This is a genomic window from Streptomyces sp. NPDC001493, from assembly GCF_053597235.1.
Genome location: NZ_JBSFHV010000019.1, coordinates 55,987 through 112,266 on the forward strand (window position 1 = coordinate 55,987; position 56,280 = coordinate 112,266).

Below are 56,280 nucleotides of genomic sequence, written 5' to 3' on the forward strand. Positions count from 1 at the left end.
ACGCCCCGATCGGGGTGGGCGGGGTCGACTTCGAGGCGGTGGAGCTGGAGGCGCCCGCCGGGGGCACGCTGCTGCTGTACACGGACGGCCTGGTGGAGTCGCGGGTGCGGGACGTGTGGACCGGCATCGAGCAGCTGCGGGAGCGGCTCGCCACAACCGGACGGCTCACCGGTCCGGACCACTCGCCGCCGCTGGAGGCGCTCTGCGACGACGTGCTCGACATGCTCGGGCCCGGCGACCGGGACGACGACATCGCACTGCTGGCGGCCCGCTTCGACGGCATCGCGCCGAACGATGTCGCGTACTGGTCCCTGGACCCGCAGGACTCGGCGCCCGGCCGGGCCCGCAAGCTGGCCCGGGGTGCGCTGGAGCGCTGGGACGTGGACGCCGACATCTCGTACGAGGTGGAGCTGCTGGTCAGCGAGGTGGTCACCAACGCCGTCCGGTACGCCGAGCGGCCGGTGACGCTGCGGCTGCTGCGGACCCACGTCCTGCGCTGCGAGGTCGGCGACGACTCACCGCAGTTGCCCAGACAGCGCTATCCCCGAGAGATCGACGAGGAAGGATCCGGATTTGGCCTGTTACTGGTAAACCGGCTGGCTCGCCGGTGGGGAGCGACACGGCTGTCCTCGGGCAAGGTCGTCTGGTTCGAAATGGTTTCGTCGCCCGCAGAAGGATCTGGCATGCACACCTCCTGAGGCTGGTTTTTCGACCGTTTCGCTGCGGAGAGCCAGCTGCCTGGGAAACCACCTCGTCAAGATCGTGGTCCCGTCCCTGGCCCACCGCCGACCACGAACAACGCCCGCCCCACCCGGTATGGCAGCCATTGCTGCGAGTGAGACAGGCCATAGAACCGATAGGTGGATTGCAGGGCTTCGTATGTGGGCAGTTCTTGTGCTTTGACACGGAGTGGGGGCCGGTAGATGGCGCGCAGGAAGTCGTTGGCGGCGCAAGTATTGCAGGTGTACCAGCAGCGCCAGAAGGCCAAGGCTGCAGCAGCGAAGCGGGCTGAGGCGGAGGCGGCGCGTCAGGCTCGGGCAGCAGAGCGTGACGCGGCTGCGAGGGCCAAGGAGGACGCCCGAAGAGAGCGGGAGGCGGCGCAGTCGTGGTCCCGTGCCCAGAAGGAGAAGCAGGCGCAGCAGAGTGCGGATTCGCGCAGAGCTGAGCAGATCGTGCGGGATCTGGAGAAACGGGATGCGGCGCGGGCTAAGGAGTTGGAGCAGAAGCGGCTTGCCGAAGTACGTGAGAAGGCTGCAGCCGATCGGCGTGCGAAGCAGGAGGCCGTCGAGAGGATGCGGCAGGAAGCTACTGAACGGACAGCCGAGGTGGAGGAGCGGCTGAGAGTTCTCACCTCGGTTCTGCGTTCGCGGCCTGGTGGACTGCACCAGCTGCGGTTAGCGGCGGAGCGAGCCTTCGGCCAGGGTGAACTTGAGGGGTTCGCGGCCGGCGTGGAGGAGGCGCTCGGCTCCGTCGACTACGCGAAGGGGCTCGGCGGGGCAAGGCGGGTGGCGTTCGCCCCGGAATCGCGGGAGCTGGTGGTGGAGGCTGACCTGCCGGGCCAGGCTGTGGTTCCTTCCGTCACGCAGTACCGGTTCAGGGCGTCCGCTCCCCCATCAGTGGTCCCCCAACCGCGGAAGGAGGCCGAGTGCCGGAGTCTGTATCGGGATCTGGTGGCGCGGCTCGCGCTGCGGGCCATTGATGAGGCCTTCGCCGTGGCTCCGCCGGCGCTGGTGGACCAAGTCGCGTTCAACGGGAAGGTACGTGCTAAGGACCGGGCCACCGGGAAGGCAATCGAGCCGTGCCTGGTCAGCGTGCGGGTCAGCCGGGAGAGCTTCGCTGAGTTGGTCCTGGACGAGTCGGAACTCGATCCGGTCGCTAGCCTTCATCATCTCAACGCGATCGTCTCCCAGCACCCGTATGACCTTGAGCCGGTACGGCCCGTTGTCACCTTCGACCTGTCCCGCTACAAGATCGCCCCGGAGCGGGACGTTGTCGCTGGCCTCGACAGCCGACCTGACCTTGTCGCGATGGACCCGATTGACTTCGAGCACCTGATCCGGCGGCTGTTCGAGAAGATCGGACTGAAGTCTTGGGTGACGCAGGCGTCGCGGGACGACGGCATCGACGCGGTCGCAGTCAACGAGGAGCCGCTCATCGGTGGACTGTGCATCATCCAAGCCAAACGCACCAAGAACGTCGTATCCGCCGAAACAGTACGTTCGGTAGCGGGAGTTGTGAACGACAAGGGCGCATCGAAAGGCATCGTGGTCACCACCGCGTGGTTCGGCAAAGCCAGCTGGGACTTCGCTCCACGCAACCGGGTCGAGCTCATCGACGGACGTCATCTCAAGGCCCTGCTCCTGGAGCACCTCGACATTGATGCACTCATCGGTCTGCCTAAACTCCCGCCTAACTGGCAAACCCGAGACGTGCGCTAACGCGAGCAGGGGTGATCAGGGCCGACAACGGCTCGTCGCCTACAACTCACAGGAACTGGCCACGGAAGGCTGGTTCGGGTATGACCATGCGCGGGGAAACGGCCCCGCGGCCGCTGAGAGGAACTTCATGGGCGAGGCCCGAAAGTACACATCGGGGACGCATGCCGCGTTGATGTCGCTGTGCCGTGGCTTTTGCTACTGGCCAGGATGCGAAGAGCCAGTCACCAGGTTCGTCGACGGGGAGCACATCCTCAACCTGGAGATCGCGCATATCCGGGCGGTCAGCTCGGGCGGCAAGCGGTTCGATCCAGAGTTCTCGCTGGACGAGAAGAACGCATTCTCGAACCTCCTGCTGCTCTGCAAAGTCCATCACGTCCGGGTGGATGGCCACGGCAGCGAGCAGTACGCGGTGGAACTGCTGGAAACATGGAAACAGCAGCGGGAGAGCGAGGGGATGGCTCCGCTGCTGGAGCTGCGGGGGCTGACAGAAGAACGGCTGCGGGTTCTTGTGGCGGAATCGTTTGCCTCGTTCCAGGACGAGACACGCGAGGCGTTGGAGGAGCTCGCGCGGATCGCCCCTGAGGCTGCCGCGACGCTGCAGATCCTGGTGGAGGAGCTTCGCGACCCGCGGATTCACGGGTTCGGAATCGATCCCGATACGGTGTCATGGCTGCGGTCCGCTTCCGATGGCCTGGGACATCTACAAGACACCGCTCCCCTGCTGTCGAGGGTCGCCCGTGATCTGGGGCATCTGCAGGACAGCGCGTCCATGCTCCACTCGGCGGCAAACAGCTTGCGCGGGACGGCCGACGCCGCACGGACGTTGCAGGACGGAGCGAGTCAGCTCATGAATGCAGAAGGACTCATTATGCAGTTGAAACAGGCCGCCGCAGAGCTTCGAAGGGCCAAAGACGGGCGCTGACCTAAATCGTCGTGTGCGAGTGAAGCAGTCGGCACCGCCGTGCGGGCTCTCCAACCTCGGCCTGCTTCCGCATGGCTATGCTCTGTGTCCAGATTCGGAGATAAAAGCTGCCAGATGCATCCGCCGTGAGTCAACGAGCCCATACATAAATCCGGTTGGAACTCGAAGAACTCTGCTGGACCTGAAATTCTCCGAAACGCCCGGTGCAGCGCAACGCCAAAAAGAAAAGCTGGGGAAACAGACCGGTCTCATTCAACGGCGACGGCACCGTCGTGGCGCTGGGAGTGCTACCCACCCACAAGCCCAGCCCGCTCGCCGAACCCAACATGAGCGGGCCCGCAACAAGCCCCACTGCGCGCGGCACCCCGGTCAGCGCCGGACGAGGGAGGCTTCGCCTCTCACAGCTCGGCTCTCACTCAGCTCTCACAGACCAGGCGGACACCCTTGGACCACAAGGCCCTGACCTGGAACTACGGGACTCCACTGCACCAACTGGACCCCGCTGGACGGCCTTTACAACATGTGCCAGGTGGTGCCCAGGGAGGGTCCGATCACCAGGACCGGGGCGTCTTCCGGACCGTCGAAGCGGTATTGCAGGGTGTTCGTTGGTGTCTCGCTCACCCGCCCGACCCTCTCATCTCTCACGACTGTCCCTATCTCCGGGGGCACTACTGCACCGATCCGACCAGATGGAACCAGCTGTTGGGTGCGCCCGTGACTGCCTCAGCGGGCCGTCCGGCCAGGCCGTCTCCTTCGGGTCATCCCGCTGAGCAGATCAAGATGGCCGCGAAGTGGAGCCCGGTGGTACGGGGCGTCCTACCGCTGCCACTTGGCTCGGACCAGCGGATCACCCGGGCCGACGGGATCGTCGGAGCCGTCTGGCAGGCTGCGTCCGTGGAAGAGCTCCTAGGAACCCAGAAGCCGGTGCGCCAGATCCTCGCCCCAGCCGAGGCGATCGCCGTGCTGGAACGCGCCGTGCCCGGGCTGGTGGAACTCCGTCGGCAGGAACCGGCCGTATTCGACTGGCGGGCGATCGAGGAGAGCCTCGGAACGGCTCTGCCGCCCGACTTCAAGGCGCTCGCCGAGTGGTATCCGGCCTTCGAGCTGGACGACTTCCTGGGCGTCTTCACTCCTTGGCCCGGAGAGGAAGGCGATTGGGCCAAGGCGGCGGACGTGGAAAACAAGGGCTGGGACTCCGATTACCCCGCCGAGCTGCGACCCGTGGAGCTCGCCTCGACGAGCCTGATGTCCTGGGGAGAGTCGAAGGAGGGCGACCGGTTCTTCTGGAGTGTGCTCGGGGACGATCCCGGGCATTGGCCGGTCACCATCTGCTCCCGCAACGGCCCCTGGTGGCACTACGAGAGCGGAATGGTCCAGTTCCTGGCAGAACTCTGCGAAGGAACCCTTGAGCCCTGGGCACTTCCTCCGGTCAGGCCCGAGGTCACCGGCTGGGGCGTTGCGGGCGGCGGCTGGCGGCAAACGGTCTGAAGCGTCTCTTGCGGATTGACTCACGCGTCCTCACACCACGAACGGACGACTCACCTCCGCATCGACGGGGAGGACGTTCCACGAGTGGCCGCCTGCGGTCATTCGTACCTCTATCTGGATCGCGTGGAGGAGCCCGCGATGAGTGAGGGTGCGTCGTCCTGGGTTCCTGATCGCCCGGCTGCGAGGTGGGCGCGGTGCCATCCGTCCGTGAGCAACAGACCCACCTTCAGGCCAAGTTGACGAAATCGGCAGTTCGGGTGCGGTGTCGGCTCCGTAGAATGTGTGCCCTCGGAAATGCGGCTGATCATCGGGGGCGGGACCTTGGCCGGAAAACCGCAGTTGCTCTTCATACACGGCATCGGCCCGGTGCGGATCTCGGACGTGGAGTTACGGGAGTGGTCCACGACCCTCGCGAACGGGGTCAGGGCGGCGGGCCACGCGGACCTGGTGTCGGGGCTCACCCGGTCCTGGGTCGCGGAGACCCGCTTCGCCAACTACAGCGACCTCTTCCACCGGAAGGGCGCCCAAGGGGGCGCCGACGGGATCTCCGAGGAGGACCTGCCCCTGCTGCTGGACTTCCTGGACCAGATGACGCAGGAGCTGGCGCTCCAGGCCGAGTCGGCCCATGACCCCCGGTCCGCAGAGATCGTGGCGAGCGCCCGCGCGAAGATCCGGGCGGCCGCCGATCCGGGCACGGTGCAGGCTCAGGGGACGCTCGCGGTGGTTCGGCGCGCGGGCAACGCGTTGACGACCCTCCTCCAGCTTCCCGGCCTGCGGCAGGCGTCGCAGTGGACCAGCGGAGCCCAGCTGCTGCCGGTCCTCTCTCAGGTTGGCCGGTACCTGGGACGGAAGGAGCCGGACGGTGACGGGATCGCTCTCGACGTGCGCATCCGTGAACGCGTCCTCGCCGGTCTCGACCCGTCCCGGCCGCTAGTCGTGATCTCGCACTCCCTCGGGACGGTCGTCGCGTACGAGGCCTTGCACCAGTACACCGGCCCCGTGGCGCTGTGGGTCACCTTGGGCTCACCTCTGGCCATGGGCGCGTTGGTGCTTCAGCGGCTGACGCCTCGTCCGCCGCGGACTCCGCCCGGCGTGGAGCGCTGGCTCAACTTCTGGGACCGGGACGACATCGTCGTGGCACGCCCACGCCTGGAGCGCTGGATGGAAGCCAACGCTTCGGGCGTGGCACCGGAGACCGCGCCCGTCGACTCGAGCGGGCTCTGGACCCACACGGCGACGAAGTACCTCGCGCAGAAAAAGGTCGCGGGGCCCGTCGCCGAGACTCTGAAGAACCTCTGACAGGCCCCCGATGGCCCGTCACGCGATCGTGGTTGCCTCCCAATGCTCGACCATGCCCTTCCTCGAGAAGCTGGAGCCGGCCGCCAGAGACCTGCATGCCGTCCTGACCGACCCCGACCTGGGCGGGGCCGAGCCGGCCGACGGCTCGCTCCTGCTCGACCCTCCGTCGGCCGAGGTCGTCAGGCGGGCCGTCCACGCCGCCGCCGCCCGTGCGCGGCAGGACGGCGGGGTGCTGATCGTGGCACTGCTCGGTCACGGGTTCGTCTCCCCCGGGCTGCGCTTCATGGTCCGGGAATCCACGCAGACCTCCTCGGGATCAGCCGTGGACGTGCCGGGACTCCTCGGCGAAGCGGCCAACGACGCGGATGGGGTGATCGCCCTCATCGACACCTGTCACGCCGGCGCCGCCCCTCCTTCCCCCGACGTCCTGGCCGGCGGAGTCAGGGACGGGCGGGTGCGGCTCGCCGTCGTCATGGCCGCAGCCGCCGGCCAGGACGCCTACGGCATGAATCTCTCCCTGGCGCTGACCGACGTGCTCCGGCGCGGGCTGGACGACCGTGGTCCGTATCTGCTGGTCGACGACGACCTGATGAGCAGAGTCCGCGCGGAGGTGCTGAGACGCGACGTCGGCCAGACCATTGGCCGCTCGGTGTTCGATCAGCACGACTTCGCCGAGAGCCCGCTGTGGCTGTCCCGCAACAGAAGCGCTTCGTACGGGGCCGGCTCCGGGATCGGACCGGTGGCCGCCCAATTGCTGAACGAGGCCACGGAGGGATGGGCGGGCAGGCCCATCCGGTGGAGCCACGCCTCCTTGACCGCTCTCGTCTCCTCCGCAGGGGCCGACCGAACCCCGGCCCAGAAGGCGTGGGTCGAGGAGATCGAGGCCGGTCTGCGGGAATGCGGGAAGGCCGTCGGCATCCTGAAAAAGCACCTTCCGGACGCCATGCGCACGAACGTGCTGCGCACCGCGGCCAGGAGGGCTGGGTTCCCCGCAGACCTGGTGAGCGAGCCCAGCCTGCGCGACCTGGTCGAACACGCGGTTCTGGAAGGCAGCCCCTACGCGCAGTCCGCACACCGGCACTCCTCCCTCGGGAGGCTGATCGCCGCGCTGGTGGTCGAGGCGGACGTCGTGCCCCCGGTGGAACTCACCGAGTGGATCGCCGGCCACAGCGACGTCGTGTCCTACAAGGACGCCCACAAGGAGTTCCAGCAAGCCGACCAGTCCGCCCGGACCCGACTGGTGCTGGGTATCCCCTCCCTCCCCGGCAGACACCGCAGCAGCGGTGAAGGCGGTCCGGAGTGGCCGAGACGTCTGCACGCCTGGTTGCTCCAGGGCGGCGAGACGCTGGGATCGAACGAATTCGAGGCGCCCTCCCGCGGCGAAGCCGGACTGACCACGGTCATCAAGACGGCGATCAGATGGTCTCGCAGCCGCCTGCCCGCGGGCGAGCGCCTCCAGCACATCGACATCGCCGCCTGTGGCCGGGCACTGGCGCAGTGGCACCCGGAGGAAGCCAGGACCGGGTTGCAGAAGCTGGGCATCGCGCACCGGGTCACCCTGCGGTGGAACAGCTCGATCGTGCGGGACGAGTGGGCGGAGTGGGACGCCTTCGAGCTGAACAACCTCGCCGAGGAAGTGCTCGACGCGATCGAGGCGGGCCGTACGGAGCTCTCCTGGCTGAGCCTCGCCGACATGGCGGACCTGGACGATCTCGCGGACCGGCTGGCTTCGGAGCCGGGCCGTCCCTGGGCCCTGGAACAACGCCCCGACGGATGCGACGCGACACTGACCGCCCTCGCCGCGTACACCCCCATCCTGATCTGGCCCGGGAGCACCGCTGTCGCACCCGGGCGGTTCCGAGCCACCGTCGACGGCATGTGGAACAAGATCCAGAGCGAACAGGACTGGCACACGAGCCGGGCGAGCGAACCCGCCGACCGGGGGCCGGAAGGTCTGCGCCAGGTGCGAAGGGTCTGGCACGACCGCCAATGGCTCGCATTCTGCCGCCTGTTCGAGACACCCCTGAGCAGCCCCGAAGAGGAGACCTCATGACCTGGAGTCCTTACTACCGGGGCGACGGCGTCGCGCGCGAACCCGATCTCCCACCGCCTCCTCCGTGGCGCATACCTGGGCAGGGCGCCCCGGAAGGTGTCCCGTACCGGCCCGATCCCGGACTCGTCGACGCCATCAACGCGGCGCTCCTGTTGCACCGCCCGCTTCTGCTCACCGGGCCGGCCGGATCCGGCAAGTCCACACTGATCAAGCACGTGGCCCACGAGGTGGGCCTCGGGCGCGAACTGCACTGGCACATCACCTCGCGCAGCACACTGACCGAGGCGCTGTACCGCTATGACGCGCTGGGCCGCATCCACGCGCAGAACTTGCGCAACGCGGCGGCCCCAGCGCGCTCCCGGCCGGTGCGACGAGCGCGACGACAGAGCGGTGACGACATCGCACCGTTCCTGAGGCTCGGTCCTCTCGGCACCGCGTTCGCCGCGGTCGGCCGGCCGCGCGCCCTCCTGATCGACGAGATCGACAAGAGCGACCTCGACCTGCCCAGTGATCTCCTGGACATCCTGGAGCGCGGAAGGTTCGAGATTCCGGAACTGTCCCGCCACCACCGCAAGCGGGTGCCGGTGCGGCTGTACGACGACACCACGACCGTGGACGTCGTGGACGGAGTCGTCCCCTGCACGCTCTTCCCTCTGATCGTCATGACCAGCAACGGCGAACGGGACTTCCCCCCGCCCTTCCGCCGCCGCTGCATCCGCTACTCGATGCCCGTGATGACGCAGGAGAGCCTCACCGGGATCGTCGCCGCCCACCTGAGCGGTCCCGAGGGAGAAGGGGCACAGTTGACGACGGGCGTCCAGGAGCTGATCGCCGGTTTCGCCGAGCGGCTCGCGGGCGGCGAGCACCTGGCCGTCGACCAGCTCCTCAACGCCGTCCACCTCATCGGGCAGCCCATGCCCGAGCAGCAGAGAAGGGACCTGACCGAGCTGCTGCTCCAGGGACTGGGCCGTGACTGAGCCACCGGAGCTGTTCGGCCTGCTCGGCACGCTGGCGGCCCGGCTCGGGATGACGGCGGAGGAACTGGCGGACGCCGTGCTGCTCGCCGCGGCGGGTTTCACGGGAGACACCGCGGCATCCGAGTACCCGGCGCAGGACACCGACCCGCAGAACGCGCTTCCCGGAACCGGGCAGCCGGATCTCTCACCGAAAGCGGACCCATCGCGCAGCCGGCCGGCAACAGGCGGACACAGTGTCTCCGCCTACGGCCCGGCCACCGGGGAGACCCATCCCGGGGTACGCGTGACACTGGGACAGGCCGCGGCGCTTCCCCAGGCCCTCTCCATCGGCAGGGCCCTGCGTCCGCTGCGACGGCGCTGGCTGCACGGGCACCGGACAGAACTGAACGTCGACGCGACGGTCGAGGACTACGCGCGCACCGGTCTGCTCGTCCCCCACCTCGTGCCGATGCCGGAACGATGGTTGGACGTCACCGTCGTTCTGGACCGCAGCAGCAGCATGGGCGTCTGGAACCCCGCGGCGGACGGACTGAACAGGATCCTGCGCTCGCTCGGCGCGCTCCGCACGCTGAACACCTGGCACCTGACCTGGAACGGCACCGACCCGGTCCTCCGGGACCAACGCGGCGCGCTGGTCCCGGCAGGTCAGGCCGGACGCCGTGGAGGCCAGCCGGGACGACGGCTCATGGTCGTCCTCAGCGACTGCGCGGCACCGGGGTGGCGCGACAGGACGGTGTGGAAACAGATCTACCTCTGGAGCGGGACGACGAGCATCGCTCTCTTCAATCCGCTGCCGTCCCGTCTCTGGCACCGGACGGCCATGGACCTGCCGCTCACCGTCACGACTGCGCCGACGCCGGTGGCTCCCAGCGGGAGCTGGCGCTACGAACCGGCGCAGCCTCGTCGCCTGCGCCGGGAGACCAGCATCCGAGCCTGGCGTGCCGTCCCGGTTCTCGGAACCGACCCGGAGGATCTCCGGCGGTGGGCCCGTACGCTCATGCGCGGCGATCCGGAAGGCTGCACGGCCGTCCTGCTCCCGGACACCGGGCGCCCGCCCCAACGCCCTCGCCGTACCCCGGCCCGCGAGGCCGCCATCCCCACTCCCGACGCGGGTGCGAAGGCCGCGGCTTTTCTCCGGACCGCCCGGACGCCGGCGACCCGACTTGCCATCCATGCCGCCGCGCTCGACACCTTCACGCTCCCGATTCTCCACGCGCTGCGTGAACAGGCCGTTCCCGAGGCTCGCTTGGACGACTTCGCCGAGCTCATCACCGCGGACCTCTGCACCGTCCAGCGGAACCCGGAAGCGGACGATCTGTACACCTTCCGCCCCGAAGCCCTGGACCATCTCCGCCAGAAGCTGACCCGACAGACCGCGTGGCGTACCCACCAGGCCCTTACCCGACACATCGCGAGCCGCCCTTGGACCCCGGACGGCTTCGCCGCCGTCGTGCAGACCGCCGCGGGAACGCCTTTGCCGTCGGCATTGGTCCCCTTCGCGGAGGCGGCCGATTCCGTACTCCGGCAGCTGGGCGTCACCCTCGGCCCGGCCACCGCCCCAGGCCGTGCCGCGCACATTTCCGACAGTGCTCCGGTGCTCGATCCGGCGGGAACCCCCTCACCACCCGAGCCGGCCTCTGGCGCCGCCGCCCTGCGAGAGCGCCTCCGGGAGGTGTCGGACGCGCCGCCGCAGGACTGGCTGGTCAAGATCCGGCTCTTGGAGTCGCTCGCCGCCGACCACGTGCGGCTCCTCGGGGAGCGTCACCCCGATACCGCCTCGGCGCGAGCCAGTCTCGCCACGTCCTACTACGAGGCGGGCCGGGTGGAAGAGGCCGCTGTCATCCGGGAGAGGGTGCTGGCCGACTTCGAGGCGGCTCTCGGCGATCAGCATCCCGATACGCTCAGCGCGCGCGCCGATCTCGCCACGTCCTACTACGAGGCGGGCCGGGTCGACGAGGCCATCGCCATGGAGGTACGGGTGCTGGCCGGCCGGCAGAGAGTTCTCGGCGACCAGCACCCCGACACCATCACCGCGCGGGCGGACCTCGCCGCCTTCTACCACCGGGCGGGTCGCTACGAAGAGGCCGGCATCGTCCGCGAGGGGATTCCGGCCGACCGTGAGCAGATGTCCCAAGACGGCCCCATCGGCGCTCCGGAACCTGTCGGCAGGGTGGCCGGCGCCGCCCTGCCGGCTGCGGGTGCCGCGCTGACACCGTCGGAGCCCGGCACCGATCCCGACCCCGGGGCAGGCGAGTCCGCCGACCGCTCCGGCGCTGGTGTCCCGGGTCTGCGCAGCGGAAAAACCCGTCGCGGGGTGTCTCTCTACTTCTTCCTGAGCTACGCGCGAACCCCGGAGAATGGCGCTGGGACGGACCAGGACATGTGGGTCGAGCGACTCTTCCAAGATCTGTGCGGCCACGTGATGGCCATGACCGACTTGCCCGTCGGTACGTCACCCGGCTTCATGGACCGGCAGAGCCAGCCAGGCGAGAACTGGCCGGACCGGCTGAGCGAGATGCTGGCCGACTGCCGGGTTTTCGTCCCGCTGATCTCACCGCGCTACTTCACCAGCGAGATGTGCGGCAAGGAGTGGCACGCATTCGAGCAGCGGACCATCCATCACCGTGCACAGTCCAATCAGTCCGTGGAGGCCATCGTTCCAGCGCTCTGGGTGCCGACGCCACTCGGCCAACTTCCTCGCTCGGTGTCACGGTTGCAGTTCCGCCATCGAGATTTCGGAGAACGCTACGCCACTGACGGACTGTACGGACTGATCAAGCTCAGGCTCTTGGCCCAGGAGTACGAACGTGCGGTGTACGAGCTGGCCAAACGCATTGTGACCGTCGCCGAGACCGGGGGCTTGGAACCCAGCAGGGTGGTGCCGGACCTCCGCCTCCTTCCCAGTGCCTTCGGATCGCGGACCGAGTCGGAGGACGGCAGGGTCGTCAAGATCACCGTGGTCGCACCCGCTCTTCACGATCTGCCCCGGGGGCGCGTCCCGGACAGTTATGGAGCCAGTGCGGAGGACTGGAATCCCTACCACCCGGCCTCCGCGCGACCACTGGCGCACGTCGCCGAGGAGCTGGTGCGCTCACTCGGATACCAAGCCGTCACTGCCTCCTTCGACCTGGACTCCGGACCTGAGGGGAGGAGGCGATTCCCTGACGGCCCGGAGATTCTGCTCATCGACCGGTGGGCTCTTCAGGACGAGGATCGTCGGCGCAGGCTCGCCGCCTTCGACAGGGAGAGCCCGCCCTGGACGACGGTGGTCGGCCCCTGGAACCGGGACGACGCCCAGAGCCGGGCGTCCGAGGCGGAACTGACCGGATTGCTTGAGCGGACCATGCCCGTCACCTTGCGGCAGAGACGGCTGTTCGCGGGCGTGGCGACTCGGGAAATACCTACTCTGGAGGCCTTCGGACAGGTTCTTCCCCGGATGGTCGAGGCGGCCGCGCGGGAGCACCGGCTGCGTGCGACGCCCCACCCACCGGCGGTCTGACGGCCCGGCCCGTGATTCCGGCGCCGGTTCACCGTCCGAGGACGGTCACCTGCCTGGGGACCCCGCGCGCCGCCGAGTCGCCGGAGGCGTGCGCGGGTGGCCGGGCTCGCACCGACCAAAGCACCCTGCCAGCGGCCGGGGGCCTGGATCAGAGGCTGTCGGCGGGCAGGTGCCGCATCGCGTACGAGGCGACGTCCGTCACTGGTGCACCGCTCAGGCTGCTGACCTGGAGCAGGTCCTCAGCCGTGTACCGGGCGGTCGTGGCCAGCCCAGCCAGGGCCACTTCCTCCGTGGTGACCTGCCGTAGCTGGCACAGATCGCACACAAGGACCTCGGCTACCAGCCTCATGTCGAAAAGCAGCGCCGTGTTCGACTGTCCCTATAACCGGGGGCAGAGCTGGAGCAAGGCAGCCAATAAGCCCCTGTTCTTCCTCCCGGGAGTTGCCAACCAGCGACGAGAGGCGCCGAGTGCTGAAGGTCATTGGAGATCACTTCGGACTATCGCTACCGCGGCACGAGATCGAGAGCGGGCGACTTCCCGGCGTCGTCACTCGCACCTCGCCACCAACCTCTTGGTGATCACGAGTATTTGGAGAGGTCCGGTCACGCCCCCGAGGCATCCAGGTCCCCGGCAAAGTCGTTCTGTAGACGTGTGACATGGGCTTTTCAAGGCGAGCCCGGGGCCGAAAGCGAGCAACCGGTGGTCCGCCTCGCTGATCCACGACCCGGATGACATGATCACCGAGGCGTTCACCCAGGCAGGCGACCGCGCCCCGGGCCGGCATCGGCCCTGGCTCGTCCTCCGACGGCGTCCGCCACCAGCTCGACCTCATCGAGGCCGAGGCGCGGCGCCGCGACGTGACGATCCACATCCTGATCGACGCACCCCGGGCGTACGCGACCAGGTCGGTCCACCTCTGAGTGGGAACACGGAACATAGGCGGAGGCTCTATGGGTGACGTGCGAGGTGTTCCCTGGCGTGAAACAGCACGGGTCACCGCACTGTGCTGGGCGGTATGCGCAGTGGCCTACGCCATTCGCAACCTCCTCGATCGGTCGACGCCGCCCATTGCCGCTCCCGTCGTGATGCTCCTGGCGCGCTGGTTCTGGGACCGGCACCGGCACTGGGCCGCGGGCACTGCGGCAGCCTTCGCGGGCTCGGCCGTCGTGTTCGTCCTGACAGACCTCGCACGGCTGCATGGGGACCGAATCGCAGCGGATGCACTGACGACGGCAGCAGGAGCAACCGTGGCCCTGGCCGTTTTCACCGGGGCATCGCGGCTGACACCTCCAGCTACCTGATCAGGAGCGCGCCATCCACAACTCTTGACAGTTACTCCTGCCGTCGACTCGCGGCCCTGGACGCGGTCGCCGCAGCACGCGCGCGGCACGCCGGCCGGGTGGTCCGCGCCGCAGTCGGCGCTGAAGCAAAGGGGGGCGCCTGTTCGGGTCGGCGGACGCGTCCCGAAGTCCGTCAGCGGAGGACTGCTTCCGCCCCGGAACCGAGCCGGGCTCACCGACGTGACCCGCTCGACCGCCGTGGCTCAGCTGAGCTCTCCGCCGTGACGAGGCTTCGGAGCGCCCGGAGGTACGAAGCACGCGGTGACGGTCTTGCCGGACGTCTGTGGGTGGGTGGTCCAGCCGTCGGCGAGCGCGTCGACCAGTACCATCCCACGCCCTCCGGGCGTCGTGAGGTCTTCTGCCTTCTTGGTCGGGGGAAGGGGGTCGGAGTCGTGCACACTCACATGCAGGCAGTGGCTGTCCCACGTCAGGACAAGTTGAGCGTCGCTGTGTGCGTGCACGTGCGCGTTGGTCACGAGTTCGGAAACACTGAGCAGGATCGCGTCCACCGTCTCGGGCGCATCCCTGGTCCATTTCAGGGACTGAAGGCGCTCTCGTGTCCATTGACGGCCGGCTCGCACGCCATGCGACACCGGGAAAGTCTGAGCCCATCCCACCGCGCGCAGCGAGGTGTCGTTCGCCATTGCTCCTCCCTCGTCCGGTCTTCACTCCCCGTCTACCCACGCCTTGGGGTCATCACCGCCCGCATCTCCCCTCCTTCGCGCACACCGTGGGCACAGGCCCGACGCTCTCCGCCGTGCGCCTGGTGGGAAGCGGAGTCGGCCGGGTTCGACAAGCGGAAAAGTGCTGTGGCCCGGGTCTGCGCGTCGTCCTCCCGGCAGCCGCACCCAGAGCCCCCGGCTTCCCCGCCCCTCCTCCGCCGTGCAGTCGGCATCGGCGAGCCGATACGGAACTCGCCCCGGCGGGCCGGCCGGTGGGCAGCGCGAGCAGGGCTGGATCGAGTGCCTCTACACCCTCGCGCCGGAACTGGGCGATCCGGGCCGTCGCTTCTCGGTGCCGTCGGAGTTCCCGGTCCGCTCGTCGAAGCGGGCGCCGGGCGCCAACCGGAGCAGCCCCGTCGAGAAGGCCGGGACGATGCATCGGGGTGCACCGCCCAAACGCCGACGCTCTTGTGGCGGACACGGTTGCCTGGATCGGGGTAGGAGAACCCATCACACTGCAGTCACGTCGGTTTGAGGAGCGCATGGCGAAGAGCCGGGCAGAGACGAGGTTCAGGCATCCGCGCCATGAGCGGCGAGGGGAGGCGCGGCTGCCCGCCGTCGCGGCGACCCTCGTGTCGATCGTCCTCTACCTGGCTCTTCCGCAGTAGTTGCTGGTCGCACCGCGGTTCGTCCTGCCCGCCCTGGAACTGCTGCTTCTCGTGCCCCTGGTGGTCATCAACCTCCGACGCCTGACCCGCCAGACCCGGACGTTCCGTGTGCTCTCCCTGACCCTCGTGCTGGTGATCGCGGCGAGCAACATGACCGCGCTGGGCATCCTGGTCCACGAACTGATCCACGCCGGGGTGAAGGACGGGCCCGCGCTGCTCACGGCGGCCCTGCAGGTGTGGCTGACCAACATCATCGTGTTCGGGCTGGCCTTCTGGGAACTGGACCGTGGTGGCCCCGTCACGCGGACGCAGGCGCCCGGCACGAACTGCCCCTGGCGGACTTCCGGTTCTCCCAGGACGAGAACGACGACGCGGTCCAGGAGGTCGCCGACGGTGCGAGCGGCACCTCGGACCGGGTGCCCACCCTCGTGGACTACCTGTACATCTCCGTGACGAACTCCACCGCCTTCAGCCCCACCGACACCATGCCGCTCTCCAGCCGCGCCAAACTGCTCATGAGCGTCGAGAGCATCGCTGCGCTGACGACGTCTCTGCTCGTCATCGCCCGTGCCGTCGGCGTACTGACACCGCGCATCACGCGTCGCGTCTGGGCCTGGCTGCCGATCCGGCAGGTTCCCTTCGGCCGCAACGGCCGGAGGACGGCAGCTCACGGTACTCCGAGTTGACAGGAGTGAAGGCGGAGTGCGGTCCCTGTGGAGCGCGCCGAGCTGCCGAAGCTCACAGCTGACTGCCCGACGCCATCGTGAAGTGGGTGGATGGTGAAGCCAGGTGGACAGGGTCACCACTCCTGGTGCTACCTACACTTCGGGAGCACCGGCATGCCCAGCCGTATGCGGTCGCCGCACAGGCGGGCGGAGCTCCCGGGCGGGCGGCATGACGGCGGAAACCCGGGAGCTCCCCCTGACGGCGCCCAGCTACGTTCGATCAGAGCACCGTTGAGAGAGACCTTCCCGTCCCGGCCGGGCCTCCGCCTCGAACACGACGGACGCCCCGAAGCGCGCCGAACCTGTGTACCAATCTCGTGCCGATGCCCAGATGGCAGAGGCGACACGGGTGTCCACACTGGATGATCACCTCGTTCTGCACACCTGCTTGGCTTCTCAGTCGCACCTCGGGGGACCTCTTGTACCGCTTCATCCGCCGCACGGGCAGTGCTTTGGCTGCCGTCGCGCTGATCACCGGCATGGCATCCGCTTGTTCTGATTCGCCTCCGGCGTCCAGGGCCCCTCAGTCCGGAAACACGGCGAGCTCCACCGCGGCTCCCACAGTGAAGCCGTCCTCCCCGTCCGTCAGGGAGCAGTTGGACGAGGAAGCTCGCGACTTGCTCGACGTGCCGGATCGTCTGGAGTCGGATGAGGAGGGCTTGGTCTCGGCTGGTTCCCTCGCGGTGCCCGGGGAGAACGTGGACGAGACCATCGAGTCCGGCACGGCCCTGCGGGTGGAGGTGGCGTGCGCGGGGGAGGGCACGGTCACCTTCACGGTCGTCTCAGGCGCCGCCAAGGCAGTCGAGCGCGTCGACTGCACGCAGCCCATGACGAACAGGTTCAACTTCACCACCGCCGGGCCGAGCCTCGCGATCCAGGCGGACTCACGGCAGGAAGACAGGGTAGGCACCGCCTACACGGTGAGCCACATCTCCTGAACTGACCCGGCTGACGGCCCTGGTCGTCCTGGTCTCGGACGCGGAGCACGTCCCGCGGCACGCCGACCAGGTCGCGGCCCGGGCCGCGCACGTCATTCGGGTCCGCGTACTGGTCGTCGAGGGATCCCAAAGCCCAAGGGCCATGGGCGCGCCTCTGGTCGCGCACCTCGGGCACGGAGATGCTCCGCAACCTCTGACCGCGCTTGCCCCACGATCCGCGGCTGTTGGGCGAGCGGCAGGCCGTCCGGCCCAGCTTGACGCGCGACAGCTCCGCCGTCTCCTCGATCGCCGCCCGGGTCAGACCCAGCACCACAGCCGCGTCTCCCGAAGTGATCTGGTTGATCAGGGGAACGCGGTAGAGCTGGCGGTCGACGCGAGCCGTCGCGTAGGGCGCCACCGTCATGTCGGCGGCCACCAGCACGTCCTGGGCGATCACCGTGTTGCTGTTCGTGCCCCGCATACCGGTCGTGTGCCAGGTGTCCCGCACCGTCACCGCCGAACGGGGGACCAGGCAGAAGCGCCAGTCCGGACCGGCCTCAGTCATGCGCGGCCGCCCGTCCTCCATTCATGAGCGCCGAGGTCCGCGGGCCGTTCCCGGCGTCGGCAGATTTCCGAGGCGGCGTCAGGTGAACTGGAGCATTGCCTCGATCGGATGAGGGCCAGGTTCGGCCGACGCGGCGGAGAACTGCTCGGCGAGCTCAGCCGTACCTCTGGCGCGGGTGGCGGGAACACCCAAGCCTGTGGCGAGTGCGATGAAATCGATGTCGGGTCGGCTCAGGTCGAGCAGCGCCTGGGCGGCCGGCCCGACCTCGGCGGTGCAGCCCTTGTCCCCGCAGGATTCCCCGACCGCCTGACCCGGTGGACCGTCCACCGCGCCACCGACACCTCCGCCGCCCCGACGTCCAAGGTGAGGGCGTGACAGCCGAGTCGGGCGAATCCGGCACCAGCAGGGCGACGAGGCCGGCGGAGGACGAGGCGTCTAACCTGATCGCGTCTTGATCGCGCGATGAGCCATCCACAGAACAGTGCGGGATCCTGGCTCTTGAACGCGCAGGCCCCGCGAACCTTCCAGCAGGGAAACGGTCTTGAGCATACTGAACGTGGCGCTCGGAGTCTTGTGCCTGCTCCTCGCCTTCCTGGTCTCCGCGCGGTCCAAGGGATTCTCGGATCCGTTTGACTGGGCCGTGGTGGCCATCATGGTGATCGGAGGCTTTGCTCTGCCCAAGCTGTTGCACGACACGGCAGGATCCAGACTCCTGTGCAACGCGCTGTCGTTGGTGGCGCTCTTCTTCCTCGCGAGGCGACAACGCCGCGACTAGATGATGTCCGGCGGTTCATAACCGGATTCCACCTACTGCATCAGTTCGGAGTGGGGTGCTCCGGCGCTGCCGGACAGACGTAGAGCTGCAGGTCGTAGCCGCTGCCTATCTCGACGGCGGTCGGTTGCCTCGGAGCAGGGTTGGCACCGAGGGGCGCGACGCGGGCATCGCGGGGGACGACGCGACCGCGGTCGTGTACCTCGATGCCCTTTGCGCGGAAGAAGTCGATCACGGCCCGCCCCTCCGGCCCCGTGTGACTGGAGGACGGACCGATGCCTCCCCGGTCCTCGCCGACTCCGTTCGGGAGCCAGCTGCTGTCGGCGTCGCCCTCGAACGTGGCGATGGTCAGCAGGGCGTCCATCTCGCTGCCACAGACGGGGCAGAGCCGAGGTGTGGGGTCGGTGGCACCCCAGCGAGGCCAGCCGCCGGCCTTCCAGCCGGGTGCGCCGGCCAACTCACGGTCGTAGAACACCTCCGGGGACGACGCGTAGTCGTCGACGTCCCTGACGGCTGTCTGCCATTCGCTCCAGGCCCCGAGCTGCTCCCGGATTTCCTTGGTCAACTCCAGATGGTCGGGGTATTCGGTGACCTGCTCCGGGTTGAGCAGACACGGCTCGGGCAGGTAGCCGTAGGACCGCATCGCGGGCGGTTCGGGGGGCGTGGTGAGGATGTCGGTGACCGTGGCTGCCGAGCGCCAGAACAGCGCGGTCCTGGGCATGGCCTGGTGGTGATCGAAAGGGCACCACAGGACCTGGAGCAGGTCGGCTCCTTCAGGTGTGTGCAGATCGGGCACGTCCCGTCGGTACAACTGGGCGACGGGCAGCATCGCCATGGGACCCTCGAACGGGGCGAGCGCCGACTCCGGCGAATTGCCCTGAGGGCGACGGATCCGCTGAAGGGTCTCTCGTTCCTGTGCGGTCAAGCTCCTGTCGCGCGAGGCGGCACGGGGATCTGCCGTTCCCGCCGCACGTCCGCCGGAGACGGGGCCGGGCGGGTCGTGTGCCTCGCATGAGGTCCGTCGCAGTACGGCCACGGCTGGTCGGCGGGCCACAGCAGCGGTCCGCCGATGGAACTGTCCTGCGGTGACGGAGACCCGGGGCGGGGGTGCAACCGGGTTGCCGTACGTGCCAGTGGGCCCAGTTGAGGGAAGAGCGCGGTGACGTCGAACGGCCGCGGTGGAGTGGCAGCCGCGGGCGTACGGGGCGGCTTGCCGCCTCCGGTGCGGGGACCTTCGTCAGGTGTGGGTGGGCATGAGGCAGGTTCCGGCCGGCGCGGTGGCGAGGTGCGTTCCGGCCGCGTAGGGGTCGAACCGCTTGGCGTCCTTCACCTTGGCCGCCTCCTTGGAGAAGAGCGGATGGATGAAGCCGTCCCCCCGCGCGGGACAGGCGTCGTTGCCGATCACGTACGTGGAGGGCCCAGCACGAGCTTTCCTTCCCGCACCGTCGCGCTCAGCCTGCGCCGTACGACCACTCTGGCGACTTCCTCGCGGTAGGGGCGGACTTCCCAGCCGCCTTCCGTCTTCGTGACGGCGTAGACGAAGGTGTAGTCGGCGTGCACCAGAAGGTCCCGGCCGGGCGTGGCCTCGTACGTCATCGAGCCCTTGACCCTGGTGTACTCCAGGGCGACGACTTCAGCGGGATCGAAGCGGGTGAAGGTCTCCAACGGACTGCGGTCCCGCGCCGGGTGGGCGAGGGCGGCCTCCAGATCACCCGGGGCGGCTCCACCGGGCGCGAGAAACGCGAGAGCCCTCGCGGGGCGCTGGCCGCTCAGTACCTCCGGGGAGGCGTTGGCCTCCCACACGAAGTCGCGCACCGCGGACAGGTCCCCGGCCACCTCCTCCTCGCTGAGCCCGCCGACCGGGCGGGCCTCGGGCGACGGCACGCTGCTCGGCACAGGAGCGCGGTCCCAGGAATCCGCGGGAGAGCCTCGGAAAGGTATGGCCGTGGTGAGAGGCCACTCATCGGGCCACAGCGCCTCATCGAGGGCCCCCGCGGCGAACGGCTCGTTCGCGGGCCGCTCACCGCCCATGACGTCGGACAGCCAGAAGGCGAACCCACCGGCCAGGAGCACCCCCGCCCCCGCCCACAGCCCGATGGTGCGGCGCCGCCTCGCGCGGTCCTGCCGCAGCCGCTCCTCACGGTTCGGATCGTTCTGCTCGGCCCTCAGCCGGGCCGCGAAGTCGCCGGCGTCGATCGACATGCAAGTCCTCCCCCATACCGCCGCGTTGACGGCCCCGGGATGGATCTTGTCATGAACGGAGCCGGTCGACAGGCGCGGCGCATCCCCCGCGAGAGCTACCCGGACCGTCCCTGCGCGGGTGATTCGCGCAGGCCGGCGGTTTTCTAGCGTGTTCGTCAGACCGGTCGCCGTCGGAGCGACCGTCTCCCCACGGAGGTCACGATGAACACACCGTCCACCGCACAGCACGACGACGCAGGGTCCCGTCCGGACGAGAAGGGCGGCGGCAGGGGTGGCCGTCTCGGCCGGGCCGTCCGCTCTCCGCTCGGCTGGATGCTGACGGGCATGGCGGGTGTCGGCGTGGTCTCGGCGCTGACCGCGACCGGCCCCGGTCCGGTGCCGGCGCTGGGCGCGGTCGCCGCGGTCGCCTTGTACGGGGTGGTGATGCGCCGGGTCGCGGGACGCTCCGTACCCGAGGTCGCCCGGCTGGGCGCCGGACGCGAGGCGCTGCGCGGCGGCGCGCTCGGGCTGGGATTCGTCCTGGTCTCCACCCTCCTGATCGCGGCGTTCGGGGGCTACTCGTTCTCCTGGGCGGGCAACGGCCTCTTCTCCGTCACCCTGTCCGCGGCGATGGTGCAGACCGGCGCCGCGGTCACCGAGGAGCTGATGTTCCGCGGATTCGCCCTCCAGGCCCTGGAACAGCGGTGGGGCAGCCGGGCCGCCCTCGTGATCACCGGGCTGTTCTTCGGCGTCGCCCACCTCGGTGCTCCTGGAGCGAGCGTGTGGAGTTCGCTCGCCATCGCCGTGGAGGCGGGTGTGATGCTCGGGGCCGCGTTCCTGTGGCGGCGTAGCATCTGGTTCGTCGTGGGTCTGCACTTCGCCTGGAACACCGCCGAGCAGTTGCTCGGCATCCCGGTCTCCGGGCAGACTCCCCAGGGCCTGTTCACGGTCGCCACCCACGGATCCGCCCTGCTCAACGGCGGCGCATTCGGTCTGGAGACGTCGATCGTGCCCATCCTCATCAGCGTGCTGCTCACCGTCCCGATGCTCGTCCTCGCCGGCCGGAACGGCGGTCTGCGGCCCCGGCGTCCCGGCCGACGCTGAGAGGAACCGGCTCTTCGGGGACGACGGAAAAGAAGGAAGAGGAGAGAGGGCGACGCATGATATTTCGTCAGATGCCTTTGGGTGCGACTTCGTTGCGGCCCTTGCTCGCCCGATGGAAGGAGCAGGACGCCTTCCTCAAGGATGGTGTCCTCGCCCTGGCGCTCGCCCTGCTGGCCTTCGTACCGGCCCTCTCGGGCATCGGAGCGCAGATCGGTGATCTGCCCGAACGGCCGGCGAACGCGCTGAGTTTCGGGCTGATCCTGGCCCAGACCCTCCCCCTGGCGGCCCGCCGCCGCCTGCCCGCGAGCTGTCTTGCGGTCGTCGCCGTCGCCTGCGCCCTGCACCAGGCCCTGGGTTTCGCGACGACGTTCGCCAGCATGGGCCTGTATCTGGCGCTGTATTCGGCCGGAGCCCATCTGGTCCGCTTCCGCCGGGGCTCGGCGGCCGTGGCGAGCGCGGGGTACGCGGTGCTGACCGTCGGCCTGCACCGGCTCGGCTCCCCGGGGGAGGTGACGGACTATCTCGCGTTCTACCTGGTGCTGGCCGTGGTGTGGCTGGTGGGGAGCGGTGTACGCAGACGGCGCGCGGAGGAGGCGGAACGGCGGCGGCTGGCCGGCGAGATGGCCACGGCCGCCGAGCGGGCGCGGATCGCCCGGGAACTGCACGACGTGGTCACCCACCATGTGACGGCGATGGTGGTGCAGGCGGACGCGGCGCAGTTCCTGATCGCGTCGGCGCCGGAACGGGCCACGACGGGCATGGCCTCCGTCAGCGACACCGGACGCCGCGCCCTGACGGAACTGCGTTATCTGCTCGGCGTGTTGGAAGCGACGGGCGAGTCGGCGACCGCCGGGTCCGCGACCGTGACCGGGTCCGCGACCGTGACCGGGTCCGCGGCCACCGGGTCCGCGGCCGCGAGCCGCGAGGTCGGTGGCCCCGCCGGGGAGGGCTCCTGGTACGGGAACCGGGGCCCCGCCCTCGGCCGGGTGGAAGACCTCGTCGAGCAGGCCCGCAGGTCGGGGCAGCCGGTGGAGTTGAGCGAGCGGGGCGAGCGGCGGCCCCGGAACGTGGACGTGGAGCTGGCCGCGTACCGGGTGGTGCAGGAAGCACTCACCAACGCGATGAAGTACGCGGCAGGGCGGCCGACACGGGTCTTGGTCCGGCACGGCGAGGAGCGCGTCGAGATCGTGGTGACCACCGACGGCCCCGTACGCGCCGCCGCGCCGACCGCCGCGCCGGCCCCTCGCGAACCGGGGCCAGAGGGTGGACGAGGGCTGGCCGGGCTGCGGACCCGGGTGCGGATGCTCGACGGTGAGCTGGAGGCCGGACCCCTGCCGGGAGGCGGGTTCGAGGTCCGTGCCACGATTCCCTCCGAGCCCGAACCCGAGCCCGAACCCGAGCGCAAGCCTGATGCCGAGCCCAAACCCGAGCCCCGACCCGAGCCCGTCCGAGAGTGACCGGAGCAGCCCTGTGAGCGATGCGCCCCCGCCGATCCGCGTACTCGTCTGCGACGACCAGGAGTTGGTGCGGACCGGCTACGTCACCATCTTCTCGGCCCAGCCCGACATCGAGGTCGTCGGCGAGGCCGAGAACGGGCACGCGGCGGTGGAGGCAGCGCGGCGGCTGTGCCCCGACGTGGTCGTGATGGACATCCGGATGCCCCTGCTCGACGGCATCGAGGCGACCCGCCAACTCGCCGGACCCGACTCCGCATTCGGCTCCGGCGACGGCACCGGCTCCGGCGACGGCACCGGCACCGGATCAAGCTCCAACTCCGGCTCCGGCTCCGGCTCCGGCTCCGGGAAACCGCCGAAGGTGCTGGTCGTCACCACGTTCAACGTCGACGCCCATGTCTACGACGCTCTGCGCGCCGGCGCCAGCGGCTTCCTCCTCAAGGACGCGCCGCCCGCTGAACTGGTCAACGGGATCAGGACCGTTGCCCGGGGCGAGGCTCTGCTGGCCCCCGCCGTCACCCGGCACCTCATCGGCCACTACGCCGAGCACCTGCGCCCCGCCGACACCTCCCGGCCGGCCCGGCAGGACGTCGTACGCGCGCTGACGCCCCGCGAGCTGGAGGTGCTCCGGCAGATGGCCGGAGGGTTGTCCAACGCCGAGATAGCGGCGGCGCTGTACATCACCCCCGAGACGGTGAAGACCTACGTCTCGCGGATCCTGGCCAAGCTCGCCCTGCGCGACCGGGTCCAGGCGGTCGTCCTCGCCTACCGGGTCGGGCTGGCCTCCGGCACGCCCTGAACCGACGGGGGTCGGGCGACGTCCCGACAACGCGGCGAGGGTGCCGTAGCTGTCGTCGCACACCCGCCAGGAGCTGCGGGACAGCCTTTAGCCCTGTGGCCAGGGCAGCTTCGTCAGTTCCGGCCACAGCGCCGTCCACCGCTCGGCCTTGGCCTCGTACACCTGGCGGGGCGCGACCGTCATCGGGTTCGGGCGCAGTACCAGGTTGAACAGGTCGGCGAAGCCGTGGGTGCTGTGGACGCGGAGCAGTCCGTCCCTGTCCAGGTTCACGGCGACGCAGCAGCAGGTGGCGGCGAAGGAGCCGATCGCCTCGTCGAGGCTCGTGTACGGGGCGATCTCCTTGCCGAACTTCGGCCCGTACCAGAGATGTACGCGTGCCTGGTTGCGCGGCTCCAGCTCGATGCCCAGGTCCTCGCAGGCTTTCAGGCAGCGCCCGATCACCAGGTCTTCCGCCTCGTACGACAGATCGGTGTCGTCGTAGAAGAACAGGTCGTGGTCCCTGATGCCGTGGTTGAGGTCGGCGCGGCCGGAAACGGCGTTCCAGACCGTCTGGAACAGGGATCCCGCTGTCAGGTACCAGGGCGGGAGGTCGAGCGTCGCGAGACGCTCCAGCACGGCGGCGACGGACGGGTTCCGCAGGACCGTACGGGCAAAGGCGAGGGCCTGTTCCTCCGGTGCGGCGCCGGCGAGTCCTCGCAGGTCCGTCGCGTCGGCGGCCGTGCGCGCGAGGCTCTCACGGGTGATCTCGAAGTCCACGGCGGGGGCGGGCATGCTCCGGACCATGCCACACGGAGGTGGCGTCACGCATCGGTCTTCGGGCTGCCCGCCCCTGGGTCCGGGGGCGACTCAGGGCGTCCGGTGCCGTTCCGGCGCTTCGCCCGGTGTCGTGGGCTGCCGCAGTACGGCGACCTCCCGGGGCCGCAGGACGAGTACGTCCCCGGTCGGCGGTCCCACCAGCACCTCGCCGGTCACCCCGGGCAGCGGGACGGGTGCGTCGCCGTGGTTGACCAGGAAGAGGTAGCGGGCGGCGCTGTCGCGTCGTACGACCTGCTCGACCGTTCCCCGCGCCTGCTCGGGCAGTTCACCGGACACCCCGGCCGGGGCGAGCAGCCGGGGAAGCAGTGCGGCGAGGCCGTCGATGCCCAGGCGGGTGGAGACGTACGTCGCCGAACCCCTGTCCGCGGTGCGGCGGGTGACGGCCGGGCGGCCGGTGTACGTTCCGGTGCGGTAGCGGGCGAGGGTGTCCACGTCGGAGCCGGTGATGTCGATCCGGTCGGTCCACAGAGTGCCGGTCGTGGTGCGGCCCGCGCCGGGAGCGGGGTCGCCGTCCGCGCCGGGAGCGGGGTCGGCGTCCCGGCCGGGGGCGCCGTCCGGTTCATGGCCGCCGTCGAGGTCCACGTCGACCGTGTCCCCTTCGAGCAGCGGGCCGAACTCCTCGATGCGGATGCCGAGCAGGTCGCGCAGGGCCCCGGGGTGGCCGCCGAGCCAGATGTGGTCGTTCTCGTCGACGACGCCGGAGAAGTAGGTGGTGACGAGGTGGCCGCCGCCTTCGACGTAGCGGGTGAGCTCCTTGGCGAGTGCCTGCGGCACGACGTGCAGGACCGGTGCGATCACGACGTCGTACGGGGTGAGACCGGTGCGGTGCGCGGGTACGACGTCGGCGCGGACGCCGAGGCTCAGCAGCGCGGAGTACCAGTCGAGGGCCTCGCGGTGGTAGTCGAGGAGGGAGGTGGGGTGCGAGTCCTGCTCGCTGGCCCACCAGGAGTCCCAGTCGAAGAGGATGGCCACCCGGGCGGGTTCGCGCTCGCTGCCGGAGAGAGGCGCGAGCGCTTCCAGGGTGCGCCCCAACTCCACGACATCACGGAAGAGTTGGCTGTCGGATCCGGCGTGCGGAACCATCGCCGAGTGGTATTTCTCGGCGCCGGCCGCCGACTGGCGCCACTGGAAGAAGCAGACCGCGTCGGCGCCGTGGGCGACGTGCAGCAGTGCGTCGCGTGCCAGCTCGCCGGGCTTCTTCGGCAGATTGATGGGCTGCCAGTTGACGGCGCTGGTGGAGTGCTCCATGAGGAACCACGGCCGGTGGGCCGCGATACCGCTGGTCAGGTTGGCGCAGAAGGAGAGTTCGTCGCGGCTGCGGGGTCCGGTGGTGGCGTAGTGGTCGTTGGAGACAAAGTCGACCGCGTCGGCCCAGTCGGCGTAGTCCATGCCCTTGGTCCCGCTCATCACCATGAAGTTGCTGGTGACAGGGGTGTCGGGGGTGATCTCGCGCAGGATCTCGCGCTCGGCGAGCAGGTACTCCTTCAGGGCGTCCGAGGAGAACCGCTTGAAGTCGAGCTGCTGGGTCGGGTTGGGGTGCGAGGCCGCCAGGCGTGGCGGCAGGATCTGGTCCCAGTCGCTGTAGCGCTGGGACCAGAAGTGGGTGCCCCAGGCGTGGTTGAGGGTGTCGAGCGTGGCGTAGCGGCGGCGGAGCCAGTCGCGGAAGGCGCGGGCCGCGTCGTCGGAGTAGTCGTAGACGTTGTGGCAGCCCAGTTCGTTGCTGACGTGCCAGGCGACGAGGGCCGGGTGGTCCGCGTAGCGGGTCGCCATCTCCCGTACGAGGCGCAGTGCGTGGCTGCGGAAGACCGGCGAGGTGGGGCGCCAGTGCTGGCGCGCGCCGGGCCACACGGTCTCGCCGGTGGCGGTGACCGGGAGGATTTCGGGGTGCGCGGTAGTCAGCCACGGCGGCGGGGAAGCGGTGGCGGTGGCGAGGTCGACCCCGATGCCGCCGGCGTGCAGCAGGTCCATGACCTCGTCGAGCCAGCCGAAGTCCCAGCTTTCCTCGGTGGGTTGGAGTCTGGCCCAGGAGAAGATCGCCAGCGAGACGATGTTCACCCCGGCCTCGCGCATCAGCCGAACGTCCTCCTCCCACACCTCCCGCGGCCACTGCTCGGGGTTGTAGTCGGCGCCGTAGCCGAGCCGACTGCCGCCGTCGGGGCCTTTCGCGTACGGGAGACGGGAGATGCGGGGGGAGGTCATGCGCGTCCTTCCACAGGCCGGGGTTGAGAGGAGGTGACGTGGTCGGCCTCGGGTGCTACTTCTCGACGGTGAAGCCCTGTTCGCTGCCGTACTCCAGCGACTTGTCCTGCCACGACTTCAGCCCGTCCGACAGCTTGGTCGAGGAGATGTACGCCTTGCCGACGGTGTCGTTGAAGATCGAGTTGGCGTACACCTGGTACGGCAGGTAGTTCCAGCCGCTGGGCACGCTCTTCGCGGAGGCGGCGAAGATCTCGTTGGCCTTCTGACCGCCGAAGTACGGGAACGCGGTGTCCTGGAACTCCTTCGAGTCCAGGTCTGCGGTGGTCGCCGGGAACGCGCCGTTGGCGATGCGGGTCTGGACTCCCGCGCCGGAGTTGGCGTACTCCACGAAGGCGTAGGCGAGTTCCTTGTTCTCGCCCTGCGCGGGCAGGGCCAGCGAGCTGCCGCCGTTCTCGGCGCTGGCGTTCGCGCCCTTCTCCCACTGCGGCAGCGGGGCGACGCGCCAGTCACCGGCGGCGTCCTTGACGCCGGAGGCGAAGTTGGCGGGCATCCAGGCGCCGATCGGGAGGGTCGCGATGGTCCCGTCGCCCAGGCCCTTGTACCAGTCGTCGCTCCAGCCGGCGACGGGCGAGACGAGCTTCTCGTCGATCAGCTTCTGCCAGGTGCTGGTGTACTTGACGGCGCCCGCGTCGGTGAAGTCGATGCCGACCTTCGTGCCGTCGACCTTGTACGGGTGCGAACCGGCCTGCCAGAGAAGGCTGGTGGTCAGACCGGCGTCGCCGAGGTCGCTGGTGATGTACGCCTTCGGGTTCGCCTTGTGCAGGGTGCGGGCGGCCTCGACGTACTCGTCCCAGGTCGTCGGCACCGCGATCTTGTACTGGTCGAAGACCTTCTTGTTGTAGAAGAGCGCCATCGGCCCGGAGTCCATCGGCAGGCCCCAGACACCGCCGCCGGACGACACCGAGTTCCAGGGGCCGGGCGAGTACGAGCCGGCCAGCTTGTCGGCGCCGTACGCCTTGAGGTCGGCGACCTCCTTCGTCAGGGCGTACTGGCCGAGCGCGTAGTACTCCAGCTGGGCGACGTCGGGGACGCCCTTCTTCGCCGAGATGGCGTTCGACAGCGCCTTGTACTCGTCGTTGTTGGTGCCCGCGTTGACCAGCTTGATGTCGACCTTCGGGTACTTCTTCTCGAAGTCCTCGGCGACCTGCTTCAGGGTGGGCTCCCAGGCCCACACCGTGACGGTGCCGCCCTTCTGCAGCGCGGCCTGGATGTCGGACGAACCCACCTGCTTCTGGCCGGAGTCGTCGTCGGAGCCACCGCAGGCGGTCGCCCCCAGGGCCAGGGCGCAGACGAGACCGAGGCCGCGCAACAGGCGGCGGGAGTGCTGGGACATGGCGGTATTTCCACTTCCTCGTGGTTCGACATGACGTGCGGACGGTGAGAGGGGGGGCGGCACACGCGCGACGTGCGCGCGTGGGGTGCCCGGGGCTATTCCTTGACGCTTCCGGCGGCGAGTCCGGACTGCCAGTACTTCTGGAGCAGCAGGAAGGCGGCGATCAGCGGCACGATGGTGAGCAGCGAGCCGGTGACGACCAGGTTGAAGACGGCCTCGCCGCCGGCCGTGGCGGCCTGTTTGTTCCAGGCGTCCAGGCCGAGGGTCAGCGGGTACCAGTCGGGGTCCTTGAGCATGATCAGCGGCAGGAAGTAGTTGTTCCAGGTCGCGACCGTGGTGAACAGGAGCACGGTGACGGTGCCCGGGGCGAGGAGCGGCAGCGCGACCTGGAAGAAGGTGCGCAGCTCGCTCGCTCCGTCGATGCGCGCCGCCTCCATCAGTTCGGCGGGGACCGCCTCGGTGGCGAACACCCACATCAGGTAGAGGCCGAACGGCGAGATCAGCGAGGGGATGATCACCGCCCACGGGGTGTCCGTCAGGCCGATCTTGCTGAACAGCAGGAAGGTCGGGACGGCGAGCGCCGTGGTCGGCACGGCGACCGCGCCGATGACGACCGCGAACACGGCGCGCTTGCCCGGGAACCGGAACTTGGCGAGCGCGTAGCCGCCGAGTACCGCCAGGAAGGTGGCGCCGCCCGCGCCGACGACGACGTACAGGAGGGTGTTGAGGAGCCAGCGGCCGAAGGCCCCGTCCTGGTAGGTGAAGGTCTGGCTGAGGTTGTCCCACAGGGCGAAGTCCCCGTCGAACCAGAGGCCGAACGAACGGGCCAGTCCGGTCTGCGACTTGGTGGCGCTGATGACCAGCCAGACCAGCGGCAGCAGGCTGTAGACGAGGACCACGCCGGTGACCACGGTCAGCAGGACGCTGCGCCGGGGGCGGCCCGGGGTGTGGGCGCTGCGCTGTGCGCGCAAGCGGGGCGTGGCAACGCGCTTGGGAATCGCGGTGGTTCGGGAGGCCTCGGTCGCACTGTTCGTCGTCATCGCGTTCACGCTTCCTTGCGCATGCCGCGCAGTTGGACGACGTAGGCGACGACCATGGTGATCACGCCCATGACGATGGCGACCGTCGCCGAGTAGTTGTGCTGCTGGCCGGAGAAGGACAGCGAGTACGTGTAGTAGTTCGGGGTGTAGTCGGTGGTGATGGTGTTCGGCGCCAGCTTCTGCAGGATGGCGGGCTCGTTGAAGAGCTGGAAGCTGCCGATGACCGAGAAGATCGTCGCGATGACCAGGGCGCCCCGGATCGCGGGGAGTTTGATCGCGGCGACGACCCGCCACGGGCCGGCGCCGTCGATCTCGGCCGCCTCGTAGAGCGAGTGCGGGACCACACGCAGCGCCGAGTAGAAGATAAGCATGTTGTAGCCGACGAACTCCCAGGTGACGATGTTGCCGATCGAGGCGAGGACCAGTCCGGAGGAGAGCGGGTCGGGCAGGTGCAGGCCGAACGCGTCGTTGATGTCGCCGACCAGGCCGAACCTGGGGCCGTACAGGAAGCCCCACATGAGGGTGGCGACGACGGCGGGTACGGCGTACGGGAGGAAGACGGATATCCGGAAGAACTCCTTGCCGTACAGGCGGCCGCTGTCGACGGCGAGTGCGACGAAGAGCGCGATGCCGAGCATGATCGGCACCTGGACCACCAGGAACAGCCCGACGCGGGCGACCCCGTCCCAGAACTGCGGGTCCTGCAAGGCCTGTTGGTAGTTGTCGAGGCCGACGAACGTGGTGCCGCCGATCAACTGGGTACGGAACAGGCTCAGATACACCGAGTACCCGAGCGGCACCAGGAAAACCAGGGCGAAGACGAGCACGAAGGGGCCGATGAACCCCCATCCCGCCCATGAGCGGCGGGACCGCGTCACCGGCGGTCCTGCCGGTCGGACCCCTGTGGCCGCCGGCGGTTGCAGCGTCGTCATCTCGCGTCCCTCGCTCATGCTTCACCGGACCGGAAAGGACGTTCACGCACACGTTCCGGGCAGATGAACGGGCTCGCCCCAACAGCCCGACTGGCATTATGTTTACGTAAACATCCGGTGGCGGCATGTCTACACTGCCCCCAGATGGGCGGTCAAGAGCCGTACACGAAAGCGACATCCGATGAGGGAGACGGTGGACGAAGCAGGCGAACGCCCCCCTGGCACAGGCATGTTCCCGACCGGACCGGCTCCCGGGAACGGGGATCCGAAGCGCCGCAGAACCGTCTCGATGGCGGATGTGGCCCGGGTCGCGGGGGTGTCCTCCCAGACGGTCTCGCGCGTCTCCAACGGCTTCCCCGGTGTGAACGAGGAGACCCGACGGCAGGTCCTGGCAGCGATGAAGGACCTCGGTTACCGCCCCAACAGCGCGGCACGCGCGCTCAAACGCGGCGAGTTCCGCACCATCGGGGTCATCACCTTCACGCTCTCCACCACCGGCAACGTGCGGACCCTGGAGGCCATCGCGACCTCGGCCGCCCAGGAGGGGTACGCGGTCACGCTGCTGCCGGTCGCCGTCCCCACCCAGGACGAGGTGCGGGGCGCCTTCTCACGCCTCGGCGAACTCGCCATCGACGCGGCCATCGTCATCATGGAGGTCCACCTCCTCGACGAGGCGCGGCTCTCGCTGCCGCCGCACGTGAAGGTCGTCGTCGCGGACTCCGACGCCGGGGACCGCTACAGCGTCGTGGACACCGACCAGGCGGGCGGCACCCGCGACGCCGTCCACCACCTGCTGGGCCTGGGTCATCGCACCGTCTGGCACCTCGCGGGCCCCGAGGGCTCCTACGCCGCGCAGCGCCGGGCGGACGCCTGGCGCTCGGCGCTGGAGGAGGAGGGAAGGGTTCCGCCGCCCCTCGTACGGGGCGACTGGTCGGCGGAGTCGGGGTACCGGGCGGGGCTCCACATCGCCGGACAGACCGAGTGCACCGCCGTGTTCGCGGCCAACGACCAGATGGCGCTCGGCCTGCTGCGCGCCCTTCACGAGCGCGGGCGCAGGGTGCCCGAGGACGTCTCCGTCGTCGGTTTCGACGACATCTCCGAGGCCGGTTCCTTCCTGCCTCCGCTGACCACCGTCCACCAGGACTTCGCCGAGGTGGGCCGCCGCTGCGTCGAGGGCGTCCTGCACCAGATGCGGCAGAGCGGCCCCGGGCACGGTACGACGCTCGTACCGACGCGGCTCGTCCTGCGGGAGAGCACCGCTCCCCCGCCGGCGCAGAGGCCGCCCGGCATCGCCCCGGCCGTCCCCGGACACGCCTCGGCCGGTCGCGCGGCACCCCCTCGGGGGTGACCGCGGACCGGCCGGGGCGGACGCGGGAGCACCCCGCGGATCAGACAGGCACGAGGCTCAGGCGAAGACCGACAGCAGCAGCGCCATCAGCAGGCCGCAGACGCTCACGATGGTCTGGATGGCGGTGTGCGACTTCGTGGCCTGGCCCAAGGTCATCCCGAAGGACTCCTTCACCAGCCAGAAGCCCGCGTGGTTGACGTAGTTGAGGCCGATCGAGCCGGCGCCGATGGCCACCACGAGGAGCGAGGTGTGCAGGCTGCCGCCGTCCTGGGCGAGGGGCGCGAGGATGCCCGTCGCGGCGACGATGCCGACGGTGGCGGAGCCGGTGGAGAAGGAGAGCAGCAGGGCCATCAGCCAGCCCAGCACGATCACGTTGATGTGCATGCCGGACGCGGCGGACTCGACGGCCTGGCCGATTCCGGAGTCCTTCAGCACCTGGTTGAACGCCCCGCCGCCCGCGATGATCAGCAGGATGCCGGCGACGGCCTTCAGGCTGTCGGTGAGCGCGCTGCGGATGGCGTCCGAGGAGAGGCCGCTGCGGTAGCCGAGGGCGAACAGCGCGAAGAGGAAGCCGGCGAGCATGGCGATCACCGGCTCGCCCATGAAGGCCAGGACGTGGCGTACCTGGCTGGTCTCGTCGTACACGAGTTCCGCGAGGGTACGCAGCAGCATCAGGGCCACCGGTACGAGCACGGCCGCGAGGGCCCAGCCGGTGCGGACCTTGTTCTTCGGGGATTCGGCTCCCTGCGGGGCGTCCGCCACGGCCTTCGCCCGGGCGGCGGCCTGGGACGCGCCCTTGCCCTTCCCCTTGGCGTTGCCCTTGCCCTTGGCGCTGCCGTCGCCCTTCGCGGACGGCTCGGTGACGTCGTCCGCGGCGCCACCGGCGCCGGTGAACTTGGCGATCAGCTCGGCGTCGGGCCGTGCGTCGACGCGCGGGGCGATCCAGCGCCCGTATACGGGGCCGGCGATGATGATCGTCGGGATCGCGCAGATCAGGCCGACCGCGATGCTCAGGCCGAGGTTCGCGTGCAGCCCCTCCACCGCGACCAGCGGACCCGGGTGCGGGGCCACCATGCCGTGCAGGGTGGAGAGGGCGCCGATCACGGGCGCCGCCAGGAACACGTACGGGGATCCCTTGACCTTGTGCGTACGTTCCAGGCGCTGGGCCACGCTGAAGATCAGCGGGAGCAGCACGATGAGGCCGATCTCGAAGAACATCGGGATGCCGATGACGAAGGCCGCTCCCGTCACGTACCAGGGCAGCGAGCGGGCGCTCGCGCGGTCGACGATCATCCGCGCGATGCGGTCCGTGGCGCCGGAGGCCGACAGCAGCCGTCCCAGCATGGCGCCGAACGCGAGGGTGACGCCGACGTCACCGAGGATGCCGCCCGCGCCGTCCTCCAGGGACTCGGCGATCTTGTCGACGGGCTGCCCGGCCGCCAGGGCGACGCCGACCGAGACGGTCATCAGGGCGACGAAGGGGTGGAACCGGAGCCGCGAGTTGATCAGCGTGATCAGCAGGGCTATCGCCCCGGCCAGGATGATCAGCAGTGTCCACGTGTGGCCCGTCACAGTCGGCCTCCCGACCGGCGGTCGGCGCCCTTGCGGAGGCGTGCTGCGGCGAGTGTCGTCGTCATTGAAGAACTCCTGGTCTGCGGCTGGTTGTGTCCCGGCGGGAACGTATCGGCCGGACCCCACGCGTCTCCAGGTTGTGCGCGTAACCCGTGAAACCCCTGATCCGCGCGTTCTGCGCATTCTGTGCACGGCCCTCGCGGGGGTTACCGTCGGCGGATGAGAATCGTGGAACCGCCGGGCCGGAGGCCGTCCTCCCGGGAGCAGTCGCCCCGGCGGCGGTCCGGCCGCCGGCGGTTCACGCGGTGGTCCGGCGGGATGCGGCTGCGGACCCAGGTGCTGCTGCTGCAGTGCGCGGTGGTCGCGGTCACCCTCGCCACGGCGTTCGCCGCCTTCGCGTACTCCAACGAGCACCGGATCGACCGGGAGTACCAGTTGCGGGCGCTCGCGGTGGCCCGGACGGTCGCCTCCGAGCCGTCCGTCCGGCGCGCGGCCGCCGAGTTCTCCGCGGCCAACTCCCGCCCGGGAGGCGGCGCGGCGCACACCCCGCGCGAGGTGCTCGCCCGGGGGACCGTGCAGACGGTGGCCGAGGCGGCGCGGCTCAGGACCGGCTCGCTGTTCGTCGTCGTCACCGACGACCAGGGCATCAGGCTGGCCCACCCCGAACTCTCCCAGCTGGGCAGGAAGGTGAGCACCGACCCCTCCGACGCGCTCGCCGGACACGAGGAGCTGGCGCGCCACCGCGCCCATCTCGGCGACGAGGTGGTGGCGAAGGTTCCGGTGTACGCCCCCGGGTCGGACACCGAGGTCGTCGGCGAGGCGAACGCGGGGCTCGCCGCGTCGGACGTACGGGCTCAGTTCGTCCGGGTCCTGCTCGGCGGCCTCGGCTGGCTCGTGGGCGCCCTGGTGCTCGGCGTCGCCGCGTCCGCGCTGCTGGCGGGGCGGTGGAAGCGCCTGACCCTCGGGCTGGAACCCGAGGAACTGGCCGGGCTGGTCCAGGAGCAGGAAGCGGTGCTGCACGGCATCGGGGAGGGCGTCCTCGCCGTGGACACCGGGGGAAGGGTGACGGTCGTCAACGACGAGGCGCGCCGGCTCCTCGCGCCCGGTGCCGCCCCCGGCCTGCACCTCGACGAACTGGGGCTGACACCCCGGGTGGTCGAAGCGCTGCGCGCCCCCGCGCAGGGCCCGGTGATGGCGGCCGTCGGGGAACGGGTGCTGGTGCTGTCGTCGCGCACGGTGCGCCGGGACGGCCGTGACCTCGGCACCCTGCTGACCGTCAAGGACCGCACCGACGTGGAGTCCCTGACCCGCCAGCTCGACGCGGTGCAGGCCATGAGCTCGGCGCTGCGCGCGCAGCGCCACGAGTTCGCCAACCGGCTGCACGTCGTCTCGGCCCTGGCGCGGAGCGGGCACCTCGCCGAGACCACCGACTACATCGACACGATCCTCGGTACGGGCCCGCTCGGCGAGGCCCTGCCGGGACTGGACGCGGTCCGGGACTCGTATCTGTGCGCCTTCCTGTCGGCGAAGGCCGCCCAGGCCCGGGAGCGCGGGGTGACCCTGGTCGTCGGGGACGCCACCTGGGTCGAGGGCACCCTCGCCGCACCGGTCGACGTCACGACCGTCTTCGGCAACCTGGTCGACAACGCGATCGAGGCGGCCCAGCAGGGGCAGCGTCCCGGGGCGCGGGTGGAGGTGGAACTCATGACGGAGGGCACCACGCTGGCCATCACCGTCGCGGACACCGGCGACGGTGTCACGGTCGTCCCGGCCGAGGACGTGTTCCGCGAGGGCCTGTCCACGAAGAACCACGACCAGGTCGTCGGCGGGCGCGGCATCGGCCTGGCGCTCGCCCGTCAGATCGCCCGTACGAAGGGGGGCGACGTGTACCTCGCGGAGCCCGGCGGACCGCCCCTGCCCTCCCCGTCGGCCGAGGGCGCCGAAGGGACCGGCGCCGACCCGGTTTCCGGCGGCGCCGTCTTCGTGGCCCGGCTCCACGACGTCATGGAAGTAAACGGATGATCATGGAAGTGAGCCGATGACCGCCCAGACGCCCCCACCGCCCGCCCGGCCACCGCTCTCCGTCCTCGTCGTCGACGACGACTTCCGGGTCGCCGGCATCCACGCCTCGCTGGTGGCAGGGGTACGGGGCTTCACGGTGGCCGGGACCGCGCACACGGCGACGGAGGCCCTGGCGGCCGTCGCCGCCGCCACGGCCGCCGGAACACCCGTCGACCTGGCCCTCGTCGACGTCTATCTGCCCGACGGTTCCGGTGTCGACCTGCTGCGCGGCCTGGACTGCGACGCCTTCGTCCTCAGCGCGGCGACCGAGGGCCCGGTGGTCCGCCGCGCCCTGTCGGCGGGCGCGCTGGCCTATCTGATCAAGCCGTTCCCGCCGGAACTGCTGACGGAGAAGCTGCGGGGGTACGCCCGGTTCCGGCAGCTCACGGACGCCGGTTCCGTGGACCAGAGCACCGTGGAGAGCGTGTACGGCACGCTGCGGGAGCCCTCCGTCCGCCGCCCCGAGCGCCGTCCCACCGCGGGGACGCTGACGGGCGACGCGGTGCTGAAGACCGTACGGAACTCACCGGCGCCGCTGTCGGCGGCGGAGGTGGGCGAGCTGATCGGCGTCTCGCGCGCCACCGCGCAGCGCTACCTCGCCGCGCTCGTCACCTCGGGCCGTCTGAAGATGCATCTGCGCTACGGGACGACGGGGCGGCCGGAGCAGGAGTACCGGGTGCCGTAGCCGCCGCCACTTCCTGATCCCTGGAGCGTACGGAACACCCCCGGCGTCAGGGGGTGGCCGCGGAGACCACGTAGACGACCGGGGACGCCGGGTCGGTCATGTTGACGGTGATGTTCTGGGTGGGCCGGGGGTCCTTGTTCCGGTGGGTCGTCCCGGCCCAGGACGCACCGGACCAGAAGTTCCAGTCGGTGATCCGGATGTCCCGCTGGGAGATCGTGACCTTCCCGGTCTTCAGGGCCGTGCGGTCGGTCCCCATGCCGCTCAGGAAGCGGTCGAGACCGGCGGAGGTGGTCCGGAACTTCAGGTACATCCGGCTCGCCTTCCAGTTGTTGGTCTCGTAGTACTGCACGCCGGTCGCGTTCCCCGGCACGGGTACCTCGAAGATCCGCCGCTGCATCCGTGACGGCCAGCTCGCGCGGAGCCCCTGGGCGGCGGCCTCGGCCTCCTTGTCCTTGCCCGAGGCGCGGCTCTGGCCCGCCGAGACGAGCAGGTAGCCGGCCGGGATGCCGATCAGCAGCACGATGATCGTCGCGGTGATCAGCCGCCTGCGGAAGACCCGGCGCGGGTCGGGCGCGGCTTCGCCGTCCCCCGGTGCGCACTGGCGCGGCACCACGGGCTGCTCGGGGGCTTCGGCGATCACGGTTCCCTCGGGACTCGGGTGCTCGGCTGCGGTCATGGTCTTCGGATCCCTCGGAGCTTCGGTGCGCGGGCGGGTTTCGGTACGGGGCGGCCGGCGGCGACCGGACGGGGTGGCCCCGCCCGGCCGGCGCCCGGCGGTCAGTCGCCGGTCCGGGCGTTCCGCGTGCTGCGCAGGGTGCTCGCCGCCTGGTCGTAGATCTGCGCGTAGCGCTCGTACCGCTCGACCCGGCGGCGGTTGGCGCGGCGGAAGCGGCGGGCGACGAGGCGGGCGAGGTCGGCGGCGCCGACCATGCCGGCCTCGGGGCCCAGCTGGGCCCGGACGATCCGGGCCTCGGGGCGGTAGCCGCGGCCGGTGAGCTGGCGCTTGAAGGCGTCCCGGGCGGGGTTGATCAGCAGGTCGTCGGCGGCGCTGACGCCGCCGCCGATGACGAAGCAGGAGGGGTCGAGCGCGGCGGCGAGGTTGGCGATGCCGACGCCGAGCCACTGGCCGATGTCCTGGAAGAGCTCGATGCACATCGGGTCGCCCTCACGGGCGAGCTCGGTGATGAGCGGCCCGGTGATCTCCGGGATGTTGCCCTTGACGCGCTCCAGGATGTTGTACGCGACCGGGGAGTCGGCGGCGGCCAGCTCCTTGGCCTCGCGGACCAGCGCGTTGCCGGAGCTGTACTGCTCCCAGCAGCCGCGGTTGCCGCAGGGGCAGCGGTGGCCGCCGGGGACCACCTGCATGTGCCCGAACTCGCCGGCCACGCCGTATTTGCCCCGCTTGACCTGCCCGTCCTCCAGGATCGCGCCGCCGATGCCGGTGCCGAGGGTGATCATCACCAGGTGGTCCTCGCCCCGCCCGGCGCCGAACCGCCACTCCGCCCAGGCGGCGGTGTTGGCGTCGTTGTCGACCATGACGGGGACGACGAGACGGGAGGCGAGTGCGTCGCGCAGGGGCTCGTCGCGCCAGGCGAGGTGCGGGGCGAAGAGCACCCGGGAGCGGTCCGCGTCGACCCAGCCGGCCGCGCCGATGCCGACGGCGTGCACGTCGTGGCGGTCGGAGAGGTCCAGCACCAGCTCGACGATGGTGTCCTCGACGACCCGGGGGCTCTTGGACTTGTCGGGCGTCTCGGTGCGCAGCTGCTCCAGGATGTTGCCGTCCGCGTCGACGACGCCGGCCATGACCTTGGTGCCGCCGATGTCGATGCCGACGGTGGGGACGCGGGGCGCCGTGAGGTGGGAGCGCCGCTCCCTCGTACCGACGGTCTTGAGGACGGTGGCGCGGGCGGAGCCGCGGTGGGTGAAGTCGCGGTACGTGCTCATCGTCCCTGCGGTGTCTGGGGTGGCCGGCGGGTCAGTGCTGCCGGCGGCGGACGGCGCCCACCTCGATCGATTCTGCCACTGCCGTCCGCCCGGGGCCGCCTCGGCGGTTTCGGCCGTGGCCGGGCCGCCGCCCGGTCACTCGGTGTCGTCGTCCACCGGGTGGCCGCCGATCGAGGTCGGTGCGGGGGCGCGCTCCAGCTCGTGGCTGAGCTCGTCGAGCTCGCTGCCGCCCGCCATCTGCCGGGTCAGCTCGTCGAGGGTGACGTCGCCCTTGGTGTGGCTGCCGGCCATCGCGCCGCGCTTGAGCAGGACGAACCGGTCGCCGACGAGGTAGGCGTGGTGGGGGTTGTGCGTGATGAGGACCACTCCGAGTCCGGCGTCCCGGGCGGCGGCGACGTACTTCAGTACGACTCCGGACTGCTTGACGCCGAGCGCCGCCGTCGGCTCGTCCAGGACGAGGACCTTGGCGCCGAAGTGGACGGCGCGCGCGATGGCCACGCACTGCCGCTCGCCGCCGGAGAGGGTGCCGATCGGCTGGTCGACGTCGCGCAGGTCGATGCCCATGCGGTGCAGTTCGGCGCGGGTCGTCTCGCGCATCAGCCGGACGTCCAGGCGCTTGAACGGGCCGGAGCCGGTGGTCGGCTCCGAGCCGAGGAAGAAGTTGCGCCAGACCGGCATGAGCGGGACGACGGCGAGGTCCTGGTAGACGGTGGCGATGCCCCGGTCGAGGGCGTCGCGCGGGTTGACCAGGGTGGTCTCCTCGCCCTCGATCCGGAAGACGCCCTCGTCGTGCCGGTGCAGACCGGCGATGATCTTGATGAGGGTGGACTTGCCGGCGCCGTTGTCACCGAGCACGCAGGTGATCTCGCCGGCGTGGACCTCCAGCGAGACGTCGGTCAGCGCCTTGATGCTGCCGTAGTACTTGCTGACGTGGTCGAGCTGGACCAGCGCCTGGGGAGCCGTTGTCCGGGGGGCCGGGGCCGTCATGTCGTCGCCTCCGCGCGCTTGCGTACCCATGCGTTGAGCAGGGTGGCCAGGAGCAGCATCGCTCCGAGGAAGAACTTGAACCAGTCCGGGTTCCACTCGGCGTAGACGATGCCCTTGCTGGTCATGCCGAAGATGATGGCGCCGACGGCCGAGCCGATCGCGGAGCCGTAGCCGCCGGTGATCAGGCAGCCGCCGATGACGGCCGCGATGATGTAGATCAGCTCGTTGCCGACGCCCTCGCCGGACTGGACCACGTCGAAGCTGAAGAGCAGGTGCTGGCCGGAGACCCAGGCGGCGAAGGCCACTCCGAGGTAGAGGCCGATCTTGGTACGGATCACGGGGACGCCGACCGCGCGGGCCGCGCTCTCGTCGCCGCCGACCGCGAAGATCCAGTTGCCGAAGCGGGTGCGGATCAGGATCCAGGTGGCGACGGCGACCAGGACCAGCCACCAGAGGATCGTCACCTTCAGCTCGACGCCGCCGAGGGTGAGCTGCGAGGCGAAGACCGCGTGGGCGGAGTCGAAGCCCCACATGTCGCCGATGCCCTTGGTCGACACGGTGCCGCTGATGAGCTTGGTGAGGCCGAGGTTGAGGCCGGTCAGCATGAGGAAGGTGCCGAGCGTGATGATGAAGCTCGGCAGCTTCGTCCGGGTCAGCATGAACCCGTTGAACGCCCCGAACGCCAGGGTCACCAGGAGCGAGACGAAGACGCCGACCCAGACGTTGGCGGTCATCTGGTAGCTGAACATCGAGGAGACCAGCGCCGAGCTGGTCACCATGACACCGGCCGAGAGGTCGAACTCCCCGCCGATCATCAGCAGCGCGACCGGCGCGGCCATGATCCCGATGGTGGAGGCCGCGTAGAGCACGGTGCCGAAGCTGGACAGCTGGAGGAAGCTGTCGGCGACCACGGCGAAGAAGAGGAAGACGGCGAGGGCGCCGACGACCGAGCCCAGCTCGGGGCGGCCGAGGAGCCTGCGCAGCGGTGAGGTGCGCAGCAGCCGCTCGTCGGTGCTGCCGGAGGCCGGGGCGGGGGCCGTGGGCTGTCCGGTTCCCGTCATCGGGTGCCCCGGGCGGTGTACTCGGCGAGTTCGTCGGCGTCGGCGGCGGTGATGACCTGCGGGCCGGTGAGGACGGGCAGGCCGCCGCCGAGGACGTTGCGGTTGAAGCGGTAGAGCCAGAGCAGGTCGACGGCCTCGTAGCCCTGGAGGAAGGGCTGCTGGTCGACGGCGAAGCCGAGCGTCTTGGCCTTGAGTCCGGCGGCGACCTTGGCGTTCAGGTCGAAGGTGTCGATCTCGGCGTCGCTGCCGGCGGAGTTCTTGGCCTGTACGGCCGCGTCGGCGAAGGGGGCGCCGAGGGTGACGACGGCGTCGATGCTCTTGTCGGTCTGGAGCTTCGCCTCGATGGACGCCTGGACGTCGGGCATGTTGGTGCCGTCGACGTAGAGGTTGGTGGTCTTGCCCTCGAAGTTCTTCTTCACACCGGCGCAGCGCTGCTCGTGGCCGACGTTGCCCTGCTCGTGCAGGACGCAGAGGACGTTCTTGCGGTCGCGCGTGTTCAGCTCGTCGCCGACCGCCTCGCCGGCGATCGACTCGTCCTGGCCGATGTGGGTGATCGCGCCGTAGGCCTTGGACTCGGCGGAGCCGGAGTTCACGGTGATCACCGGGATGCCGGCCTTGGTGGCCTTGGCGACGACGTCCTTCATGGCCTCGGGCTTGGCGAGCGAGACGATGATCCCGTCGACCTTCTTGTCGATCGCGGCCTGGACGAGCTGTGCCTGCTGCTGCGCCTCGTCGTTGTGCGAGTACAGGAAGTTGATGTTGTCCTTGCCCGCCGCCTCCTTGGCGCCCTTCTGGACGATGTCCCAGAAGGTGTCGCCATCACCCGAGTGGGTGATCATGGCGAACGTCCAGCGGGGCGTGTTCACGGCCGAATGGCCCTCGGAGGCGGCCTGGGATGCTGCCGCGCGTTCCTCCGCCCGCCTGCCGCCGGTGCTGCTGCATCCCGCGAGGGAGGCCCCGAGCACCACTGCCAGCACGGCGCCCATCGCGCGTACCCCTGTCCGAACCCTTGCCACGAAGCCGTGCCCTTCTTGTGCCGCTCACTATGCCGTCTGGTGCGCCGCGGACGTGTGGAGTCCCGGCCCGGCTGCCCAAGTATCCCCGAGGTTCGACGGGCGGCACCCGGCAGGGCCCGGGCAAATGAATGTGTCGCGTGGGCGCACCGGTGAATTCCCAGGTCGCGGGGGGCTGCTGGGTCGGGCCGGGCCCTTTGCGCGTGCTTGACACGGTGACAGGGCGAACGCCACGGTGAGGCCATGCGTATCGGACTGGTCGGAACGGGACGTATCGGGACTTTCCATGCGGTGGCGCTCAGCCGTCATCCGGCGGTGGAGTCCCTGGTGGTGGCGGACGCCGATCCCGCGCGCGCGGCGGCGGCAGCGGCGCGTACGGGCGGGCGGGCGGTGGAGGTCGACGAGGTGTTCACCGGCGGGGTGGACGCGGTGGTGATCGCCTCGGCGACGGCCGCCCACGCCGGCCTGATCGGCCGTGCGGCGCGGGCGGGACTGCCCGCGTTCTGCGAGAAACCGGTCGCCCTGGACCTGCCGGGGACGCTCGCCGCGCTGGCGGAGGTGGAGGCGGCGGGGTCGGTGCTCCAGCTCGGCTTCATGCGCCGCTTCGACGCCGGGTACCGGGCCGCGCGCGAGGCGGTCCGCGAGGGCAGGCTCGGCCGGCTGCACACGGTGCGGGCCGTCACCTCCGACCCCGCCCCGCCGCCCGCCGCGTACCTCCCGCTCTCCGGCGGGCTCTTCCGCGACTGCCTCATCCACGACTTCGACATGGTGCGGTGGGTGACCGGCCGCGAGGTGACCGAGGTGTACGCCACCGGTTCGGACGCGGGACCGGCCGCCTTCCGCGAGGCGGGCGACGTGTCGACGGCCGCCGCTCTGCTGACCCTGGACGACCGGACCCTGGTGACGGCGACGGCCACCCGGTGCAACGGCGCCGGGTACGACGTACGGATGGAGCTGGCGGGCGACCTGGACCAGATCGCGGTGGGCCTGGACGAACGCACCCCCCTCACCTCGGTGGAACCGGGCGGCCCGGACGCGCCGCTGAAGGCCTGGCCCGGTTTCCTGGAGCGGTTCGCCCCGGCGTACGAGGCGGAGCTCGACGCCTTCCTCCGGCTCGCGGCGGGCCGGGCGCAGAACCCGTGCGACGCCCGGGAGGCCCTGACGGCGCTGCGGATCGCCGAGGCGTGCGAGCTCTCCAGGCGGGAGCGGCGCCCGGTGGCGCTCGCCGAGATCCCCGGCGGCTGACCCGGCCCCCGGGGCGACCGGCGGCTGACCCGGCCCCCGGGCGATGTCCGGCGGCCTACCAGGCGACCGGCAGGTGCTCGGGGCCCCGGATCAGCATCCCCGTACGCCAGACGAGCCGGTCCGGATCGGTGTCCAGCCGCAGGTCGGGGCAGCGCGCCAGCAGCGAGCCGATCGCCACCCTCGCCTCGACGCGGGCGAGCGGCGCGCCGAGGCAGTAGTGGATGCCGTGGCCGAAGGAGACGTGGCCGCGCGCGTCGCGGGTGATGTCGAAGCGTTCCGCGCCCTCGAAGCGGGCGGGGTCCCGGTTGGCGTCCGCCAGCGCGACGAGGACGAGCTCGCCGCCGCCCGGGATCACCTCACCGCCGACGTCGAGCGGCCCGGTGGTGAAGCGGAACGTGGGGGTCTCGACCGGGCTGTCGTAGCGCAGGATCTCCTCCACCGCGTTGCCGAGCAGCCCGGGGTCGGCGCGCAGGGCCGCCAACTGGTCGGGGTGGGCCAGGAGATGGAGCACTCCGTTGGTGATGAGGTTGACGGTGGTCTCGTGCCCGGCGACGAGCAACAGCCATGCCATGCCGGCCAGTTCGTCGCCGGAGAGCCGGTCCCCCTCTTCGTCGGCGGTGTGGATGAGCGCACTCATCAGGTCGTCGCCCGGCTGCTTGCGCTTGTCGTCCAGCATCACAGCGATGTACGCGTTCATCGAGGTGACGGCCGAGCGGCGCACCTCGGCGTCGATGGAGGAGAGGGCGGTGTTGGACCACTCGCGGAAACTCACCCGGTCCATGTCGGGTACGCCGAGCAGCTCGCAGATCACCGCCATGGGCAGCGGGAACGACAGCGCGTCGACGAGATCGGTGCGGCGACCGGGCTCCGCCAGCATCGCGTCGAGCAGATCGTCCGTCATGCGCTGTACACGCGGGACGAGTTGCTCCATCCGGCGCCGGGTGAACTCGCGGCTCACCAGCTTGCGGAGCCGGGTGTGGTCCGGGGCGTCGGAGCTGAGCATCGACGGTCCGGCCGTCATCTGGTGGAGGTTGAGGAGCGGCGAGGCGTTCCTCCACTCCTTGGACAGCCGCTGGTCGGCGAGGAGTTCGCGCCCGGCTTCGTACCCCACCACGAGCCAGGCGGGGGTTCCGCCGGGCAGGACCACCCGGTGGACCGGCCCCCGGGCGCGGAGCTCGGCGTAGTAGGGGTACGGGTCCCGGGTGAACGCCTCGCCGAGTGCGCCGAGATCCAGTATCGCGTCGGTGGTCACTGCGGTTCCCTTCGGAGGTCCGGGCGTCGGCCGGGTGCGGGCCGTGGCCGGCGGCGGGAGCGGCCCGGCCCCGTGCGAGTCCCTACCTCACCGCCGGGCGGTCCAACCCTCCGAATCTTGGAAGCGGTTGCACATGGCCGGTTCAGGCCTGTGCGCCACGCCGCCCCCAGGCCGTTCCGGCCAGGACCAGCACGGCGCCCACCGCCCCGAGGACCCCGAGGCGCTCGCCCCCGATCGCGATGCCGACGGCGGCGGCCCACAGCGGTTCGGTACCGAGCAGCAGGCTGACCCGGGACGGCGAGGTGCGCCGGACCGCCCACATCTGCACGAAGAACGCGAAGAGCGTGCAGAACGCGGCGAGGAACAGCAGTCCGGCCCACTCCCCGGCATCGAACCCGGCGGCCACCGTCCAGGGCGCGGAGCCGGTCCCGGGCATGGCGGCGAGCACGGCGAAGACGGCTACCGCGCCACCGAGTTGGACCGTGGTCAGGGAGAGCGAGTCAGCCGACTGGACGGCCTTGATCCGGGCCATCGCGAGGACGTGGACCGTACGGGCGAGGGCGGCGAGCAGCATCAGCAGGTCACCGCCGGACGGGCTGGTGAACCCTCCGCCCTGGGTCAGCAGCACCACGCCCAGGACGGAGAGCCCGGCGGCGAGGAGGAAGCGGCCGGTGGGCCGGGTACGGGTGACGGCCGACTCCGCGAGCGGGGTGAAGATCATGGTGAGGCTGATGATGAGCCCCGCGTTGGTGGCCGAGGTGTGCACGATTCCGTACGTCTCCAGCAGGAAGATCCCGCTGAGGATCAGCCCGAGCAGCCCGGCACCCCGCCACTGGGCCGCCGTCAGCGCCTTCAGCCCGCGCGCTCCGGCGACGACCAGCACGGGCAGCACGATCGCGAAGCGCAGCACGAGGACCGCGACGACGGTCCCCGGGGTGGTGATGCCCTTGGCGGCGAGGTAGCTCGACCCCCAGACGACGGCGACCGCCAGGACGGGCAGGTCGGTCGACCAGGCGGGGCGGGACGGGGCGGCGGCGGGCACGGCGACAGCGGACACCTGGAACTCCTGGTACTCCTGGGTTCTCCACGACGGGAAACAGCGTGGAGACTTCTGCGGCTCGCACACCGGCCGGCTCACGCTACCGGGCGCCGCACCCGCGCGGTACCGGCTTTCCCTCGCCATGGTCACCCGTTCGCCCCGCCCCCGTCCACCGCTCCCCGGCCCCGCACGGGTCCCCTCCGCCGCGATCTGCCCGGAGCCACGGGGCGTCCTACGCTGGCGGGACCGTACGGCTCACGGATTCAGGACCACCGATTCAGAATCACGGATCGCGGACATACGGACCGCTGACCTACGGACCGCGAACCCACGGACCGCGGACATACAAACCGCGAACCCACGGACCGCGGACATACGGATCACACACGTGCAGATCACGGAAAGGACGATCATGAGCACCGTCCCCCAGCTCCCCCTGCTGGACCACCGCACCCTCCCGGCGGTCGGTCTCGGCACGTACCCGCTGGACGACGAGGAGGCGGAGAAGGCGGTCGCCGGGGCGCTGGGCCTCGGCTACCGGCTCGTCGACTCGGCGAAGAACTACGGCAACGAGCGCGGCACCGGACGCGGCATCGCCCGCAGCGGGGTGCCGCGCGAGGAGATCACCGTCACCACCAAGGTGCCCGGCCGCCACCACGGCTACGAGGAGACGCTGGCCTCCTTCGAGGAGTCGCGGGCCGCGCTCGACGTGGAGTACGTGGACCTCTACCTCATCCACTGGCCGCTGCCGCGCGTGGACAGGTACGTGGACACCTGGAAGGCGATGATCAAGCTCCGCGAGGACGGTCTCGTCCGCTCCATCGGCGTCTCGAACTTCACCCCCGCGCAGCTCGACCGGCTGGAGCGGGAGACCGGGGTGGTGCCCGCGGTCAACCAGATCGAGCTGCATCCGCTGCTCCCCCAGGACGAGTTGAGGGAGGTGCACGCGGCGAAGGGCATCGTGACGGAGGCCTGGAGTCCGCTGGCGCGCGGCCGCGAGGTGCTGGAGGCGCCGGAGACCGTGGCGATCGCCCGCGAGCACGGGGTGACGCCCGGTCAGGTGGTGCTGCGGTGGCACACCCAGCTGGGGGTGGTGCCGATCCCCAAGTCGGCCGACCCGGGGCGGCAGCGGGAGAACCTGGACCTGTTCGGCTTCGAGCTGACGCCGGACCAGCTGGACCGGATCGGCTCGGGGGAACGGCACCGGTTCGGCGGCGACCCGGACGACCACGAGGAGTTCTGACCCGCCGGCCGCTTCCGGTACGGACTCCCGGCTCCGGACGCCGGGCCCGCGCCGCCGGTCACCCGTCACCGGTTGACCGGCGTGACCTCCGCCATCCGGGACCAGCCGTCGCCGGGGACCTCGACGTTGATGATCTCGGGGACCTCGGCGACCAGGGACGACATCGTCCTGATGGCGGCCTGGAAGTGGGCGGACTTCACATGCGCCTCGCCCGCCTCCGCCGACGCGAACGCTTCGAGCAGCACGAACTGGTTGGGGTTCTCCACGCTGTACGACCAGTCGAAGAAGAGGTTCCCCGGCTCGGAGCGGGTGGCGAGGGTGAACTCCTCCACCGCCGGAAGCCAGTTGTCGCGCTCGGCGACGAGGACGGTGAACTTGACGGCGATGAAGATCATGGCTGCTCCTGGTCGGGACGTACGGTGACGCGCCGCCGGGCGCCGGAGGCCCGGACGACACCGCGACCAGGGTGACATATCACCCCGTACCAAACCTTCCGGGCACACCGGGCCACCTCTCCGCACCCCCTCAGCTGCTCGGTCGGGCGGGCCCACGAACGTCGATGGCTCGTGGCACACTTCCTCGACGCACGGGGCGGATGGGCCCCGTGCCATGAGGGGGACGTACGTGAGCAGAGTGGGGTGGGCTGCCGCCGTTGCGGTGGCCGTGGTGCTGGGTGTCTCGGGTTGCGGCGACGACGGAGCCGACCCGAAGGAGGACGCGGTCCCCGCCACCGTCATGGCCGCGCCGGGGCCGGAGGACTCCGGGCCGGTCACCCGGGCGAAGATGCGCGTGGTGCTCGACACGATCACCGCCGGCGTGAATGCCCCGCCGAACCATCCGGACTGGGTCCGCATGAACGCGCATCCCCGGCCGGACACGATGGAGGAGTGCTCCGTGAGCTACCGGGCGTTCGAGAAGGTCAAGACCTTGGACGTGAAACGCACCGACGCCCTGGCGGCCGCACTGGTCGATCGCGGGTGGACCAAGTCCCCGAAGGAGCAGACGAAGACGGGGAAGGACGCACGGTCTACATGACCCAGTCGGTCTTCAGAAATCCCGGCTGGAGCCTGGTCCTCTCGTACTCGCTGTCCGACCTCAAGCTGACCGCCTTCGACGACGAATGCGTCGAAGGGGTCACGATCGACCCCTCCGTGAGCGCCCTCCTCCCCGCGGCCCAGTGAACGCGCCTGAGGCTCCGTCCCCGGACCGCCCGCCGTCTCCGTCACACGTGGCCCTTGCCCCCCAGCTCCTGCCGCCGTCGGGGTGCCGGCTGACGCGGAGGTGGGTGAAGCGCTGTTCGGCGGAGACCGTGAAGCCATTGGCGGCGTGGCCGGCGATCTCCGTACGGGGCACGGGCAGCCGTCAGGATCGGCGGTCATGAGTCAGAGCGGTTCGCAGGCGGCAGCGTTCTTCCGGGACGTCCACCGGAGCGGCGTGGTCTGGCTCGTCCGGAATGGCGAAGGAAGCCCGACCCACCTCTCCGGGGACGGCACGCGAAGTCTTCCCTTCTGGTCGACCTCGCCGCGTGCCGGGAGGGCAGCGAAGATCTGGGGATCCGGGCTCCGCGTCGAGTCCATGCCCTTGGACACCTGGTGCGATCGTGTACTGCCCGATGCAGCCCGGGACGGGCTCCTGATTGGCATCAACTGGAGCGGACCACGTCTCGTGGGCTGGAGCTTCACGCCGGCGGAGATCCTCGACCGGCTGGCGGAGGCGGGATCGATGCAAGGGGACCAACACGCCCTTCACGAAACGCCCTTGGGCCCCGGCGGCGGAGGGCGTGATCCACTTTCATGACTGACCGTGCGATTTCGCGCGCCTGGCTCGATTCGTGGATGAGCAGGGTTCCAGCGGCGCTGAAGGCAATGACCGACGCGTTCGAGCGCCGGCACGGGCGTGTCGTCCGGGGCGGTGCATCGCAAGGCGCCGAAACGTGCCATGCCGGGCGTCGCGACCCCGGCCATGATCCGCCGGACACCGCCTGAGCGCGGGCGCCTGCGCATCGTCACGTCGCCCGGGCGTTGGGCGTCGTCCGGATATCCCTTGCCCAGCGGTCCGCCTGCCTGGTGGAATCCCACCCGGACCAAGGGGTTTCGACGGCAGGAGCGGATTTGGCGGTGTTCGGGTGTGCGGGCTGCGGCGCGATCCTGACAGCGGCGGTGTCGGAGGTGGCGTTGCCGGTCCACCTGACCGACGCCCACTGGGAGGAGCTGCATCCGCCCCTCCTGGAGGCGGGGTGCTACGCCGTCGACCCGGAACCGTACGGGCCACCGTGGCGGCAATGGGGCGAGATCGGGGCGCATGAGGCTGCGGAGCGGGGGTACTTCGCCCCGTTCGACGCCCTGTCCGACGGGCCGTCGGGCACCGTCCTTCTCGCACCCGGTGACATGCGGGGCACCAGGCTGATACTGGAGCGGGCCGCGGGCTACTGCATGGGGATCGACGGGAGGGACGGGCCGAACCTCGCCTGCTCGGGTTGCGGTCTGCCGGTCGGCACGAGGATGGACGACTGCGGGTGCTGGCAGCTCGTCCGGCTCCTTCCGCAGGCTGTGGTGCGGCTGCCCGGCCCGCCGGAGCGGCCGGTCATGAACTGGACGGAGCTACTGGCGAGCGGCGCGCTGTGGCACCGGCTGAGCGAGTACCGGTACATCCCGGCGGGCGTGGCTCTCGCCCATGTGGTGGTGGCCGCCGGTGGTGCGCCGGTCGAGGCGGCGCCCGGCCCGGTCGCCGCGCTCCTCGGCCCGGCGGTCGGGGTACTGCTGCCCGCCGGGAAGCGCGCGAAAAGGCTGGACTTGGCGGGACCGGGGTACGGCGAACCGGCCGCCGACCTGGTGCTGGTGCCCGTCCATCCGCAGACCGGAGACATGTGGCCACCGCGTAGTGGGGCGGTGCCGGTGCCCGTGGACGCCGCGCTCTGGGCCGAACTCGCCTTTCCACCCCACCGGACCCGGCTGCCGGCGGTCGGCGGGCTGCCGGCGGGTGTGGAGCGGGACGACCCGCTGCCGCCGCACCCGTACTACCCGTTCCGGCCGTCCCGCGAGGCGTTCCGGCGCACGCTCGCGCGGCTTCCCGCCGTCCGGGAGCCGTGGCTCCGGGCGGTCTACGACCGGACATGGTGACCGTCGGAGACCGTACGGACCCGTCCCGCACCCAGACCCCGACGGGGAAGGCTGGGTAATGGACCCAAGGCGCCCCCGTTCATGCCACGTGGCCCCCGCCTCAGCCCCCCAGCTCGTGGTGACGGGCCGCCAGCCGTTTCGCCCCGGCCTCGGTGAGGGAGCCGAAGAGGCGGAGCCGGGAGATCCCGCCGTCCGGGAAGATGTCGATGCGCACCCGGGTGGCACGGACTGGGATCTCCAGGACGAAGCGGTGGTTGGTGTCCGGCTGGAGGCGGGTCCGGGGCAGGAACTCGGTCCACACCTCGCCTGCTCCGTCGGATCCGTCCACCCCCTCCGTCCTCTCCGTCCCGTCGCACAGCGAGAGCGTCGCCCAGCCGGCCGCGTTGCCCTTGAGGTAGGCGGTGTCGATCTCCACGGCCCGGATCTCCGCCTGCGCGGGGAGCGTGTAGCGGATCCAGTCGTTGCCCCGGTCCCGGCGGCGGCGGGTCTCCCAGCCGTCGTCCATCTGCCGGGAACGGCCCGGCTGGATGCTGTTGGTGGCCGGGGAGTAGAAGCGGTCCGAGGCGTCCTCGACCTGCCCGCCGTTCTCCAGGGCCAGCAGGTCGAAGGTGCCGAGCGCGGTGAGCCAGGCGGGGTCGGGGGCGACTTCGCCGTGGACCCGGAGCCGGGCGATGCCGCCGTCGGGGTGCTGGTTGACGCGGAGGTGGGTGAAGCGCTGTTCGGCGGAGACCGTGAAGCCGTTGGCGGCATGGCCGGCGATCTCCGTACGGGGCACGAGCGTCGTCCACTTCACGTCCGGCGCCAGCAGTTCCTCGGGCGAGGGCGAGCCCGGCAGCGCGGTGGCCTCCACGGAGACGGCGCGGGGGTAGTTGCCCCGGAAGTGGGCGGTGTCGACGACCAGTCCCCGCACGATGCCGGGGGCACCGAGCCGTACCAGCGCCCAGTCGTGGTCGTCGTCCTCGGGGTGCGGGCGGTCGGCGCTCGCCCCGCGCCTGCGGCGGGTCTCCCAGCCGTCCATGATCTTGCCCTTGTGCCCGAACCGTTCGGGGTCGAAGACGGCGGGGCCCGGCTTCAGCAGGTTCTCCCGCTCCGCGAAGAACTCGTCGTTGGCGGCGATCACCCCGGCGCCGAGCTGCCGTCCGGCGAGGTCCACGAGGTGACCGAAGGGGAATCCGGCGGGACCCGGGGTGCGGTAGTCGGCGTACGGGTCGCCTCCCGCGTAGGGGAGGGCGTCTCCGGTCCAGCGCGGCGGCACGGACTCCGTCATGGTCGGTGGTTCCTTTCGAGGAGGCGGCCGGAGGGATCGGTGAACACGCCGTCGTGGACGATCCGTTCGCCGCGCAGCCAGGTCGAGGTGACGACGCCGTGGAGGGTCCGGCCGGCGTAGGCGGTGACCCGGTTGCGGTGGTGGAGCTCCGCGGGGTCGACGGTGAAGGCGGCCTCGGGGTCGAGTACGGCGAAGTCGGCGTCGCGGCCGGGTTCGATGGCGCCCTTCCGGTCCAGCCCGGCGAGCAGAGCGGGGCCGGTGGACATCCAGCGCGCCACGTCGTCGAGCGTATGGCCGCGTCGGCGGGCCTCGGTCCAGATGGCGGGCAGCCCCAGCTGGAGGGAGGAGATGCCGCCCCAGGCGGAGGCGAAGTCGGGCGTCTTGAGGTCGGTGGTGCACGGCGAGTGGTCGGAGACGATGCAGGTGATGACCCCGTCGGCGAGGCCCTGCCACAGCGCGTCCTGGTTGGCCGCCTCCCGGATGGGCGGACAGCATTTGAACTCGGTCGCCCCGTCCGGTACTTCCTCGGCGGTGAGGGTGAGGAAGTGCGGGCAGGACTCCACCGTGACGCGGACGCCCTCGCGTTGGGCGGCGGCGATGAGCGGCAGCGCGTCGCCGGACGAGAGGTGCAGGACGTGGACGCGGGCGTCCAGCCGTTTCGCGTGGGCGATCAGCCCCTCGATCGCGGCGTTCTCGGCGGCCCGGGGGCGCGAGGCGAGGAAGTCGGCGTAGGCGGGGCCGCTCCGCTGCGGGGCGGTGTCGAGGTGGCCGGGGTCCTCGGCGTGGACGATGAGCAGCCCGCCGAAGCCCGCGATCTCGGCCAGCGAGCGTCCCAGCCCCTTCTGGTCCAGGTGCGGGAACTCTTCGACGCCGGACGGGGAGAGGAAGCACTTGAACCCGAAGACGCCGGCCTCGTGGAGCGGGCGCAGGTCCTTGGCGTTCGCCGGGATCGCACCGCCCCAGAAGCCGGTGTCCACATGCGTCTTGGGGGCCGCGACCCGCTGTTTGGTCCTCAGGTTCCCGACGGTGGTGGTCGGGGGCAGGGAGTTGAGCGGCATGTCGAGGAGGGTGGTGATGCCTCCGGCCGCCGCCGCCCGGGTGGCGGTCCAGAACCCCTCCCACTCGGTGCGCCCCGGGTCGTTGACGTGCACGTGCGTGTCCACGAGCCCGGGGAGGAGGGCCCGGTCGCCGAGGTCCTCCAGCCGGACGTCCGGTGCGACCGGGGTGTCGTACGGGAGGACCGCCTCGATCCTCCCGCCGGAGACCGCGACCGCGGCGGGGCGGGTCCCGGTTGGGGTGACGACACGGGTCGAGCGCAGGAGCAGACCGCCATGCGCGCGCCCGCCCTCGTCCCCGTCGGCGTTCAGGTCTTTCCGCACGTCCGCACCGAACACCCGTGCTCCTCGCTCCGCTCGTGCCGGGACATCTCAGCGATTTCAACGAACTGTTGAAGGAGTCTTCACGCGGGTTTCCCCTCCGTCAAGCCCCCTCCGCCGCAGGTGCGCCCGCACGGATCCCGCCCGGAGAGCACGCGAAAGCACGCGGAAACTTCCGTGAAACAGAATCAGGCTTCCGGACTCCGGAAGGCGCGCAGAGCCGGCCGACGCCCCTCGCGCGCCTCCCGGGCCCCGCCCGCGGCAGCCGGAAACACGCCTCTGACCGGCAGATACGTGGCGCCACGAGCAGTGCGCGGACCGCGACCGTCCCGGTACGCTGCTACCTTGCCTCCCGCTTCGAAAGGAACGTTGACGTGCCGCCGTCCGACGCCAGCACTTCCGACTCCAAGACCGCCGGTTCCAGCGGTGGGGTGCAGTCCCTGGAGCGCGCCTTCGACCTGCTGGAGCGGATGGCGGACGCCGGGGGCGAGGTGGGCCTGAGCGAACTCTCCACGACCAGCGGGCTGCCGCTGCCCACCATCCACCGCCTGATGCGGACCCTGGTGCTCTGCGGGTACGTACGCCAGCAGCCCAACCGCCGCTACGCCCTGGGCCCCCGGCTGATCCGCCTGGGCGAGTCGGCGTCCCGGCTGCTCGGCACCTGGGCGCGGCCCTATCTCCAGCACCTGGTGGAGGAGACGGGCGAGACCGCGAACATGGCGCTGCTCGACGGCGACGAGGTGGTGTACGTCGCGCAGGCGCCCTCGAAGCACTCGATGCGGATGTTCACCGAGGTGGGCCGCCGGGTGCTGCCGCACTCCACGGGTGTCGGCAAGGCGCTGCTGGCGCACACGTCGCCGGAGGAGGTACGCGCGTTGCTGGCGCGCACCGGGATGCCGGCCGCCACCGAGAAGACGATCACCACTCCGGACGGCTTCCTGGAGGCGCTGGAGCAGGTCCGCCAGGCCGGTTACGCCGTCGACGACAACGAGCAGGAGATCGGGGTGCGGTGTCTGGCCGTCGCCGTGCCCGACTCCCCCACCGCCGCCGCGATCTCCATCTCGGGTCCGGCCGGACGGGTCACGGAGGCGGCGACGGAACGGATCGTCCCGATCCTGCAGCAGACGGCGAAGGACCTCTCCGAGGTGCTCGCGGCGGGCGGTTGAGCGTGCGCGAGGTGCTCGCCGCGGGCGGTTGAGCGGGCGCGCCACCGGCGTGAAGGAGGGGCGGCAGGCATCGAGCCTGCCGCCCCTTCCCTCACGGTCTTCCCCGGATCCCCGGGCGCGTCATCCGCGCGGCGGCTCCCCGAAGAGATCCACCGCGTTGCGTACCGCCCGGAGCCCCGGCGCCAGGGCGCTCACCGATCCGATCGACCCCGCGATCAGCAGCAGGGAACGGCGGAGCCGGGGAATCTCCGGCACCGCGCTGACCGCCATGGCGTCCAGCGCGGCCAGCTCCTCCTCCGCGATTCCCCGGTCGGAGAACTCCGCGGGATGCCCGGCCAGCTCGCGACGGAGCCGGGACACCGCTGTCCGCAACTCCGAGACCCTGGGGTCCTCGCTGCTCCCGGTCACCCGCTCCTGCCCCACACTTCGCAACAATGCACTCCCCCTCGCACGCCTTCGTGCCGTAGGTCTTTTGCGCTCCGGGGCGTGGTCAAGTGCTCCGGAGTGGAGGCAAGTTAACGCCATCGGAGGTGGCCGGCGCCACTCCGTGACCAGAAATCAGGGTTACCCCTGAGGGTGACGCGGCTTTCGTGTGTGCGACCCGCTCGACGGCGTGTCGGTGGTATCCAGGACCCATGGCTCCAGTTTCTGAGAACTCCCTGGTCACCGGGGTACTGCTCGCCGCCGGAGGTGGCCGGCGCCTCGGCGGGCGGCCCAAGGCGCTCCTGACGTACCGGGGCCGCCCGCTGATCGAACACGCGATTCGATCACTGCGCGACGGCGGATGCGGCCGGATCGTGGTGGTGCTGGGCGCCGCCGCCGACGAGGTGCGGGCCCGGAGCGCGCTCGCGGGATGCGTGGTGGTGGTCAACCCGGAGTGGCGGCAGGGCATGGGCAGTTCACTGCGCGCGGGTCTCGCCGCACTCGCGGGCACCGGGGCGGACGCGGCACTCGTCCTCCTCGTCGACCAGCCGGGCATCGGCCCCGAGGCGGTGTCCCGGGTCCGCGCGGCCGCCACCTCCCGGGCGAGCCTGGCGGCAGCCTCGTACGACGGGACGCGCGGGCATCCGGTACTCCTCGGCGCCGGGCACTGGGCGGGGGTGGCCGAGGACGCCACCGGCGACCGGGGGGCGCGCGCCTATCTGCGGGAGCACCGGGAGGCGCTCACGCTGGTCGAGTGCGGGGACGTGGCGGAGGCGTACGACATCGACACACCGGAGGACCTGGGGCGCCTGGCCGGTCCCTGAGCCCCTGAACGGGGCCGGGCGGGCGCCGGACACCGCCTGGGGCCGGGGCAGGCCGGCGCGTCGGTCTCCCGGACACCGCCCGGGACCGTCAGACCGGTGCGTCGTCCTCGACGAACACCTTCAACGCCCCGCCGTGTTCCTCGGCGAAGGCCTGCGCCTCGCCCCCCAGTTCACTCACCCGCCGCATGGTCCGGTCGAAGAAGTCGCGCGAGGACGGTGCGAGGACGGCCAGTTCGATGTCCTCGTAGAAGGCGACGAGCCGGTCGTTCACCACGCGGAGGGCGACGGAGAACTCCTTCTGCCCGGTCCGGTCGAGAAGTTGGGCATGGGCACCCGGCGCGTACGCCGCCCAGTGACCGATGAAGGGCAGGATCAGATCGGGCCGCACCGCTCGGGCGTACTCGACCGTCATGGCCTGGAGCTCTTCCCACCAGGGCAGCCTGAGTCGCAGCGACATGACCGTATACGTCTTCTTCGCTCCACGGACACGAGGCATGCCGTCGAATTCCGCGTCCAGGTCGTCCCACTCGTCGTCCACCTCGCTCACTTCGACCAGCGCGTGAGCGCCGACCGGCCGGCCCGACACCAGGGCGAGGCTCCGCAGCGGGCCGCCGAGCGACACCAGGTTCCGGTCGTACATGTAGCCCAAGTGCCGCTCGTGGTCCGTGCCCCCGAGGAAGGGCGGGGCGGCCACACTGATCGCCTTCGGGTTGTACTCGTTGTCCGGCCGGGGGACGAGCTGCACCGGCAGGGGAGCGAGGTCCTGCTTCGCCGATCGCCCCGCGACCGACGCCCTGACGACGCTCTTCTCCCAGCCCCCCACCAGGCTCCGTTCCACGAACGTCCGATAGGTGTCGACCGCGTCGTCCCACAGCCCCACACCGATCGAGAATTCGACATCGCCGGCCGGAACCAGCAAGAGCCCGCTGTCCGGGTCCATGCCTATCGATTCGGCCACCGCGTCCGTCGCCATCGTTCTGTTCACCCTCGGTCGCTCTCCGTCCCGCCGGACACCACCGGACCCGCGACGGGCGGGGAAGGCCGCGGCAAGGGAATTATCGGGTATGTGCGGCACCCGGGGACTCCGCCCGAGCGGACGGGGGCGCCCGCCCCGCCCCTCCGGACGCCGACACCCCGTCACACCTCCGGCACCCCGCCCCCGTCACCTCCGGCGGCTCACCACATCCGACGGCTCGCCACATCGACGGACCGTTGAGGTTCCACGATGAGGAAACTACTATCCACTGAGCAGAAGCCCGTGGGCCCATCGAAGCCCCCGCAGGCCCGCACCCCCGAAGGAGTGACCGCTCATGTCCGCACCGGTGCCGTCCCCGCTGGTCGTCGTCGACGCCGAGCCCCTGCCCCGGCAGGAGGAGGTGCTGACCGACGCGGCTCTCGCGTTCGTGGCCGAGCTGCACCGGCGGTTCACGCCCCGCCGCGACGAGCTCCTCGCCCGCCGGGCGGAGCGCCGCGCGGAGATCGCCCGTACCTCCGCCCTGGACTTCCTGCCGGAGACGGCGAGTGTCCGCGCCGACGACTCCTGGCGGGTGGCGCCCGCTCCGCCGGCGCTTGACGACCGCCGGGTGGAGATCACCGGGCCGACCGACCGGAAGATGACGGTCAACGCGCTCAACTCCGGTGCCCGGATCTGGCTCGCCGACTTCGAGGACGCCTCGGCCCCGACGTGGGAGAACGTCGTCCTCGGGCAGCTCAATCTGATCGACGCCTACGAGCGCCGCATCGACTTCACCGACCCGAAGTCCGGGAAGACGTACGCCCTGCGGCCCGCCGAGGAGCTGGCGACCGTCGTCACCCGCCCGCGCGGCTGGCACCTCGACGAGCGTCACCTCCAGCTCGACGGAACCCCGGTCCCCGGTGCGCTGGTCGACTTCGGCCTGTACTTCTTCCACAACGCCCAGCGGCTGATCGACCTCGGCAAGGGCCCGTACTTCTACCTCCCGAAGACGGAGTCCCACCTGGAGGCCCGCCTCTGGAACGACGTCTTCGTCTTCGCCCAGGAGTACATCGGCATCCCGCAGGGCACGGTCCGCGCCACCGTCCTCATCGAGACGATCACCGCCGCCTACGAAATGGAGGAGATCCTCCACGAGTTGCGCGACCACGCCTCGGGGCTCAACGCCGGGCGCTGGGACTATCTCTTCTCCATCGTGAAGAACTTCCGTGACGGCGGTACGAAGTTCGTCCTGCCGGACCGCAACGCGGTCACGATGACCGCTCCGTTCATGCGCGCGTACACCGAACTCCTCGTCCGCACCTGCCACAAGCGCGGAGCGCACGCCATCGGCGGGATGGCGGCCTTCATCCCCTCGCGCCGGGACGCCGAGGCCAACAAGGTCGCGTTCGAGAAGGTGAAGGCGGACAAGGACCGCGAGGCGGCCGACGGCTTCGAC

52 protein-coding genes and 1 pseudogene (2 of these 53 cut by a window edge) are annotated in these 56,280 nt (G+C 70.5%); 29 read left to right on the plus strand and 24 right to left on the minus strand.

Annotated elements, in window-relative coordinates; all coding sequences use genetic code 11:
• The 8 genes and pseudogenes from ACWCWD_RS25285 to ACWCWD_RS25320 all read left to right on the plus strand — a co-directional run.
• Positions 1-698: pseudogene (locus ACWCWD_RS25285) on the plus strand (ATP-binding SpoIIE family protein phosphatase) (its annotated part extends 1,057 nt beyond the left edge of the window); the annotation flags it as partial.
• 225 nt (positions 699-923) lie between these two features.
• Positions 924-2,438 carry a restriction endonuclease gene (locus tag ACWCWD_RS25290; RefSeq protein WP_450775896.1) on the plus strand — a complete coding sequence of 505 codons (1,515 nt, stop codon included), beginning with the start codon at positions 924-926 and terminating at the stop codon, positions 2,436-2,438.
• 127 nt (positions 2,439-2,565) lie between these two features.
• Positions 2,566-3,360 (plus strand): hypothetical protein, encoded by a 795-nt coding sequence (locus ACWCWD_RS25295; RefSeq protein ID WP_450775898.1) that lies wholly within the window; start codon positions 2,566-2,568, stop codon positions 3,358-3,360.
• Between the two features lie 780 nt (positions 3,361-4,140).
• Positions 4,141-4,848, plus strand: a complete 708-nt coding sequence (locus tag ACWCWD_RS25300; protein ID WP_450775900.1) for a hypothetical protein — start codon at positions 4,141-4,143, stop codon at positions 4,846-4,848.
• Positions 4,849-5,142: 294 nt separating this feature from the next.
• The gene (locus tag ACWCWD_RS25305) at positions 5,143-6,147 is read left to right on the plus strand and encodes a hypothetical protein (RefSeq protein ID WP_450775902.1); all 1,005 of its coding nucleotides are present in this window, start codon (positions 5,143-5,145) and stop codon (positions 6,145-6,147) included.
• 52 nt (positions 6,148-6,199) lie between these two features.
• A complete protein-coding gene (locus tag ACWCWD_RS25310; RefSeq protein WP_450775904.1) occupies positions 6,200-8,200 on the plus strand; it encodes a vWA-MoxR associated conflict system protein in 2,001 nt (666 codons plus the stop codon).
• Positions 8,197-9,177 (plus strand): AAA family ATPase, encoded by a 981-nt coding sequence (locus ACWCWD_RS25315; protein ID WP_450775906.1) that lies wholly within the window; start codon positions 8,197-8,199, stop codon positions 9,175-9,177. Before ACWCWD_RS25310 ends, ACWCWD_RS25315 begins: the two co-directional genes overlap by 4 nt.
• Positions 9,170-12,676, plus strand: coding sequence for a TIR-like protein FxsC (locus ACWCWD_RS25320; RefSeq protein WP_450775908.1), 3,507 nt, complete (start codon positions 9,170-9,172; stop codon positions 12,674-12,676). Before ACWCWD_RS25315 ends, ACWCWD_RS25320 begins: the two co-directional genes overlap by 8 nt.
• 148 nt (positions 12,677-12,824) lie before the next feature.
• On the opposite strand, the gene ACWCWD_RS25325 is transcribed toward ACWCWD_RS25320, so the two are convergent.
• Positions 12,825-13,025, minus strand: a complete 201-nt coding sequence (locus tag ACWCWD_RS25325) for a hypothetical protein (protein WP_450775910.1) — start codon at positions 13,023-13,025, stop codon at positions 12,825-12,827.
• Between the two features lie 674 nt (positions 13,026-13,699).
• Between ACWCWD_RS25325 and ACWCWD_RS25330 the strand changes: the two genes are divergently transcribed.
• Positions 13,700-13,978 carry a hypothetical protein gene (locus ACWCWD_RS25330; protein WP_450775912.1) on the plus strand — a complete coding sequence of 93 codons (279 nt, stop codon included), beginning with the start codon at positions 13,700-13,702 and terminating at the stop codon, positions 13,976-13,978.
• A gap of 242 nt (positions 13,979-14,220) precedes the next feature.
• Here ACWCWD_RS25330 and ACWCWD_RS25335 read toward each other — a convergent pair whose 3' ends face one another.
• Positions 14,221-14,661, minus strand: a complete 441-nt coding sequence (locus tag ACWCWD_RS25335) for an ATP-binding protein (RefSeq protein WP_450775914.1) — start codon at positions 14,659-14,661, stop codon at positions 14,221-14,223.
• 560 nt (positions 14,662-15,221) lie between these two features.
• Here ACWCWD_RS25335 and ACWCWD_RS25340 point away from each other — a divergent pair.
• From ACWCWD_RS25340 to ACWCWD_RS25355, 4 genes are all read left to right on the plus strand, one after another.
• Positions 15,222-15,347, plus strand: coding sequence for a hypothetical protein (locus ACWCWD_RS25340; protein ID WP_450775916.1), 126 nt, complete (start codon positions 15,222-15,224; stop codon positions 15,345-15,347).
• Positions 15,348-15,800, plus strand: a complete 453-nt coding sequence (locus ACWCWD_RS25345) for a hypothetical protein (protein WP_450775918.1) — start codon at positions 15,348-15,350, stop codon at positions 15,798-15,800.
• Complete coding sequence (locus ACWCWD_RS25350; protein WP_450775920.1) at positions 15,776-16,033, plus strand: hypothetical protein; 258 nt, start codon at positions 15,776-15,778, stop codon at positions 16,031-16,033. The genes ACWCWD_RS25345 and ACWCWD_RS25350 overlap by 25 nt, the downstream gene beginning before the upstream one ends.
• A gap of 635 nt (positions 16,034-16,668) precedes the next feature.
• Positions 16,669-17,010 carry a hypothetical protein gene (locus tag ACWCWD_RS25355; RefSeq protein ID WP_450775922.1) on the plus strand — a complete coding sequence of 114 codons (342 nt, stop codon included), beginning with the start codon at positions 16,669-16,671 and terminating at the stop codon, positions 17,008-17,010.
• A gap of 622 nt (positions 17,011-17,632) precedes the next feature.
• Here ACWCWD_RS25355 and ACWCWD_RS25360 read toward each other — a convergent pair.
• Positions 17,633-17,881, minus strand: coding sequence for a hypothetical protein (locus ACWCWD_RS25360; protein ID WP_450775924.1), 249 nt, complete (start codon positions 17,879-17,881; stop codon positions 17,633-17,635).
• A 214-nt stretch (positions 17,882-18,095) separates the two neighbouring features.
• Between ACWCWD_RS25360 and ACWCWD_RS25365 the strand changes: the two genes are divergently transcribed.
• Positions 18,096-18,329 (plus strand): hypothetical protein, encoded by a 234-nt coding sequence (locus ACWCWD_RS25365; RefSeq protein ID WP_450775926.1) that lies wholly within the window; start codon positions 18,096-18,098, stop codon positions 18,327-18,329.
• 40 nt (positions 18,330-18,369) lie between these two features.
• On the opposite strand, the gene ACWCWD_RS25370 is transcribed toward ACWCWD_RS25365, so the two are convergent.
• From ACWCWD_RS25370 to ACWCWD_RS25380, 3 genes are all read right to left on the minus strand, one after another.
• A complete protein-coding gene (locus ACWCWD_RS25370) occupies positions 18,370-19,161 on the minus strand; it encodes a hypothetical protein (RefSeq protein ID WP_450775928.1) in 792 nt (263 codons plus the stop codon).
• 402 nt (positions 19,162-19,563) lie between these two features.
• Positions 19,564-19,731, minus strand: coding sequence for a hypothetical protein (locus tag ACWCWD_RS25375; RefSeq protein WP_450775930.1), 168 nt, complete (start codon positions 19,729-19,731; stop codon positions 19,564-19,566).
• Positions 19,728-20,528: a hypothetical protein gene (locus tag ACWCWD_RS25380; RefSeq protein WP_450775932.1), complete on the minus strand. Its 801-nt coding sequence runs from the start codon at positions 20,526-20,528 to the stop codon at positions 19,728-19,730. The genes ACWCWD_RS25375 and ACWCWD_RS25380 overlap by 4 nt, the downstream gene beginning before the upstream one ends.
• A 201-nt stretch (positions 20,529-20,729) precedes the next feature.
• Between ACWCWD_RS25380 and ACWCWD_RS25385 the strand changes: the two genes are divergently transcribed.
• The 3 genes from ACWCWD_RS25385 to ACWCWD_RS25395 are packed head-to-tail and all read left to right on the plus strand — an operon-like array spanning position 20,730 to position 23,864.
• Complete coding sequence (locus tag ACWCWD_RS25385) at positions 20,730-21,611, plus strand: CPBP family intramembrane glutamic endopeptidase (RefSeq protein WP_450775934.1); 882 nt, start codon at positions 20,730-20,732, stop codon at positions 21,609-21,611.
• Between the two features lie 56 nt (positions 21,612-21,667).
• Entirely contained in the window at positions 21,668-23,068 is a 1,401-nt protein-coding gene (locus ACWCWD_RS25390; RefSeq protein WP_450775939.1) for a sensor histidine kinase, read from the plus strand.
• Between the two features lie 13 nt (positions 23,069-23,081).
• Positions 23,082-23,864, plus strand: coding sequence for a response regulator (locus tag ACWCWD_RS25395; protein ID WP_450775941.1), 783 nt, complete (start codon positions 23,082-23,084; stop codon positions 23,862-23,864).
• 87 nt (positions 23,865-23,951) lie between these two features.
• Here the strand turns inward: ACWCWD_RS25395 and ACWCWD_RS25400 are convergent, their stop codons facing one another.
• From ACWCWD_RS25400 to ACWCWD_RS25420, 5 genes are all read right to left on the minus strand, one after another.
• Positions 23,952-24,635, minus strand: a complete 684-nt coding sequence (locus tag ACWCWD_RS25400) for a nucleotidyltransferase family protein (RefSeq protein ID WP_450775943.1) — start codon at positions 24,633-24,635, stop codon at positions 23,952-23,954.
• A gap of 75 nt (positions 24,636-24,710) precedes the next feature.
• Positions 24,711-26,879 carry a beta-galactosidase gene (locus tag ACWCWD_RS25405; protein WP_450775945.1) on the minus strand — a complete coding sequence of 723 codons (2,169 nt, stop codon included), beginning with the start codon at positions 26,877-26,879 and terminating at the stop codon, positions 24,711-24,713.
• A gap of 55 nt (positions 26,880-26,934) precedes the next feature.
• Positions 26,935-28,272 (minus strand): ABC transporter substrate-binding protein, encoded by a 1,338-nt coding sequence (locus ACWCWD_RS25410; protein ID WP_450775947.1) that lies wholly within the window; start codon positions 28,270-28,272, stop codon positions 26,935-26,937.
• 95 nt (positions 28,273-28,367) lie between these two features.
• Positions 28,368-29,312 (minus strand): carbohydrate ABC transporter permease, encoded by a 945-nt coding sequence (locus tag ACWCWD_RS25415; protein ID WP_450775949.1) that lies wholly within the window; start codon positions 29,310-29,312, stop codon positions 28,368-28,370.
• A gap of 5 nt (positions 29,313-29,317) precedes the next feature.
• A complete protein-coding gene (locus tag ACWCWD_RS25420; protein ID WP_450775951.1) occupies positions 29,318-30,244 on the minus strand; it encodes a carbohydrate ABC transporter permease in 927 nt (308 codons plus the stop codon).
• A gap of 289 nt (positions 30,245-30,533) precedes the next feature.
• Between ACWCWD_RS25420 and ACWCWD_RS25425 the strand changes: the two genes are divergently transcribed.
• Positions 30,534-31,592 carry a LacI family DNA-binding transcriptional regulator gene (locus ACWCWD_RS25425; RefSeq protein ID WP_450775953.1) on the plus strand — a complete coding sequence of 353 codons (1,059 nt, stop codon included), beginning with the start codon at positions 30,534-30,536 and terminating at the stop codon, positions 31,590-31,592.
• Between the two features lie 57 nt (positions 31,593-31,649).
• Here ACWCWD_RS25425 and ACWCWD_RS25430 read toward each other — a convergent pair whose 3' ends face one another.
• On the minus strand, positions 31,650-33,164 hold the full coding sequence (locus tag ACWCWD_RS25430) for a GntP family permease (RefSeq protein ID WP_450775955.1): 1,515 nt from the start codon (positions 33,162-33,164) through the stop codon (positions 31,650-31,652).
• A 219-nt stretch (positions 33,165-33,383) separates the two neighbouring features.
• On the opposite strand from ACWCWD_RS25430, the gene ACWCWD_RS25435 reads away from it, so the two are divergent.
• On the plus strand, positions 33,384-35,186 hold the full coding sequence (locus ACWCWD_RS25435; protein WP_450775957.1) for an ATP-binding protein: 1,803 nt from the start codon (positions 33,384-33,386) through the stop codon (positions 35,184-35,186).
• Between the two features lie 16 nt (positions 35,187-35,202).
• Positions 35,203-35,910: a response regulator gene (locus ACWCWD_RS25440; protein ID WP_450775959.1), complete on the plus strand. Its 708-nt coding sequence runs from the start codon at positions 35,203-35,205 to the stop codon at positions 35,908-35,910.
• Between the two features lie 46 nt (positions 35,911-35,956).
• Here ACWCWD_RS25440 and ACWCWD_RS25445 read toward each other — a convergent pair whose 3' ends face one another.
• The 5 genes from ACWCWD_RS25445 to ACWCWD_RS25465 all read right to left on the minus strand — a co-directional run bounded on the left by ACWCWD_RS25445 (position 35,957) and on the right by ACWCWD_RS25465 (position 40,918).
• Positions 35,957-36,586, minus strand: a complete 630-nt coding sequence (locus tag ACWCWD_RS25445; RefSeq protein WP_450775961.1) for a hypothetical protein — start codon at positions 36,584-36,586, stop codon at positions 35,957-35,959.
• Positions 36,587-36,687: 101 nt separating this feature from the next.
• A complete protein-coding gene (locus tag ACWCWD_RS25450; RefSeq protein WP_450775963.1) occupies positions 36,688-37,854 on the minus strand; it encodes an ROK family glucokinase in 1,167 nt (388 codons plus the stop codon).
• Positions 37,855-37,989: 135 nt separating this feature from the next.
• A complete protein-coding gene (locus ACWCWD_RS25455) occupies positions 37,990-38,841 on the minus strand; it encodes an ATP-binding cassette domain-containing protein (RefSeq protein WP_450775965.1) in 852 nt (283 codons plus the stop codon).
• A complete protein-coding gene (locus tag ACWCWD_RS25460) occupies positions 38,838-39,902 on the minus strand; it encodes an ABC transporter permease (RefSeq protein ID WP_327178855.1) in 1,065 nt (354 codons plus the stop codon). The genes ACWCWD_RS25455 and ACWCWD_RS25460 overlap by 4 nt, the downstream gene beginning before the upstream one ends.
• Positions 39,899-40,918 (minus strand): sugar ABC transporter substrate-binding protein, encoded by a 1,020-nt coding sequence (locus ACWCWD_RS25465; protein WP_450775968.1) that lies wholly within the window; start codon positions 40,916-40,918, stop codon positions 39,899-39,901. Before ACWCWD_RS25465 ends, ACWCWD_RS25460 begins: the two co-directional genes overlap by 4 nt.
• Positions 40,919-41,158: 240 nt before the next feature.
• Here ACWCWD_RS25465 and ACWCWD_RS25470 point away from each other — a divergent pair, with 240 nt between their 5' ends.
• Positions 41,159-42,160, plus strand: a complete 1,002-nt coding sequence (locus ACWCWD_RS25470; RefSeq protein ID WP_450775970.1) for a Gfo/Idh/MocA family protein — start codon at positions 41,159-41,161, stop codon at positions 42,158-42,160.
• Between the two features lie 55 nt (positions 42,161-42,215).
• Here the strand turns inward: ACWCWD_RS25470 and ACWCWD_RS25475 are convergent, their stop codons facing one another.
• Together ACWCWD_RS25475 and ACWCWD_RS25480 are read right to left on the minus strand one after the other, a co-directional pair.
• On the minus strand, positions 42,216-43,412 hold the full coding sequence (locus tag ACWCWD_RS25475; protein WP_450775972.1) for a cytochrome P450 family protein: 1,197 nt from the start codon (positions 43,410-43,412) through the stop codon (positions 42,216-42,218).
• A 142-nt stretch (positions 43,413-43,554) separates the two neighbouring features.
• Positions 43,555-44,469 (minus strand): DMT family transporter, encoded by a 915-nt coding sequence (locus tag ACWCWD_RS25480; RefSeq protein ID WP_450775974.1) that lies wholly within the window; start codon positions 44,467-44,469, stop codon positions 43,555-43,557.
• Positions 44,470-44,863: 394 nt separating this feature from the next.
• On the opposite strand from ACWCWD_RS25480, the gene ACWCWD_RS25485 reads away from it, so the two are divergent.
• Positions 44,864-45,694 (plus strand): aldo/keto reductase, encoded by an 831-nt coding sequence (locus tag ACWCWD_RS25485; RefSeq protein WP_450775976.1) that lies wholly within the window; start codon positions 44,864-44,866, stop codon positions 45,692-45,694.
• A gap of 65 nt (positions 45,695-45,759) precedes the next feature.
• On the opposite strand, the gene ACWCWD_RS25490 is transcribed toward ACWCWD_RS25485, so the two are convergent.
• Complete coding sequence (locus ACWCWD_RS25490) at positions 45,760-46,089, minus strand: putative quinol monooxygenase (RefSeq protein WP_450775978.1); 330 nt, start codon at positions 46,087-46,089, stop codon at positions 45,760-45,762.
• Positions 46,090-46,318: 229 nt separating this feature from the next.
• Here ACWCWD_RS25490 and ACWCWD_RS25495 point away from each other — a divergent pair, with 229 nt between their 5' ends.
• The 4 genes from ACWCWD_RS25495 to ACWCWD_RS25510 all read left to right on the plus strand — a co-directional run bounded on the left by ACWCWD_RS25495 (position 46,319) and on the right by ACWCWD_RS25510 (position 48,813).
• Positions 46,319-46,729 (plus strand): hypothetical protein, encoded by a 411-nt coding sequence (locus tag ACWCWD_RS25495; RefSeq protein ID WP_450775980.1) that lies wholly within the window; start codon positions 46,319-46,321, stop codon positions 46,727-46,729.
• Positions 46,726-46,875 carry a hypothetical protein gene (locus ACWCWD_RS25500; RefSeq protein ID WP_450775982.1) on the plus strand — a complete coding sequence of 50 codons (150 nt, stop codon included), beginning with the start codon at positions 46,726-46,728 and terminating at the stop codon, positions 46,873-46,875. Before ACWCWD_RS25495 ends, ACWCWD_RS25500 begins: the two co-directional genes overlap by 4 nt.
• Positions 46,876-47,071: 196 nt before the next feature.
• Entirely contained in the window at positions 47,072-47,491 is a 420-nt protein-coding gene (locus ACWCWD_RS25505; RefSeq protein WP_450775984.1) for a DUF2750 domain-containing protein, read from the plus strand.
• Positions 47,492-47,811: 320 nt separating this feature from the next.
• Positions 47,812-48,813: a hypothetical protein gene (locus ACWCWD_RS25510; RefSeq protein ID WP_450776105.1), complete on the plus strand. Its 1,002-nt coding sequence runs from the start codon at positions 47,812-47,814 to the stop codon at positions 48,811-48,813.
• 100 nt (positions 48,814-48,913) lie between these two features.
• Here ACWCWD_RS25510 and alc read toward each other — a convergent pair whose 3' ends face one another.
• Together alc and allB are read right to left on the minus strand one after the other, a co-directional pair.
• The gene (alc, locus tag ACWCWD_RS25515) at positions 48,914-50,080 is read right to left on the minus strand and encodes an allantoicase (protein WP_450775986.1); all 1,167 of its coding nucleotides are present in this window, start codon (positions 50,078-50,080) and stop codon (positions 48,914-48,916) included.
• Positions 50,077-51,459 (minus strand): allantoinase AllB, encoded by a 1,383-nt coding sequence (gene allB, locus ACWCWD_RS25520; RefSeq protein ID WP_450775988.1) that lies wholly within the window; start codon positions 51,457-51,459, stop codon positions 50,077-50,079. Before allB ends, alc begins: the two co-directional genes overlap by 4 nt.
• A 371-nt stretch (positions 51,460-51,830) precedes the next feature.
• Between allB and ACWCWD_RS25525 the strand changes: the two genes are divergently transcribed.
• The gene (locus ACWCWD_RS25525) at positions 51,831-52,622 is read left to right on the plus strand and encodes an IclR family transcriptional regulator (RefSeq protein WP_450775990.1); all 792 of its coding nucleotides are present in this window, start codon (positions 51,831-51,833) and stop codon (positions 52,620-52,622) included.
• 120 nt (positions 52,623-52,742) lie between these two features.
• On the opposite strand, the gene ACWCWD_RS25530 is transcribed toward ACWCWD_RS25525, so the two are convergent.
• A complete protein-coding gene (locus ACWCWD_RS25530; protein WP_450776107.1) occupies positions 52,743-53,045 on the minus strand; it encodes a DUF5955 family protein in 303 nt (100 codons plus the stop codon).
• A 212-nt stretch (positions 53,046-53,257) separates the two neighbouring features.
• Here ACWCWD_RS25530 and ACWCWD_RS25535 point away from each other — a divergent pair, with 212 nt between their 5' ends.
• On the plus strand, positions 53,258-53,869 hold the full coding sequence (locus ACWCWD_RS25535) for a nucleotidyltransferase family protein (protein WP_450775993.1): 612 nt from the start codon (positions 53,258-53,260) through the stop codon (positions 53,867-53,869).
• Between the two features lie 88 nt (positions 53,870-53,957).
• Here ACWCWD_RS25535 and ACWCWD_RS25540 read toward each other — a convergent pair whose 3' ends face one another.
• Positions 53,958-54,854 (minus strand): hypothetical protein, encoded by an 897-nt coding sequence (locus ACWCWD_RS25540; protein ID WP_450775995.1) that lies wholly within the window; start codon positions 54,852-54,854, stop codon positions 53,958-53,960.
• Between the two features lie 325 nt (positions 54,855-55,179).
• Between ACWCWD_RS25540 and aceB the strand changes: the two genes are divergently transcribed.
• Positions 55,180-56,280: the 5' portion of a malate synthase A gene (gene aceB / locus ACWCWD_RS25545; RefSeq protein ID WP_450775997.1), read on the plus strand. Its footprint extends 519 nt past the window's final position; only the first 1,101 of its 1,620 coding nucleotides appear in the window; its start codon is at positions 55,180-55,182; its stop codon lies beyond the right edge, outside the window.

Coding starts and splice junctions, on each gene's coding strand:
- ACWCWD_RS25490 (WP_450775978.1), bottom strand. CDS start 46,089: ATGATCTTCATCGCCGTCAAGTTCACCGTCCTCGTCGCCGAGCGCGAC.
- ACWCWD_RS25390 (WP_450775939.1), top strand. CDS start 21,668: ATGATATTTCGTCAGATGCCTTTGGGTGCGACTTCGTTGCGGCCCTTG.
- ACWCWD_RS25370 (WP_450775928.1), bottom strand. CDS start 19,161: ATGGCGATGCTGCCCGTCGCCCAGTTGTACCGACGGGACGTGCCCGAT.
- alc (WP_450775986.1), bottom strand. CDS start 50,080: ATGACGGAGTCCGTGCCGCCGCGCTGGACCGGAGACGCCCTCCCCTAC.
- ACWCWD_RS25310 (WP_450775904.1), top strand. CDS start 6,200: ATGCCCTTCCTCGAGAAGCTGGAGCCGGCCGCCAGAGACCTGCATGCC.
- ACWCWD_RS25440 (WP_450775959.1), top strand. CDS start 35,203: ATGACCGCCCAGACGCCCCCACCGCCCGCCCGGCCACCGCTCTCCGTC.
- ACWCWD_RS25380 (WP_450775932.1), bottom strand. CDS start 20,528: ATGTCGATCGACGCCGGCGACTTCGCGGCCCGGCTGAGGGCCGAGCAG.
- ACWCWD_RS25445 (WP_450775961.1), bottom strand. CDS start 36,586: ATGACCGCAGCCGAGCACCCGAGTCCCGAGGGAACCGTGATCGCCGAA.
- ACWCWD_RS25485 (WP_450775976.1), top strand. CDS start 44,864: ATGAGCACCGTCCCCCAGCTCCCCCTGCTGGACCACCGCACCCTCCCG.
- ACWCWD_RS25435 (WP_450775957.1), top strand. CDS start 33,384: ATGAGAATCGTGGAACCGCCGGGCCGGAGGCCGTCCTCCCGGGAGCAG.
- ACWCWD_RS25420 (WP_450775951.1), bottom strand. CDS start 30,244: ATGACGACGCTGCAACCGCCGGCGGCCACAGGGGTCCGACCGGCAGGA.
- ACWCWD_RS25505 (WP_450775984.1), top strand. CDS start 47,072: ATGAGTCAGAGCGGTTCGCAGGCGGCAGCGTTCTTCCGGGACGTCCAC.
- ACWCWD_RS25300 (WP_450775900.1), top strand. CDS start 4,141: ATGGCCGCGAAGTGGAGCCCGGTGGTACGGGGCGTCCTACCGCTGCCA.
- ACWCWD_RS25385 (WP_450775934.1), top strand. CDS start 20,730: ATGAACACACCGTCCACCGCACAGCACGACGACGCAGGGTCCCGTCCG.
- ACWCWD_RS25315 (WP_450775906.1), top strand. CDS start 8,197: ATGACCTGGAGTCCTTACTACCGGGGCGACGGCGTCGCGCGCGAACCC.
- ACWCWD_RS25450 (WP_450775963.1), bottom strand. CDS start 37,854: ATGAGCACGTACCGCGACTTCACCCACCGCGGCTCCGCCCGCGCCACC.
- ACWCWD_RS25470 (WP_450775970.1), top strand. CDS start 41,159: ATGCGTATCGGACTGGTCGGAACGGGACGTATCGGGACTTTCCATGCG.
- ACWCWD_RS25535 (WP_450775993.1), top strand. CDS start 53,258: ATGGCTCCAGTTTCTGAGAACTCCCTGGTCACCGGGGTACTGCTCGCC.
- ACWCWD_RS25325 (WP_450775910.1), bottom strand. CDS start 13,025: ATGAGGCTGGTAGCCGAGGTCCTTGTGTGCGATCTGTGCCAGCTACGG.
- ACWCWD_RS25460 (WP_327178855.1), bottom strand. CDS start 39,902: ATGACGGGAACCGGACAGCCCACGGCCCCCGCCCCGGCCTCCGGCAGC.
- ACWCWD_RS25335 (WP_450775914.1), bottom strand. CDS start 14,661: ATGGCGAACGACACCTCGCTGCGCGCGGTGGGATGGGCTCAGACTTTC.
- ACWCWD_RS25295 (WP_450775898.1), top strand. CDS start 2,566: ATGGGCGAGGCCCGAAAGTACACATCGGGGACGCATGCCGCGTTGATG.
- ACWCWD_RS25305 (WP_450775902.1), top strand. CDS start 5,143: ATGCGGCTGATCATCGGGGGCGGGACCTTGGCCGGAAAACCGCAGTTG.
- ACWCWD_RS25400 (WP_450775943.1), bottom strand. CDS start 24,635: ATGCCCGCCCCCGCCGTGGACTTCGAGATCACCCGTGAGAGCCTCGCG.
- ACWCWD_RS25455 (WP_450775965.1), bottom strand. CDS start 38,841: ATGACGGCCCCGGCCCCCCGGACAACGGCTCCCCAGGCGCTGGTCCAG.
- ACWCWD_RS25415 (WP_450775949.1), bottom strand. CDS start 29,312: ATGACGACGAACAGTGCGACCGAGGCCTCCCGAACCACCGCGATTCCC.
- ACWCWD_RS25405 (WP_450775945.1), bottom strand. CDS start 26,879: ATGACCTCCCCCCGCATCTCCCGTCTCCCGTACGCGAAAGGCCCCGAC.
- ACWCWD_RS25410 (WP_450775947.1), bottom strand. CDS start 28,272: ATGTCCCAGCACTCCCGCCGCCTGTTGCGCGGCCTCGGTCTCGTCTGC.
- ACWCWD_RS25290 (WP_450775896.1), top strand. CDS start 924: ATGGCGCGCAGGAAGTCGTTGGCGGCGCAAGTATTGCAGGTGTACCAG.
- ACWCWD_RS25340 (WP_450775916.1), top strand. CDS start 15,222: ATGGCGAAGAGCCGGGCAGAGACGAGGTTCAGGCATCCGCGCCATGAG.
- ACWCWD_RS25425 (WP_450775953.1), top strand. CDS start 30,534: ATGGCGGATGTGGCCCGGGTCGCGGGGGTGTCCTCCCAGACGGTCTCG.
- ACWCWD_RS25500 (WP_450775982.1), top strand. CDS start 46,726: ATGACCCAGTCGGTCTTCAGAAATCCCGGCTGGAGCCTGGTCCTCTCG.